At 70.3% G+C, this 56,871-nt stretch carries 46 protein-coding genes and 4 pseudogenes (1 of these 50 only partly in view); 19 read left to right on the forward strand and 31 right to left on the reverse strand.

Annotated elements, in window-relative coordinates; genetic code table 11:
* The coding region (locus ABZ070_RS06460; RefSeq protein ID WP_356630582.1) for an adenosylhomocysteinase at positions 1-839 on the reverse strand (839 nt) is incomplete at its 3' end.
* A gap of 376 nt (positions 840-1,215) precedes the next feature.
* Here ABZ070_RS06460 and ABZ070_RS06465 point away from each other — a divergent pair.
* Positions 1,216-3,618 (forward strand): fructose-specific PTS transporter subunit EIIC, encoded by a 2,403-nt coding sequence (locus ABZ070_RS06465; protein ID WP_356630584.1) that lies wholly within the window; start codon positions 1,216-1,218, stop codon positions 3,616-3,618.
* A 130-nt stretch (positions 3,619-3,748) separates the two neighbouring features.
* On the opposite strand, the gene ABZ070_RS06470 is transcribed toward ABZ070_RS06465, so the two are convergent.
* The 6 genes from ABZ070_RS06470 to ABZ070_RS06495 form a co-directional block, all read right to left on the reverse strand.
* Positions 3,749-4,714, reverse strand: a complete 966-nt coding sequence (locus ABZ070_RS06470) for a cation diffusion facilitator family transporter (protein ID WP_356630586.1) — start codon at positions 4,712-4,714, stop codon at positions 3,749-3,751.
* Positions 4,715-4,807: 93 nt separating this feature from the next.
* Positions 4,808-5,986, reverse strand: a complete 1,179-nt coding sequence (manA, locus tag ABZ070_RS06475) for a mannose-6-phosphate isomerase, class I (RefSeq protein WP_356630588.1) — start codon at positions 5,984-5,986, stop codon at positions 4,808-4,810.
* A gap of 95 nt (positions 5,987-6,081) precedes the next feature.
* On the reverse strand, positions 6,082-7,221 hold the full coding sequence (locus tag ABZ070_RS06480) for an SIS domain-containing protein (protein WP_356630590.1): 1,140 nt from the start codon (positions 7,219-7,221) through the stop codon (positions 6,082-6,084).
* A gap of 81 nt (positions 7,222-7,302) precedes the next feature.
* Positions 7,303-7,485 carry a Trm112 family protein gene (locus ABZ070_RS06485; RefSeq protein WP_356630592.1) on the reverse strand — a complete coding sequence of 61 codons (183 nt, stop codon included), beginning with the start codon at positions 7,483-7,485 and terminating at the stop codon, positions 7,303-7,305.
* A gap of 225 nt (positions 7,486-7,710) precedes the next feature.
* Positions 7,711-9,072, reverse strand: coding sequence for a phosphomannomutase/phosphoglucomutase (locus tag ABZ070_RS06490; RefSeq protein ID WP_356630594.1), 1,362 nt, complete (start codon positions 9,070-9,072; stop codon positions 7,711-7,713).
* 209 nt (positions 9,073-9,281) lie between these two features.
* On the reverse strand, positions 9,282-9,710 hold the full coding sequence (locus ABZ070_RS06495; protein WP_053557230.1) for a DUF3499 domain-containing protein: 429 nt from the start codon (positions 9,708-9,710) through the stop codon (positions 9,282-9,284).
* Positions 9,711-9,984: 274 nt separating this feature from the next.
* Between ABZ070_RS06495 and ABZ070_RS06500 the strand changes: the two genes are divergently transcribed.
* Positions 9,985-10,413, forward strand: a complete 429-nt coding sequence (locus ABZ070_RS06500) for a metallopeptidase family protein (RefSeq protein ID WP_356630596.1) — start codon at positions 9,985-9,987, stop codon at positions 10,411-10,413.
* A gap of 116 nt (positions 10,414-10,529) precedes the next feature.
* Here the strand turns inward: ABZ070_RS06500 and ABZ070_RS06505 are convergent, their stop codons facing one another.
* The 3 genes from ABZ070_RS06505 to ABZ070_RS06515 form a co-directional block, all read right to left on the reverse strand.
* On the reverse strand, positions 10,530-12,116 hold the full coding sequence (locus tag ABZ070_RS06505) for a DUF5719 family protein (RefSeq protein ID WP_356630598.1): 1,587 nt from the start codon (positions 12,114-12,116) through the stop codon (positions 10,530-10,532).
* Positions 12,113-15,895, reverse strand: a complete 3,783-nt coding sequence (locus ABZ070_RS06510) for a glycosyltransferase (RefSeq protein ID WP_356630600.1) — start codon at positions 15,893-15,895, stop codon at positions 12,113-12,115. The genes ABZ070_RS06505 and ABZ070_RS06510 overlap by 4 nt, the downstream gene beginning before the upstream one ends.
* A 196-nt stretch (positions 15,896-16,091) precedes the next feature.
* A complete protein-coding gene (locus tag ABZ070_RS06515) occupies positions 16,092-16,355 on the reverse strand; it encodes a WhiB family transcriptional regulator (protein WP_053557226.1) in 264 nt (87 codons plus the stop codon).
* A gap of 635 nt (positions 16,356-16,990) precedes the next feature.
* On the opposite strand from ABZ070_RS06515, the gene ABZ070_RS06520 reads away from it, so the two are divergent.
* From ABZ070_RS06520 to ABZ070_RS06530, 3 genes are all read left to right on the forward strand, one after another.
* Positions 16,991-17,485, forward strand: coding sequence for a cysteine dioxygenase family protein (locus tag ABZ070_RS06520; RefSeq protein WP_356630603.1), 495 nt, complete (start codon positions 16,991-16,993; stop codon positions 17,483-17,485).
* Positions 17,486-17,592: 107 nt separating this feature from the next.
* A complete protein-coding gene (gene cofD, locus ABZ070_RS06525; RefSeq protein ID WP_356630605.1) occupies positions 17,593-18,549 on the forward strand; it encodes a 2-phospho-L-lactate transferase in 957 nt (318 codons plus the stop codon).
* Between the two features lie 2 nt (positions 18,550-18,551).
* Positions 18,552-19,844: a coenzyme F420-0:L-glutamate ligase gene (locus tag ABZ070_RS06530; RefSeq protein WP_356630675.1), complete on the forward strand. Its 1,293-nt coding sequence runs from the start codon at positions 18,552-18,554 to the stop codon at positions 19,842-19,844.
* Positions 19,845-19,883: 39 nt separating this feature from the next.
* Here the strand turns inward: ABZ070_RS06530 and ABZ070_RS06535 are convergent, their stop codons facing one another.
* From ABZ070_RS06535 to ABZ070_RS06545, 3 genes are all read right to left on the reverse strand, one after another.
* The gene (locus tag ABZ070_RS06535) at positions 19,884-20,882 is read right to left on the reverse strand and encodes a DNA-3-methyladenine glycosylase 2 family protein (RefSeq protein ID WP_356630607.1); all 999 of its coding nucleotides are present in this window, start codon (positions 20,880-20,882) and stop codon (positions 19,884-19,886) included.
* Positions 20,883-20,891: 9 nt separating this feature from the next.
* Positions 20,892-21,983: an NDP-sugar synthase gene (locus tag ABZ070_RS06540; RefSeq protein WP_356630609.1), complete on the reverse strand. Its 1,092-nt coding sequence runs from the start codon at positions 21,981-21,983 to the stop codon at positions 20,892-20,894.
* A 114-nt stretch (positions 21,984-22,097) separates the two neighbouring features.
* Entirely contained in the window at positions 22,098-23,627 is a 1,530-nt protein-coding gene (locus ABZ070_RS06545) for a peptidoglycan recognition protein (protein ID WP_356630611.1), read from the reverse strand.
* Between the two features lie 130 nt (positions 23,628-23,757).
* Between ABZ070_RS06545 and ABZ070_RS06550 the strand changes: the two genes are divergently transcribed.
* The 4 genes from ABZ070_RS06550 (at position 23,758) to ABZ070_RS06565 (ending at position 29,898) form a co-directional block, all read left to right on the forward strand.
* The gene (locus ABZ070_RS06550) at positions 23,758-24,510 is read left to right on the forward strand and encodes a TIGR03089 family protein (RefSeq protein WP_356630613.1); all 753 of its coding nucleotides are present in this window, start codon (positions 23,758-23,760) and stop codon (positions 24,508-24,510) included.
* Positions 24,511-24,732: 222 nt separating this feature from the next.
* Positions 24,733-26,151 (forward strand): LCP family protein, encoded by a 1,419-nt coding sequence (locus ABZ070_RS06555; RefSeq protein ID WP_356630615.1) that lies wholly within the window; start codon positions 24,733-24,735, stop codon positions 26,149-26,151.
* A gap of 222 nt (positions 26,152-26,373) precedes the next feature.
* Positions 26,374-28,149, forward strand: a complete 1,776-nt coding sequence (locus tag ABZ070_RS06560; protein ID WP_356630617.1) for an LCP family protein — start codon at positions 26,374-26,376, stop codon at positions 28,147-28,149.
* Positions 28,150-28,200: 51 nt separating this feature from the next.
* A complete protein-coding gene (locus ABZ070_RS06565; RefSeq protein WP_356630619.1) occupies positions 28,201-29,898 on the forward strand; it encodes an LCP family protein in 1,698 nt (565 codons plus the stop codon).
* 62 nt (positions 29,899-29,960) lie between these two features.
* Here the strand turns inward: ABZ070_RS06565 and ABZ070_RS06570 are convergent, their stop codons facing one another.
* Entirely contained in the window at positions 29,961-30,989 is a 1,029-nt protein-coding gene (locus ABZ070_RS06570; protein ID WP_356630621.1) for a glycosyltransferase family 2 protein, read from the reverse strand.
* Between the two features lie 248 nt (positions 30,990-31,237).
* On the opposite strand from ABZ070_RS06570, the gene ABZ070_RS06575 reads away from it, so the two are divergent.
* The gene (locus ABZ070_RS06575; RefSeq protein WP_356630623.1) at positions 31,238-32,593 is read left to right on the forward strand and encodes an LCP family protein; all 1,356 of its coding nucleotides are present in this window, start codon (positions 31,238-31,240) and stop codon (positions 32,591-32,593) included.
* Between the two features lie 30 nt (positions 32,594-32,623).
* On the opposite strand, the gene ABZ070_RS06580 is transcribed toward ABZ070_RS06575, so the two are convergent.
* Entirely contained in the window at positions 32,624-33,172 is a 549-nt protein-coding gene (locus ABZ070_RS06580; RefSeq protein ID WP_356630625.1) for an acyl-CoA thioesterase, read from the reverse strand.
* Between the two features lie 108 nt (positions 33,173-33,280).
* Here ABZ070_RS06580 and ABZ070_RS06585 point away from each other — a divergent pair, with 108 nt between their 5' ends.
* On the forward strand, positions 33,281-34,552 hold the full coding sequence (locus ABZ070_RS06585; protein ID WP_356630627.1) for an LCP family protein: 1,272 nt from the start codon (positions 33,281-33,283) through the stop codon (positions 34,550-34,552).
* Positions 34,553-34,765: 213 nt separating this feature from the next.
* On the opposite strand, the pseudogene ABZ070_RS06590 reads toward ABZ070_RS06585, so the two are convergent.
* Positions 34,766-35,489 (reverse strand): annotated as a pseudogene (locus ABZ070_RS06590) (alpha/beta hydrolase-fold protein); the annotation flags it as partial.
* A gap of 245 nt (positions 35,490-35,734) precedes the next feature.
* Positions 35,735-35,848 (reverse strand): annotated as a pseudogene (locus tag ABZ070_RS06595) (transcriptional regulator); the annotation flags it as partial.
* A gap of 35 nt (positions 35,849-35,883) precedes the next feature.
* On the opposite strand from ABZ070_RS06595, the pseudogene ABZ070_RS06600 reads away from it, so the two are divergent.
* A pseudogene (locus ABZ070_RS06600) lies at positions 35,884-36,006 on the forward strand (ATP-binding protein); the annotation flags it as partial.
* Positions 36,007-36,024: 18 nt separating this feature from the next.
* On the opposite strand, the gene ABZ070_RS06605 reads toward ABZ070_RS06600, so the two are convergent.
* The 4 genes from ABZ070_RS06605 to ABZ070_RS06620 all read right to left on the reverse strand — a co-directional run bounded on the left by ABZ070_RS06605 (position 36,025) and on the right by ABZ070_RS06620 (position 39,776).
* Positions 36,025-36,588 (reverse strand): VOC family protein, encoded by a 564-nt coding sequence (locus ABZ070_RS06605; protein WP_356630629.1) that lies wholly within the window; start codon positions 36,586-36,588, stop codon positions 36,025-36,027.
* Positions 36,585-36,737: a hypothetical protein gene (locus ABZ070_RS06610; RefSeq protein ID WP_356630631.1), complete on the reverse strand. Its 153-nt coding sequence runs from the start codon at positions 36,735-36,737 to the stop codon at positions 36,585-36,587. Before ABZ070_RS06610 ends, ABZ070_RS06605 begins: the two co-directional genes overlap by 4 nt.
* 117 nt (positions 36,738-36,854) lie before the next feature.
* Positions 36,855-37,736, reverse strand: a complete 882-nt coding sequence (gene hchA, locus ABZ070_RS06615) for a glyoxalase III HchA (protein ID WP_356630633.1) — start codon at positions 37,734-37,736, stop codon at positions 36,855-36,857.
* Between the two features lie 246 nt (positions 37,737-37,982).
* A complete protein-coding gene (locus ABZ070_RS06620; RefSeq protein WP_356630635.1) occupies positions 37,983-39,776 on the reverse strand; it encodes a GMC oxidoreductase in 1,794 nt (597 codons plus the stop codon).
* 93 nt (positions 39,777-39,869) lie between these two features.
* Here ABZ070_RS06620 and ABZ070_RS06625 point away from each other — a divergent pair.
* A pseudogene (locus ABZ070_RS06625) lies at positions 39,870-40,230 on the forward strand (UBP-type zinc finger domain-containing protein).
* 3 nt (positions 40,231-40,233) lie between these two features.
* Here ABZ070_RS06625 and ABZ070_RS06630 read toward each other — a convergent pair.
* The gene (locus tag ABZ070_RS06630) at positions 40,234-41,433 is read right to left on the reverse strand and encodes an MFS transporter (protein WP_356630637.1); all 1,200 of its coding nucleotides are present in this window, start codon (positions 41,431-41,433) and stop codon (positions 40,234-40,236) included.
* Between the two features lie 97 nt (positions 41,434-41,530).
* Here ABZ070_RS06630 and ABZ070_RS06635 point away from each other — a divergent pair, with 97 nt between their 5' ends.
* Together ABZ070_RS06635 and ABZ070_RS06640 are read left to right on the forward strand one after the other, a co-directional pair.
* A complete protein-coding gene (locus ABZ070_RS06635) occupies positions 41,531-42,094 on the forward strand; it encodes a TetR/AcrR family transcriptional regulator (protein ID WP_356630639.1) in 564 nt (187 codons plus the stop codon).
* Complete coding sequence (locus ABZ070_RS06640) at positions 42,091-42,342, forward strand: hypothetical protein (protein WP_356630641.1); 252 nt, start codon at positions 42,091-42,093, stop codon at positions 42,340-42,342. Before ABZ070_RS06635 ends, ABZ070_RS06640 begins: the two co-directional genes overlap by 4 nt.
* A gap of 576 nt (positions 42,343-42,918) precedes the next feature.
* Here the strand turns inward: ABZ070_RS06640 and ABZ070_RS06645 are convergent.
* Entirely contained in the window at positions 42,919-44,076 is a 1,158-nt protein-coding gene (locus ABZ070_RS06645) for an acyl-CoA dehydrogenase (RefSeq protein WP_356630643.1), read from the reverse strand.
* Between the two features lie 187 nt (positions 44,077-44,263).
* Here ABZ070_RS06645 and ABZ070_RS06650 point away from each other — a divergent pair, with 187 nt between their 5' ends.
* Positions 44,264-45,607: a UDP-glucose/GDP-mannose dehydrogenase family protein gene (locus ABZ070_RS06650; RefSeq protein WP_356630645.1), complete on the forward strand. Its 1,344-nt coding sequence runs from the start codon at positions 44,264-44,266 to the stop codon at positions 45,605-45,607.
* 63 nt (positions 45,608-45,670) lie between these two features.
* On the opposite strand, the gene ABZ070_RS06655 is transcribed toward ABZ070_RS06650, so the two are convergent.
* Entirely contained in the window at positions 45,671-46,174 is a 504-nt protein-coding gene (locus ABZ070_RS06655; protein WP_356630647.1) for a CGNR zinc finger domain-containing protein, read from the reverse strand.
* Positions 46,175-46,270: 96 nt separating this feature from the next.
* On the opposite strand from ABZ070_RS06655, the gene ABZ070_RS06660 reads away from it, so the two are divergent.
* On the forward strand, positions 46,271-46,642 hold the full coding sequence (locus ABZ070_RS06660) for a VOC family protein (RefSeq protein WP_356630649.1): 372 nt from the start codon (positions 46,271-46,273) through the stop codon (positions 46,640-46,642).
* Positions 46,643-46,842: 200 nt separating this feature from the next.
* Here the strand turns inward: ABZ070_RS06660 and ABZ070_RS06665 are convergent, their stop codons facing one another.
* From ABZ070_RS06665 to ABZ070_RS06675, 3 genes are read right to left on the reverse strand one after another with little or no spacing between them, the layout of a single operon-like run.
* Positions 46,843-48,051: a dipeptidase gene (locus ABZ070_RS06665; RefSeq protein ID WP_356630651.1), complete on the reverse strand. Its 1,209-nt coding sequence runs from the start codon at positions 48,049-48,051 to the stop codon at positions 46,843-46,845.
* Positions 48,052-48,057: 6 nt separating this feature from the next.
* The gene (gene purE, locus ABZ070_RS06670; RefSeq protein ID WP_356630653.1) at positions 48,058-48,594 is read right to left on the reverse strand and encodes a 5-(carboxyamino)imidazole ribonucleotide mutase; all 537 of its coding nucleotides are present in this window, start codon (positions 48,592-48,594) and stop codon (positions 48,058-48,060) included.
* On the reverse strand, positions 48,591-49,730 hold the full coding sequence (locus ABZ070_RS06675) for a 5-(carboxyamino)imidazole ribonucleotide synthase (RefSeq protein ID WP_356630655.1): 1,140 nt from the start codon (positions 49,728-49,730) through the stop codon (positions 48,591-48,593). Before ABZ070_RS06675 ends, purE begins: the two co-directional genes overlap by 4 nt.
* 176 nt (positions 49,731-49,906) lie before the next feature.
* On the opposite strand from ABZ070_RS06675, the gene ABZ070_RS06680 reads away from it, so the two are divergent.
* Positions 49,907-50,425 (forward strand): GtrA family protein, encoded by a 519-nt coding sequence (locus tag ABZ070_RS06680; RefSeq protein WP_356630657.1) that lies wholly within the window; start codon positions 49,907-49,909, stop codon positions 50,423-50,425.
* 13 nt (positions 50,426-50,438) lie between these two features.
* Here the strand turns inward: ABZ070_RS06680 and ABZ070_RS06685 are convergent, their stop codons facing one another.
* Complete coding sequence (locus ABZ070_RS06685) at positions 50,439-51,707, reverse strand: ATP-binding protein (RefSeq protein WP_356630659.1); 1,269 nt, start codon at positions 51,705-51,707, stop codon at positions 50,439-50,441.
* A gap of 13 nt (positions 51,708-51,720) precedes the next feature.
* Entirely contained in the window at positions 51,721-52,398 is a 678-nt protein-coding gene (locus ABZ070_RS06690; RefSeq protein WP_356630661.1) for a response regulator transcription factor, read from the reverse strand.
* 483 nt (positions 52,399-52,881) lie between these two features.
* Between ABZ070_RS06690 and ABZ070_RS06695 the strand changes: the two genes are divergently transcribed.
* Positions 52,882-54,387, forward strand: coding sequence for a peptide MFS transporter (locus ABZ070_RS06695; RefSeq protein ID WP_356630663.1), 1,506 nt, complete (start codon positions 52,882-52,884; stop codon positions 54,385-54,387).
* Positions 54,388-54,472: 85 nt separating this feature from the next.
* Here the strand turns inward: ABZ070_RS06695 and ABZ070_RS06700 are convergent, their stop codons facing one another.
* Both ABZ070_RS06700 and ABZ070_RS06705 read right to left on the reverse strand, forming a co-directional pair.
* Positions 54,473-55,834, reverse strand: a complete 1,362-nt coding sequence (locus tag ABZ070_RS06700) for a hypothetical protein (RefSeq protein ID WP_356630665.1) — start codon at positions 55,832-55,834, stop codon at positions 54,473-54,475.
* Positions 55,835-55,848: 14 nt separating this feature from the next.
* Positions 55,849-56,871: the 3' portion of a hypothetical protein gene (locus ABZ070_RS06705; protein WP_356630667.1), read on the reverse strand. 27 nt of this gene lie beyond the right edge of the window; the window shows 1,023 of its 1,050 coding nt (coding positions 28-1,050); its start codon lies beyond the right edge, outside the window; its stop codon occupies positions 55,849-55,851.

The following is a 56,871-nucleotide window of genomic DNA, read 5'->3' on the forward strand; positions in this document are numbered from 1 at the left end:
CAGCCCTTGCCCACGTCGCCGTACCCGCACACGACCGCCGTCTTGCCACCGATCAGCACATCGGTGGCACGGTTGATCCCGTCGATCAGCGAGTGCCGGCACCCGTACTTGTTGTCGAACTTCGACTTCGTCACCGCGTCGTTCACATTGATCGCCGGGAACAGCAGCGTGCCGTCACGGTGCATCTCGTACAGACGGTGCACACCCGTCGTCGTCTCCTCCGTCACACCACGGATCTCGGACGACAGCTGCGTCCACTTCTGCGGGTTCTCAGTGAGGGTGCGGTTGAGCAGGCGCAGGATGTAGCCGTACTCCTCGCTGTCCGCCGTGGCGGGGTCGGGAGCCGCGCCCGCCTTCTCGAACTCGACGCCCTTGTGGACCAGGAGGGTGGCGTCACCACCGTCGTCGAGGATCATGTTCGGGCCGCCGGTGGGGGTGTTCGGCCAGGTCAGCGCCTGCTCGGTGCACCACCAGTACTCCTCGAGCGTCTCGCCCTTCCAGGCGAAGACGGGGACACCCTGCGGGTCGTCCACGGTGCCGTTCGGGCCGACCGCGATGGCGGCGGCGGCGTGGTCCTGGGTCGAGAAGATGTTGCAGGACGCCCAGCGCACGTCGGCGCCCAGGGCGACCAGGGTCTCGATCAGCACGGCGGTCTGCACGGTCATGTGCAGGGAGCCGGTGATGCGGGCGCCGGCGAGCGGCTGCGCGGCGGCGTACTCCTTGCGGATCGACATCAGGCCGGGCATCTCGTGCTCGGCGAGGGTGATCTCCTTGCGGCCGAAGGCGGCGAGGGAAAGGTCGGCGACCTTGAAGTCCTGGCCATTGGCGACAGTCGACATGCGAGCTGCTCCTCGTGGTTCGGGTCGAGGGTGATTACGGCTGGCTCTGCGGCGGCCAGGGCACACGAATGCCCGGGAGTCCACAGGACAGTCCGTCGGAGGCCCTCTCTCCCTCGGCCGGTCCGCACGGGACCGCCCGACCGCCATCAGCAGCGACGTCTGACTGGTGACGAATCTACACCGATCGGCGCAGCCGACCCCAGCCCGCCCCTGAGCGGGTTCCGGCCAGTTTGCAGGCGCCGTGGCGGGGAGACGCAGCGCGACCGGGGCTTTGGCCGTGGCCGGAATCTGTTGCACGATGCTGCGACATCCTGCTGCGGGACCGGGGGCATCCGCACCAGCGCAACCATCGCAGGGCGAGCGTTAGGAGAACCACGTGACCAGTCCGGCGAGCGGGCAGCAGAAGGTGAAGCTGCTCGCGGTGACCGCCTGTCCGACAGGCATCGCCCACACGTACATGGCCGCAGAGAAGCTGGCACAGGCCGCCGAGGAGCTCGGCATCGAGATGAAGGTGGAGACGCAAGGATCCATCGGGGCTGAGAACGTTCTCTCTGACAACGATGTCAGAGACGCGGACGGCATCATCATCGCCGCGGACAAGGACGTCGACCGCAGCCGTTTCGTGGGCAAGCGCGTCTTGGCCGTCGGCGTGGCAGAGGGCATCCGTCACCCTGAGGAACTGATCGACCGGGTGCGGAGCGCGCCGGTGCACAGTGCGGACGCCGGAGACGGGGGCAGCACCGGGACGCCGGGCACTCCTGCAGGTGGCGGCGGAGGCAAGGAACGCAGCATCGTCTACAAGGCGTTGATGAACGGCGTCTCCTACATGATCCCGTTCGTGGTCGTGGGCGGATTGCTCATCGCCATATCTCTGGCGCTCGGGGGTGACGCCACCGCAAAGGGCTACGTCATCCCGGAAGGCACCTTCTGGGCCCATGTGAACGCGGTCGGGGTCGTCGGCTTCGAGCTGATGATCCCGATCCTGTCGGGCTACATCGCCTACGCCATCGCGGACCGCCCCGCCCTGGTACCGGGCATGATCGGCGGCTGGATCGCCGGGCACGGAGAGTTCTACGACTCCGAGGCGGGCGCCGGTTTCATCGGAGCCATCGTCACCGGCTTCCTCGCCGGATATCTGGTCCTGTGGATCAAGAAGGTCAAGGTCCCCAGGTTCGCCCAGCCGATCATGCCGATCATCGTGATTCCGATCGCGGCGACGACAGCCCTGAGTCTGTTCTTCATCTACGTCATCGGCGAACCCATCTCGTGGGTCTTCACCCATCTCACCGACTGGCTCAGCGGTATGACGGGCACCAGCGCGATCCTGCTCGGCGCGCTTCTCGGCCTCATGATCGCGTTCGACATGGGCGGACCGGTCAACAAGACCGCGTTTCTGTTCGGAGCGGGGCTCATCGCCACCGGCAACCAGACCGTGATGGGCATGTGCGCGGCCGCCATCCCCGTCATGCCGCTGGGCCAGGGCCTCGCGACGCTGATCCGCCGCAAGCTGTACTCGGAGCAGGAGCGCGAGACCGGTGTGGCCGCGCTCTTCATGGGCATGTTCGGCATCTCCGAAGGCGCGATCCCGTTCGCCGCCGCCCGTCCCGCGCAGGTCATTCCGGCGAACATGCTGGGCGGCGCCGTCGCCGGTGCTGTCGCGGGCATGGCCGGGGTCGAGGACGCGGTACCGCACGGCGGCCCGATCGTGGCGGTCCTCGGCGCGATCGGCGGAGTGCCGATGTTCTTCCTGGCGGTCGCTGCCGGCACGGTGGTCACCGCGATCACCACCAACGCACTGATCGGTATCAACGACCGCGGCACCCGCCGCGCCGCACCTGACCTCGTCCCGGCCGGTGTCGCAACCGGTGCCGCAGCCAGTACCGGAGTGAGTGCCGCGGCGGAAACCGGCGCCTCAGCAGGCGCCGGAGACCGTGCGGGGGCCGAGGCTCTCGTGCCGGAGTCGGCGAGTGCCGGAGCGGGGGTGGCAAGCGGCACGACCGTCTTGGAAGCCGAGGCCGTGAGGACGGCCGCGCCCGCCGCACCAGCAGCAGCGGCTGAGACGGAGCCCGCGGACGAGGTCCTGTCCGGCTATCTGACCGCGCAGACCGTCAGGGTCCGGCTCGAGGCCGCCGACAAGGACGCTGCCATCCGCGAGATGGCCGCGATGCTCGCCACCACCGGCAAGGTCGCCGACCCCGAGGCGCTGGTGCGGGCGGCATTGGCGCGCGAGGAACAAGGAACGACGGGGCTCGGCGAGGAGATCGCCATCCCCCATGCCAAGACCAATGCCGTCACGTCGCCGATCGTCGGATTCGCGCGGTCCTCGCAGGGCGTGGAGTGGGGTTCGCTCGACGGCACCAAGGCCAAGCTGATCTTCATGATCACAGTCCCGGAGGCCGCTGCGGGCGACGAGCACCTGCGCATTCTGGCCATGCTGTCGCGCAAGCTCATGGACACGGAGTTCCGTGAGCGTCTGACCGCGGCGCAGGACGAGGCCGCTGTCCTCAGCGTGAGATCCGGTAGCCCACCGGGATGTCCCGGGCCTCGTGGTCTTGCCCCGATCCGGTTCCGCAGGGTGCGGGCGCCGTGCATCGTCTGCGCGGCGCCCGCGGCGGTTCCGTGCCGGCGTCCGCCGCGCAGGAGCGGGTGCTCGAGGACAACACCGTGCCGCGATGCTCGCGGCCGCGGCCGGCCTGACCGGTGCGGGTTGCAAACTCGCCGGGACGGCGGCGCCCGGCTGCGTACGCCCGAACCGTCGGCAGCCGGCCGCGTCGCCTGAACGATCAGCGCCCACCCCGCACATGGCAAGCGCCCGACCCCGTCCCCACCCCGCATAACGGGGTGGAACGGACAAGGCCCCCGGACCGCCATGGTCCGGGGGCCTTGTCACGCGCGATCGCGCCGGGGGCTCAGTGGCCGTCGGCGCCCACGGACTTGGCGGAGTCGACGCCCGCCGCGGTCGCCGACTCGTTGTAGATGTCCGGCTCGAGGTAGATCACTCGCGCGATCGGCACGGCTTCGCGGATACGGGCCTCCGCGGCGTCGATCGCGTTCGCGACCTCGTCCGCGGTCTCGTGCCGCTCGACCGCGATCTTCGCCGCGACCAGCAGTTCCTCGGGGCCGAGGTGGAGCGTGCGCATGTGGATGATGCGGGTGACCGTCTCGCCGTCGACCGTCGCGGCCTTGATCTTCTCGATGTCCTCGATGCCCGCGGCCTCACCGAGCAGCAGCGACTTGGTCTCCGCGGCCAGCACGATCGCGATCGCGATCAGCAGGACACCGATGCACAGGGTGCCGATGCCGTCCCAGACGCCGTCGCCGGTGGCCAGCGCCAGGCCGACACCGCCGAGGGCGAGGATCAGACCGGCCAGCGCACCGAGGTCCTCGAGGAGGACGACCGGAAGCTCGGGGGCCTTGGCGCGGCGCACGAACTGCGTCCAGCTGAGCTTGCCGCGCAGGAGGTTGGACTCCTTGATGGCGGTGCGGAAGGAGAACGTCTCGGCGATGATCGCGAAGACGAGGACGCCCACCGGCCAGTACCAGGCCTCGATCTCGTGGGGGTGCTTGATCTTCTCGTAGCCCTCGTAGATGGCGAACATGCCACCGACGGAGAAGAGGACGATGGAGACGAGGAACGCGTAGATGTAGCGCTCGCGCCCGTATCCGAAGGGGTGCTGCGGCGTCGCCTCGCGCTGGGCCTTCTTCCCGCCCAGGAGCAGCAGTCCCTGGTTGCCCGAGTCCGCCAGCGAGTGGACGCTCTCCGCAAGCATCGACGACGAACCGCTGAACAGGAACGCCACGAACTTGGCCGCCGCGATTGCGAGGTTGGCGGCGAGTGCCGCCACGATCGCCTTGGTACCGCCTGACGCGCTCATGTTTGCCGGATGTCCCTTCGTACGTACGCCGACCGGTCCCTTGCCCGGTCTTTGCGGTGCGCCATTGTTGCAGCACCCGCCGGCGGTGCCGACTCAGGCCACCACTGTTGCCCGGAAGACGGTGCCGGGGCCTCCCCCCGTGCCCGAGATCTCCGCTTTCTCCCCTGCGGGCACGAACGCCGACTCGCCGGGCGCCAGGGTCAGTTCACCGGCGGTGACGCTGCCCGCCGTGCACAGCAGGATCTGCGGCGTGGACGCGGTGACGTCACGGGGCTCGGCGTCCGGCGCCAGCACGTAGCGCGACAGCCGGAACTCGTCGACAGGAGTGTCGTAGACCTCCTCGCCGGACGGGGACACCTCGGGGCGCAGGATGCCGGGCTCGCTCGCCTCGAACCGGACGATGCGCAGGAGTTCGGGGACATCCACATGCTTGGGGGTCAGCCCGCAGCGCAGCACGTTGTCGGAGTTGGCCATGATCTCGACGCCGAGACCGTCGAGATAGGCGTGCGGCACGCCGGCGCTGAGGAACATGGCCTCGCCGGGCTGCAGTCGGACGTGGTTGAGGAGCATGGCCGCGATGACACCGGGGTCGCCTGGGTAGTGGTGGGCGAGTGTCGCGTACGGCGCGTAGTCGCCGCCGAGTCGTTCGGCGGCCGCCGCGGCCTCCGTGACCGTGTGCGCCATTTCCTCGCGGTCCGCGGTCAGTACGGCGGTCAGCACCTCACGGAGGGCCCCCTCCTCCGGGTGGGCGTGCAGCAGGTCGACGTACGGCTTGAGTGAGTCGACGTCGAGTCCGGCAAGCAGTTCGGCCGACTCCGCGGGCGCGCGGAAGCCGCACAGACCGTCGAACGGCGTGAGCGCGCAGATCAGTTCGGGCTTGTGGTTGGCGTCCTTGTAGTTGCGGTGCGGTGCGTCGATGGGGACGCCGGCACTCTCCTCGGCGCCGTAGCCGTCCCTGGCCTGGGCGAGATCGGGGTGTACCTGGAGGGAGAGCGGGGCACCGGCGGCCAGGATCTTGAGGAGGAACGGCAGGCGCGGACCGAACTTGGCGACGGCCGCCTCGCCGAGTTCCCGTTCGGGGGCGGCGGCGATGACCTCGAAGAGCGGCTGCTCGGCCGCGCCGCCGCGGGTCAGGCGGGACGGCGCCCCCGGGTGGGCCCCCATCCACATCTCGGCCTGCGGCTCACCGGTCGGAGCGACGCCGAGCAGCTCCGGAATGGCGGTCGTGGACCCCCAGGCGTAGGGGCGCACGGTGTTGGCGAGGCGATCCATGATCTTCCTTGGTCCTTCATCGGTACGTCGTGGTGCGGGGTGCGTGGTGATGCGGGGCCCGCCGGTGAGGCGCTGCTACGGCGTGGACTGGGCGTCTACGTCTGGTGGTTGCCCGAGGAGGCGAGGGCCAGGTACACCGCCGCGAAGTCGGTGATGGTGAGCAACTCGGCGATCGACTCGAGCTGCGAGCCGTCCTCCGGTTCGAGTTCACTGATCGGCGTGTCATGGCTGAGTGCGAGCTCACGCGCGGCAGGCGCCGCGGTGAGGCCGCCGATCGCCCTGTCGCGCAGGAGTACGACACGGGCCCGGAGCGCCTGCGGCTCGTCGACCCGGTCGCGGAAGAAGTCGTCGGGGTCGGCGCCTGCCGCGAAGTCGCCCACCAGGAGGACGCCGTGGGCCGGCAGCGCCTCCGGCAGTTCGGCGGCGAGCGCGGGACGTCCCGCGAGCTCGGCCAGGACCGCGGCGAAGCGGCGGCCCGCGGGGGCGGCCCCCGGGCCTTCGGTCCAGATGAGCGGCAGGCTGTCGGCCAGGTCGGCGGCGAGCGTCTTGGCCGGGTTGCTGTACGTCGCGATGGCGGGTCCGCACCGTTCCGCCGTGTGGTCGAGACGGTCGGCGACCTTGGCGACCGTCTCCGGCGGTGCCTCGATCAGACCGACGCGGTCGAGGAGCGCGAGAAGCGGCGTGAAGAGCGCCCACAGCGCGCCGGGCGCGGCCGCCTGCACCTCCTCGTACGTCTCGTACGGCGCGGTGGCCATGGGGACGACCAGGCCGTGCACCCCGTCCACCGCCTCCGCCAGCGGTGAGCGCTGGGGAGAGATGGCGACGATGGTGCAGCCACGCCGGTAGGCCTGCTCCGCGAGCAGCGCGAGCCCCGGCTCACTGCCGTCGGTGGTGGTCAGGAGCAGCAGGTCGAGCGAGCCCGCCCAGCCGGGCAGAGCCCAGCGCAGGGCGCCTGCCGCATGCGCGACACCGGTGGGACGCAGGGCGATGACGGGCGCGGAGGCCCCGGCCAGGGCGCCGACCAGGTCCGCGACTCCGAGCGCGGCGGTGCCGGGACCCGCGACGAGGACGGCGCGCGGGCGGCCCTCCGGGGTGAGTTCGGCGATGCCGGCTTCGTCGGCGTGCCGGGCTGCGGTACGCACCCGTGCTCCTGCCTCGGCCGCGCCGCGCAGAAGACCTCTGCGGTCGGCGCGGGCCAAGGCTTCCGGAGCGTCGAGGAGCGACTCGTCGAGCATGAGGGTGGGCCTCCGATCGCCGTGCGCGTGCGGGGGGTCTGTGCGGTGGTACGGGACGGATCCGTCCCGTACGGCCTCCGTCTAGGCGGGGCGGCGTGCCTCGTCCACAAGGAGCACCGGGATGCCGTCCCTGACCGGGTAGGCAAGGCCGCAGCCCTGGCCGGTGCAGATCAGCTCGGGCGTTTCGGCTGCCGTGCGGTCGTCGAGCGGGGCGTGGCAGGCCGGGCAGGCGAGGATCTCCAGGAGGCCGGCTTCGAGCGGCATAACAGCGGTGTCCCTTCGGGCATGTCACACATCAAACGGAGCGGTTGCGGTCGCGTCGGACATGCGGTGACGGTCAAGCGGATCAGGCCTCGTCAGCCTACCGCCGGGGGGCGGGGTGCGGCTCGTTCTGGAGGCACCCGCCGGACGCTGTCGCGCGAGGGCGGGGTGTGCACGGGTGGGGACCGGACGTCCCCACCCGTTCGGTCGAGGGCCCTTGCGTTCGGATCAGGCGCGCACCAGCGCCAGGACCTCGTCGCGGACCTTGGCCATCGTGGCCTCGTCGCGCGCTTCCACGTTCAGCCGCAGCAGCGGCTCCGTGTTCGAGGCGCGCAGGTTGAACCACCAGTCGGCGGCCGACACCGTGAGCCCGTCCAGTTCGTCGGCCGTCACGTCCTGCCGGGAGGCGAACGCCGCCTTCACGGCGGCCGCGCGGCCGGCTTGGTCCTCGACCTGGGAGTTGATCTCTCCGGAGGCCGCATACCGGTCGTACTGCGCGACCAGGTCGGACAGCGTGCCGTCCTGGGAGCCCAGCGCCGCGAGCACGTGGAGAGCCGCGAGCATGCCCGTGTCCGCGTTCCAGAAGTCGCGGAAGTAGTAGTGCGCCGAGTGCTCACCACCGAAGATCGCGCCGGTGCGGGCCATCTCCTCCTTGATGAAGGAGTGCCCCACCCTGGTGCGCACCGGGGTGCCGCCGTTCTCGCGCACGACCTCCGGGACCGACCACGAGGTGATCAGGTTGTGGATCACCGTGCCGCCGGGGTGCTTGGCCAGCTCACGTGAGGCGACGAGGGCGGTGATCGCCGAGGGCGGGACGCCCTCGCCCCGCTCGTCGACGACGAAGCAGCGGTCCGCGTCACCGTCGAAGGCCAGGCCGAGGTCCGCTCCCTCGGAACGCACGCGCGCCTGCAGGTCGACGATGTTCGCCGGGTCGAGCGGGTTCGCCTCGTGGTTGGGGAAGGTGCCGTCGAGTTCGAAGTACATGGGGACGACGGTGAGCGGCAGCGACTCGAAGACGGTGGGAACCGTGTGACCGCCCATGCCGTTGCCCGCGTCCACGACGACCTTCAGGGGGCGCATGGCCGACAGGTCGACCAGGGAGAGCAGGTGGGCGGCGTAGTCGACCAGCGTGTCGCGCTCGGTCACGGTGCCGGGCGTCCCCGCCGGGGCCGGTGCGCCGTGCTCGGACCAGGTCTCCACGAGTTCACGGATCTCTGCCAGGCCGGTGTCCTGGCCGACGGGTGCGGCGCCGGCCCGGCACATCTTGATGCCGTTGTACTGCGCCGGGTTGTGCGAGGCGGTGAACATCGCGCCCGGCAGCCCCATGTGCCCGGAGGCGAAGTACAGCTGGTCGGTCGAGCAGAGGCCGATGAGGGTGACGTCGGCGCCCCGGGCCGCGGCGCCGCGCGCGAAAGCACCCGAAAGGCCGGGGGACGAAGGCCGCATGTCGTGACCGACGACGATCGCGTCCGCTCCCGTCACCTGGACGAAGGCGGCACCGAACAGTTCGGCCAGCGACTCGTCCCACTGATCCGGCACCACCCCGCGGACGTCGTACGCCTTCACGATCGCAGACAGATCAGCAGCCACGGCCCAACCCCTTCTGAAGTCCATGTTGTCACCACAAACTACCGGCACGGGAGGGTTCGGCGGCCCGGCCCGGCCCGAAGGGACCGCGCCCCGGCTCGAAAGGAGTCATGCGCCTTGTGCCAGGGGCCTCGCCCGGTGCGCGACGCGATGCGCGGGGCACGAAACAGGGTTCGCAGCGGGGGCTGACAGGGCCCGGAGACCAGCAGGGGTCAGGAGTCGGGCGAGCGCAGCACTCGCAGATGGCCGCGGCGGGCGACCTCCATCGGGTCGGCCGAGCGCCGGCCCCCTTGGCCACCGGCCTCCGCCGTACGCCCCTGGGGGCGCGCCGCCTCGCGTACGGCGTTCGCGAGTGCTTCGAGATCGTCGCCGCTGGGGCGGGCCGGGGCGGAGCCGTCCGTGAGCCGTACGACTTCCCAGCCGCGTGGCGCCGTCAGCCGCTCGCTGTGCTCTGCGCACAGGTCGTAGCAGTGGGGCTCGGCGTAGGTGGCGAGCGGACCGAGGACCGCAGTCGAATCGGCATAGACGTACGTCAGTGTCGCGACGGCAGGGCGGCCGCACGCAGTGCGCGAACAGCGACGTACAGGGCTCACGACGTTGGACGGTACCGCACTCTTGAGCGGGCTGCGACGACTCTCCACCAGGTCACTCCCCCGTGTCGTCGTTTGACATCGGACATATGGGCAGCTCGAGCAACTGGCCTGACCTGCACGGAAAGAGAACCACATGGGCGACGGCCACACGCCGCGTGGTCATGAGTTGAGGTCAATCAGGTCAACGGCATCGAGATCACCGATCGCGAGAGCCGCCGAATCGAGCCCAACGTTGGCCGGAATGTTCAATTGGCGACATGCCTGCCGCCCCGTGGCTTCGGGGCGATCGTCGCATGCCGGGGAGAGCTACCCTGCGTCAGTGATGGACAGTCCTGTACCGCCCCGACCGGCAGAGCCGAGGCCCCGTCGCCGTGACCGGCACGGGCGAGGCATGCGCGGCCCCGTCGCCCCTCCGCAGGTACCGCTCGCCGCCAGCCGCGCCGACACCTTCCGTGACCTGGTCCTGGACTCCGTGGAGCGGCTCGAGCGGCGCTGGCCGCAGCTGGCCGACGTCGACTTCCTGGTGCTGGAGGTGCCGGGCTCGCCCGACGAGTCGGTGCCCCTGGGCAGCGCCGTCCCTGCGGACAAGGAACGACCTGCGCGGATCATGATTTATCGTCGCCCGGTCGAAATTCGGACAAAGAGCCGCGACGAACGAGCACTTCTTGTCCACGAAGTCGTCGTCGAGCAGGTGGCCGAGCTGTTGGGGCTGGCCCCCGAATCGGTCGACCCCCGCTACGGGCAGGACTGAGGCTCCGGCCCGCTACGGGCAGGACCGAGCCTCCCTGCGGCGACCCGCACCGGACCCGACCGCGCGGGGCAGGCCCGGCACGAGGACAAGCCCGGCGTGAAGTACACCCGATCGCGTCAGTCGTCGAGCACCGACAGGTCCTGCTCCGCCTCCGGCACCGCCACCGTGCCGCGGTCGTCCGGCATCGTCTGCACGGTGAACATCGGGATGCCGTCCTCGGCGATCTCCAGCGACCGCGACGCGTGCACCGGGCCCCCGGCGACCGTCTCGACCGTGAGCGCGTACGAGCCCTTCAGCCCGGCCGGCACGGGCGCGGTGATGGCCAGTGTGGTGCCGGCCTTCACCTTGTACGTCTTGGTGGTCGGGCTGCCGCCCTCCGTGCCTGCCGATGCCGTGACCTTCACCTCCGCGGCCTTGTCCGGTGCCGTCAGCGACAGCAGCGCACCCTTGGCGCGGTTGTCGGCCACCGAGGCGCGCTCGCCCACCGGCGCGGTCGCCGGGATGAAGGCGATCTCCTTCTTGTCGCCCTTGCCCCGCACCACGCGCAGCGCGGCGACCACCGGAGTCGCCCGGCCGCTCTCGGCAGGGCTCAGGATCAGCGAGCCGGCCTCGCCCCGCGTGATGTTCTCGAGGTCGACGCTCGCCGTCATCCCTGACTTCACGTGCAGCGTCTCGTGCCCGGCCGGGGTGATGGTGCCGGTCGCCCCAGCGAGCTGGAGCTTCAGCTCGGCGTCGTCGTCGCCGGGGGCGAAGGCCACCAGCTGCACGGAGGTCGCGTCCGCCGGGACGCCGGGCAGCACGGCCGTACCGGACGGGTCGGCGGAGGCGCTGAGCCAGTCGCTGCCGCTGTCCTCGTCCGCGGACCGCACGACAGCGCCCGTCCGGCCGGTTCGGGTGGTGACATGGACGGTCACGTCCTCCGCCGGATCGGAGGTCAGGGTCGAGAGCAGGACGGGGACGCTCGATCCTCCGGGGACCGTGATGCCCTCGGTCAGGTCGCTCTTGAGCGCACCGTCCTTGCCGAACAGCTCGATGTCGACGACGGCGGCGGCCTCGTCCGGGTTGGTGAGATGGACGTAGTCCTGACGCTTGTCGTCGAGCGAGGCGGCGGGGAACCAGAAGTCGGTGTCCGGCGCGGTGCAGCTGACGCCGAGGAGACCGCGGCCACCGCCCGCGGCGACCGTGGTGGTCTGCTGCGCGGTCCACCCGGGGGCGAGCCGGCCGGTGGCCGTCCCGACGAGCGCGGGAGCCTGGCCGCCGCTCTCCTCCGCGGAGACGGGCTTGCCGGGCTCCTTGAGCGCGAGCAGGGGCTTGTCGGAGGCGGACTCCTTCGCCTCGTCCTTCTCCTCGTCCGCCTTGTTCTTGTCCTTGCCCTTGTCGTCCTTGGCGGCGTCCGGGTCAGCCAAGGTTGCGGAGGACGGCTTCAATTCGGCGGAGTCGGCCTCGGCGCCTTCCTTCGCGCCGTCCTTGGCTCCCGGCTGCGCGCCGGGCTTCGCAGCCGGGGTGAACGACGTGTACTGCGTCTCCGCGAGATCCGAGCTGCTCGGCGCGGGGCAGAGCAGGCTGGAACGTTCGACGGGCAGCCGTGCCGGCGCCTCGCCCGCCACCGGCTCGCCGCCGTCCGGCCCGGTCAGCGAGGCGAAGCCGGTCACCGCGGCGAGGGCCGTGGCGACCGCGATCAGGGAGATGGTCGTGCGCTTCACTCTGACTCGCCTCGCGTCCTGCCCGGGGCCTGCGCCGGGGGTTCTGGGTACTGGCCGCCGTTCGGGTCGCCGTAGCCGTAGGGGTCGTACTGGCCGTCCTGCGGATGCTGCTGGTACTGGCCGTCCGGCTGGTACTGGCCGTTGCCGTACGCAGCGGTCCCGTACGGGTCCGACGGGTAGGACTGCTGGTACTGGGGGTCGCTGTACTGCTGGTCTCCGCCGTACTGCTGCGTGTCGCTGTACGGCTGCGCGTCGGCGTACTGCCGGCCGTCTCCGTACTGCTGCTCGCCGCCGTAGGACCGGCCCTCGTCGTACTGACCGCCGCCCTGGTACTGGCCCTGGCCGTACGAGGCGTCGTGGCCGGCGTCGGCGTACGACTGCGTGTCCCACTCGCCGTACTGCTGCTGCGGCACCGCGGCATACGGTGCCGGCTGCTCGGCCGGCCGCTGCTCCTGTGCCTGCGCACCGCTCTGCCCGGTGGCCTCCGCATCCGCGTCCGCCTGCGCGGAATCCGCCTCTGCCTGCGCCCGCAGCCTGCGTGCCCTGCGGCCCTCCCCGGACACCGGCTGGTCCGGTACGGCGGCGGGGTCGTCCGGCAGATCGTCGTCGACTTCCCGCCGCCGGCCCGGCAATGCGAGGACGAGCAGCACGAGTGCGAGGAACGCCTGGATCCAGATCCAGGCCGTGTGCGTCGCCGGGTCGTCGTACGTGAGAGCCAGGCGGCCGCCCTCGGCGGGCAGCTCGAAGCCCTGCGCCCAGCCGTCCACGGTGGTCTTCTTCAGCGGGGTCCCGTCGAGCGTGGCCTGCCAGCCCTCCGCGGCGCGGTCCGCGATACGCAGGATCCGGCCGCTTTCGCCGTCGGGGATGTCGGCGTGCGCCTCCACGGCGTCGGAGGCCACGGGCAGCGGGTCGCCCTTGCCGGTGACGATTGTGGCCCTGGCGACCTGACGGTCCACACGCCACAGCGCGCTGCCGTCGAGCTGGCTGAGCCGCGTCAGGCCGGGGGTGGCGTCGAGGACGCGGCTGGTCTGGCGGGGCGCTCCGTCGCGCACGAGCACGTAGCGGATGGCGAAGCCGCTGAGCTGGCTGGTCTGATCCGCGCCGGAGCCGGCGACCAGGTTGGCGACGATCGTGTCGAGGCGGGCGTCGCCGCCTCCGGCCTCGGTCAGCTCGGCGTCGCCGAGACGGCCGCCGGAGCCGCGGACAAGCGTGTAGGAGACCCTGGCCGGCGAGCTGCCCCCGAGGACGAGGGTGCGCGGCTGGTCCCGGGTGTCGCTCTCCTCCGCGACGAACGCCGGCACCTGGACCGGGTCGCGCCGCTCGAGCGGTCCGCCCGCGCCGCTCAGCATCCAGTTGGCCGCGGCGACGACCGGGGCGAGAGCCGCGGCCAGCGCGACGAGGGCGGCGACGGGCTGGCGCCAGCCGAAGCTCTGGGCGGCGACGCGGGTGCGTCCGCCCTCCGCGCCGAGCACGGCGGCGGCGAGCAGCGCGATGCCGTAGACGAGTGTGGCCGGTCCGGCCCAGCCGGCGCCGGTGTCACCGGAGCCGTTGACGAGCACCGCGAAGACGAGCGCGACCAGTGCGACGGTCCAGGCGCCGCGGATCGCGAACTGGCGCTCCTCGCGCAGCAGGGCGCCGAGCGCGGCCAGCACGATGCCGATCATCAGGAGGCCGCCGACCGTTCCGGGGCCGCCGGGGCTGATGCCGAGCAGGTCCGTCGCGCCGGCCGTGCCGCCGCCGTACTCGCGCCCGGCCTCGCGGAAGAACGCGGAGGGGCTGGTCAGCAGGGACAGCGACCAGGGGGCGAGGACGAGCACCGGCGTGCCGACGGCCGCGAGGAAGCGCAGCCCGTAGGCGGTGATGTCGTCCCGCCGCAGGACCAGAACGGCGATGCCGAGGACCACCGCGATCGTCCACACGACGGGCGTGAAGGCCATCGCGAAGGTGAGCAGCAGCGCGTACGCCCAGGTGGCTCGCCAGCTGCCGCGGCCGCCTCCCCGCTGGCGCAGACCGTGGGCGGCGACGGCCGCGCGGGCGATGAGCGGCAGCACGATCGCGAGCACCGCGGTGCCGAGCCGCCCGCTTGCCAGCGCGCCGGTGGCGGCGGGCAGGAAGGCGTACGCGACGCTGGCCCAGGCCCGCAGCAGCCGGGACTCGACGATGGGGCGGGAGGCGAAGTACGCGGTGAGGCCGGCGAGCGGGACCGAGCAGACGAGCAGCACCGTCAGGGCCAGGCCGGTCGATCCGAGGAACAGCGCGGAGAGCACTGCCAGGACCGCGAGGTAGGGCGGCGCCGACTGGGTGCCGCCGGTACCGGTCGGGTGCCAGCTGTCGGCGTAGCGGCCCCAGAGGTCGGAGATGTCCGCGGGCGCCGGCAGCAGCGCGCCGCCGGCCAGCGCACCGCCGGCGAACAGTCCACGGCAGGCGACGAGGGAGACGACGAGCAGCAGGACAAAGAGCAGGGGGGCCGGCTTGCGGGCGATCTTCTTCAGCCTGGCGAACTGCTCGATCTCGAGAAAGTCCGCGTCGTCGCCGCCCGGGCCGGTCTCGACGGCACCGTGCCGGGAGCCGCCGGAGTCGGCGTCCGAGCCACCGAAGTTGGAGACGACCTGCTCCACGGTGGCGCGGACGGTCGCACCTGGTGGCGGGAACAGGGGGCGCAGCTCGCTCGCCTCGACCGACCGTCCGGACCGTCTGCGCCGCCGTCCCGCCAGGATGCGCTCGGGGCGCAGCAGGACGCCGAACAGGCCCATGACCTCGTCGACGGCCTGCCCGGGCACTTTGCCGACCAGGTAGGCGAGGGTGCGCAGCAGGGTGCCGAAGACGATGCGCAGCAGTACGTACGGCAGGGCGACGCCGCGGGTGTTGGTGAGCAGGGTGTAGACGGCGCCGGCCTTGTCGACGCGGTGCGGGCTGGCGACGGACCGGCCGGCGCAGTCGACGGTGCGGCGCTCGCGGGCGGCGGCCTCCGCGTGCCTGAGGACGGCGTCGGGTGCGACGAGGACCCGGTGCCCGGCGGAGTGGGCGCGCCAGCACAGGTCGACGTCGTCGCGCATGAGCGGCAGTCGCCTGTCGAAGCCGCCGAGTTCCTCGAAGACGTCACGCCGGACGAGCATGCCCGCGGAGGAGACGGACAGGACGGAACGGATTTGGTCGTGCTGGCCCTGGTCCTGTTCCCGTCGGTCAAGTCCGGTCCATCGCCGTCCGCTGTTGGCGATGGAGACGCCGGTCTCGAGGAGTTGCTTGCGGTCGTACCAGCCGCGGAGTTTGGGGCCGACGATCGCGGCGTACGCGTCGGAGTCGGCGACGCGCAGCAGCTCCGCGAGGGCGTCGGGCTCGGGTGCGCAGTCGTCGTGGAGGAGCCACAGCCACTGGACGGGCTCGCCGTGCGGCAGCTCCGGCATGTCGTAGGCGTCGTCGCGCCAGGTCCTGCTGACCGGGTCCCAGCCGCTGGGCCGCTTCAGGTAGGGGAGGTCGTCGGGGCCGAGGACGCCGGCGGTGCGGGCGGCCTCGTCGACGGCGGCTCCGAAGCCGGTACGGCGCGCGAGGTGCAGTACGCGGTCGGCGCCGAGGGCGTCGGTGAGCAGCCGCGCCGAGTCGTCGGCGCTGCCGGTGTCGGCCGCGACGACGTTCTGCACGGGGCGTTCCTGGCCGACGAGTCCGGCGAGGGCGTCGGGGAGCCACCGAGCACCGTCGTGGGAGACGAGCACGGCGGTGACGACGTGCCGCGGGAACTCGGGCGCTGCTGCCGGAACAAACTCGGCTGTGGTGGCGGACATTGAGGTACGGGCCCTCCGGCCGGGGTCGCCCTGTAGGGGCTGTGGTGCGTCACGGACGGGGCCCCACACTAACGGCTGGCATGTATGCGGTCCGCCGCCTGTGGACAACCCACAGACGGCGGACCGTTCGTTACGTATGCAGTTGCCGTGCTTGTACCGTTTGGCCGGACGGCGATCGGACGGTGATTCAGGCCGCTCAGACCGCTGCCTTCTTGAGGCGCCGACGCTCCCGCTCGGAGAGGCCGCCCCAGATTCCGAATCTCTCGTCGTTGTTGAGGGCGTATTCGAGACATTCGGAGCGGACCTCACAGGCGAGGCAGACCTTCTTGGCCTCGCGGGTGGAACCGCCCTTCTCGGGGAAGAAGGACTCGGGATCGGTCTGGGCGCACAACGCGCGCTCCTGCCAGCCGAGTTCCTCGTCCGCGTCCTCGACCAGCAGTTGTTCGAACAGCTCGGTCATGTGCGCCCCTCGTCTGTCTTTGCGTCCCCGTGATGTTGCCGCGATCGATTTCGGCCGAACGACACGAGTGAAATTACAAGTGTGTGGCTCCGAGCCAGTCAAGCCGAGATCTGCTATTGGGCCCGGTATTCACTCTGCGGAACCAAGGCTATGCGGAAAGTGTTCAAATCACCAAAAAGGTGACACATGCCAGCGGCCTGCTCCGCACCCTGCCCCCCTTGGAAGGGAAGACGCCTCAAACATCGATCTTGTTTCGGTCGAGCCGGTGAAGCGATCCGGATCACAGTCCGATCACTTCAGGCCCCAATGGCGTTTGCGAGCAGAGTTGCTGCCGCATGTCTCCGCGTCATCGACTGCACAAACCTTTCTCCGCTCGCCGTAACCGGAAAAGGTGAAACATTGCCGCCAAATCGGTCATTGGGTTGACAGTGGACGAGCCGACACGTCACCTTGGATCCCATGCCAGCGACCACAGCGCCCCTTGCGACCCGCCGCCGCGGGTTCCGCAGCGCTGTCCAGGCTCGCTGTTGCTGTTGCTGTTCCAGCTGTTGATGCCCACGTGCTCCAGCCGACGCTTCTGCGTTTTCTTCCTGCTCTGCGACACCCCAGCACTTCTGCCGAGGAATCCCCGCACCATGAACAGCGACAGCGACCTCCAGATCGCCGGCGACATCCTCGCCGTCCAGCACCTTCTCCAGCCCGCCCCTGAGCACCCGGCCACCGTGGCCGAGTTCGCGGGGCTCGCCCGCTCCATCGCCGCCGACCGCGCGCAGTGGGCGCACCTCGTCGAATACGACGCCACCTCCCGCTGGTACCACCGGCTCCGCACCGGTCCCGGCTATGAGGTCTGGCTGCTCAGCTGGGTTCCCGGCCAGGGCAGCGGGCTGCACGACCACGGCCCCTCCTCCGGTGTGCTCACCGTCCTCGAGGGCGAACTGACCGAGCGCACCCAGAGCGACGAGCGGTCTCTCGCGGAAGGCTCCCAGCGGGTCTTCGCACCGGGCTATGTGCACGAGGTCGTCAACGACACCCTCGAACCGGCCGTCAGCCTGCACGTCTACTACCCGGGCCTCACCGAGATGCCGATGCACCCGGCCGCGCGCTGCACGGCGGACGCCGTTCCCGCGTAAGCGGCCGCTGGAGCACGGATCGAGCCAACTTAGTGCCCTTCTCTCGGATCCGGCCTGATCCGCGGGAGCGGCCGTGAGCCGTCGGACGGACCTGCAAGGATGTCCGTATGCGCATTGTGGTTCTGGCCGGCGGTATCGGCGGCGCCCGTTTCCTTCGCGGTCTCAAGCAGGCAGCGCCCGAAGCGGACGTCACGGTGATCGGCAACACCGGTGACGACATCCATCTGTTCGGGCTGAAGGTCTGCCCCGACCTCGACACGGTGATGTACACCCTCGGCGGTGGCATCAACGAGGAGCAGGGCTGGGGGCGTCAGGACGAGACCTTCCAGGTCAAGAGCGAACTCTCGGCCTACGGAGTGGGCCCCGAGTGGTTCGGCCTCGGCGACCGCGACTTCGCGACGCACATCGTCCGTACGCAGATGCTGAGCGCCGGCTATCCGCTCAGCGCCGTCACCGAGGCCCTCTGCGACCGGTGGAACCCGGGTGTGCGGCTCCTGCCGATGTCCGACGACCGGGTCGAGACCCACGTCGCCGTGACGATCGACGGCGAGCGCAAGGTCATCCACTTCCAGGAGTACTGGGTGCGTCTGCGGGCCTCCGCGGCGGCCGAGGCGGTGGTGCCGGTCGGCGCCGACCAGGCCAAACCGGCGCCCGGAGTGCTGGAGGCGATCGCCTCCGCCGACGTCATCCTCTTCCCTCCGTCGAACCCGGTCGTCAGCGTCGGCACCATCCTCGCCGTGCCCGGTATACGCGAGGCCATCGCGGAGGCGGGCGTGCCGGTGGTCGGCCTCTCCCCCATCGTCGGGGACGCGCCCGTGCGCGGCATGGCCGACAAGGTGCTCGCGGCGGTGGGCGTCGAGGCGACGGCCACCGCTGTCGCCCAGCACTACGGCTCCGGGCTGCTCGACGGCTGGCTCGTCGACACCGTCGACGAGGACGCGGTGGCAGCCGTCGAGGCGGCGGGCATCCGCTGCCGGGCCGTGCCGCTGCTGATGACAGACGTGGACGCCGCGGCGGAGATGGCACGTGAGGCGCTGGCCCTGGCCCAGGAGGTACGGGCGTGAGCCTGCCGTCGTACCGGGTCTGGGCGCTGCCCGGGCTCGGTGAGGTCCTGCCCGGCGACAACATCGCCAAGCTGATCGCCGCGACGTCGCCCGGGCTGGCCGACGGGGACGTACTGCTCGTCACCTCGAAGATCGTCAGCAAGGCCGAGGGCCGGATCGTCGAGGCGACGGACCGCGAGGCGGCCATCGACGCGGAGACGGTACGGGTCGTGGCGCGGCGCGGCCCGCTGCGCATCGTCGAGAACCGGCAGGGCCTCGTCATGGCGGCGGCCGGGGTCGACGCGTCCAACACCCCCGTCGGGACGGTGCTGTTGCTGCCCGCGGATCCGGACGCGTCGGCGCGTGCGATCCGTGAAGGGCTGCGGGACGAGCTCGGCGTCGACGTCGGTGTGATCGTCACCGACACCTTCGGACGGCCCTGGCGGACCGGGCTGACCGATGTCGCGATCGGCGCGGCGGGCGTACGGGTCCTGGACGACCTGCGCGGCGGCACCGACGCGTACGGCAACCCTCTCGGCTCGACGGTCGTGGCCACCGCCGACGAACTCGCCGCCGCCGGCGACCTGGTGAAGGGCAAGGCCAACGGCCTGCCGGTCGCGGTGGTTCGCGGCCTGGCCCACGTTGTCGCCGAGGACGCCGAAGGCGCACGGTCGATGGTGCGGGGCGCCGCCGACGACATGTTCCGGCTCGGGACGTCGGAAGCGGTACGGGAGGCGGTGACGCAGCGCCGGACCGTACGGGAGTTCACGGACGAACCGGTGGACGGCGGCGCGGTGCGGCGTGCGGTCGCCGCGGCGGTGACGGCGCCCGCCCCCCACCACACGACACCGTGGCGCTTCGTGCTCCTCGAGTCGCCGACGTCCCGCGTCCGGCTGCTGGACGCGATGCGTGAGGCGTGGATCGCCGACCTTCGGCGCGACGGCAAGTCCGAGGAGTCCATCGCGAAGCGGGTCCGGCGTGGGGACGTCCTGCGCAACGCACCGTATCTGGCGGTTCCTTGCCTGGTGATGGACGGCTCCCACACGTACGGCGACGAGCGGCGCGACGCTGCGGAACGCGAGATGTTCGTGGTCGCGGCGGGGGCGGGCGTGCAGAACTTCCTCGTGGCGCTGGCGGGCGAGCGGCTGGGATCGGCGTGGGTGTCGTCGACGATGTTCTGCCGGGAGGTGGTGCGGGACGTGCTGTCGCTGCCGGCCTCGTGGGACCCGATGGGTGCGGTGGCGATCGGTCACGCGGCCGCTGCGCCGAAGGCGCGCCCGCCGCGTGAGGGTGAGTCGTTCATCGAGGTGCGATAGGGCGAGGCGCCGACCACACACGCCGGAGGCGGGGCGCCTTCACCAGGCGGCGATGTCGACCTTGCGCATCTTTGGTTCGCGGCGGGGCGGAGTGCGGCCCGAGAGCAGGATGAGGCGGGCCGCGCGGTGGCGCTGGCCGGCGTAGGGCGCCAGGAGCGACAGCATCGCCGCGTCGTCCGTGTTGCGGTCGCCCGCCAGCGCGTAGCCCACGATGCGCGGCAGGTGCAGGTCGCCGACCGTGACCGCGTCCGCCGCGCCGTTGCTGCGCTGGATGACCTCCGCGGAGGTCCATGGTCCGATCCCGGGGATCAGCTCCAGCCGGGCCATGGCCTGTTCGGGGGCCATCGTCGCCGCTTCCTCCATCCTGCGCGCCACCTTCACCGCGCGCAGGATCGTCGACGCACGCTTGTTGTCGACGCCGGCGCGGTGCCATTCCCAGGAAGGAATGAGCGCCCAGGTGCGCGGACCCGGCATGACGTACAGGCCGTTGTCGGGGCCCGGTGCCGGTTCGCCGTACGCGCGGACCAGCAGCCGCCATGCCCGGTACGCCTCGTCCGCGGTGATCTTCTGCTCGAGGATCGAGGGGATCAGGGATTCCATGACGAGCCCCGTGCGCAGCAGCCGCAGGCCGGGCCGCCGGTGCTGCGACGCGGCGACCAGCCGGTGGTGCGGGGTGAACGCCTCGGGTTCGTCCAAGGCCCCGAGCAGGTCGGGCAGCCGGTCGAGCAGCCACTGTGCACCCGGCCCCCAGGCCTCGGCCTCCGCGGTGCCGCCGCGGAGGGCGACGCGCAGGGTGCCGGGGCCTTCGGGGGTCAGGCTGGTCCGCCACACGGAGCCGTCCGGCGTCGTACGGAAGGTCGGGTCGGCCGGGCCGCGGCGCAGCGGCCCGAGGACCAGGCCGAGGTCGAGCGGCCACGGCGGGGTCCAACGCCGTGTGCGGGCGGCGTTGGAGACCTGTCGCGGTACGGCGGCGGACACGTGCGTCGCGCCACCGCGCACGGTGGCGCGGTTCGTACCCGGTTCGAAGCGACCTGCCATGCGGTCAGGCTACTGGTCGGACGAGAAGCGGATCGCGCCCGCGGGAATCACGGCGTCGCACCACACCCGCGCGCCGTCCTGGAGTTCGTTGTCCTCGCCCACGTCCGCGCCGTCGCCGACGACCACGCCGGACAGCACCGTGCGTGCCCCGACCCGGGCCCCCGCGCCGACGAGCGAGTCGGAGATCACGGCGCCCGGCTCCACGACCGCGCCGGCCAGGACCGTGCTGCCCTCGATGCGGGCGTCCTCGCCGATGCGTGCGCCCTCGCAGACCACGGTGCCGCCGGTCAGCTTCGCGCCGGGCGCGACGGACGCGTCCGAAAGCACCAGCCGGTCACCGCGCCGGCCCGGGACCGCGGGGGACGGTGCCCGGCCGAGCACCAGGTCGGCGGAGCCGCGCACGAAGGCCTGCGGTGTGCCGAGGTCCAGCCAGTACGTGGAGTCGACCATGCCCTGGAGGTGCGCTCCGGAGCTCAGCAGTTCGGGGAACGTCTCCCGTTCGACGGAGACGGGCCGGCCGGCCGGGATGGCGTCGATGACCGACCGCCGGAACACATAGGCGCCCGCGTTGATCTGGTCGGTGACGATCTCCTCCGGCGTCTGGGGCTTCTCCAGGAACGCCGTGACGCGGCCGGTCTCGTCCGTCGGCACCAGGCCGAAGGCACGGGGGTCGTCGACCCGGGTGAGGTGGAGGGAGACGTCCGCGCCCGACGAGCGGTGGGTCGCGACGAGGGCCTCGATGTCCAGTCCGGTGAGGATGTCGCCGTTGAAGATCAGCACCGGGTCGTCGGGGCCGGAGCGCAGCCGTGAGGCCACATTGCGGATCGCCCCGCCCGTGCCGAGCGGCTCGTCCTCCGTGACGTACTCGAGGTGGAGGCCGAGCGCCGAGCCGTCGCCGAAGTACGGCTCGAAGACCTCGGCCAGGTAGGAGGTGGCGAGCACGATGTGCTCGACGCCCGCCGCCCGCGCACGCGCCAGTTGGTGGGTGAGGAAGGGCACGCCTGCTGCCGGAACCATCGGCTTCGGTGTGCGGACGGTGAGGGGACGCAGCCGGGTGCCCTTGCCTCCGACCAGGAGAATCGCTTCAGGTGCCTGGTTCAATGCGTTCTCTGCTTCCTGCTGGATTTCGACGGGGCGGGGCGCGGTCGCTGGTTCGACCGGCCAGTGTATGAGTTGCGTTTCCCGGCAAACGCCCCGTACCCGTTCAGGAAGCGGTCATCGGCCCTGGTACTTGGCCGAGGCCGTTCGGGCCGTGCCGAGCTTGCTGTAGAGACGGTCTCCGGGACAGTCCGTGAGGTAACCGTCGCGGTGTCCGGAGATGGCGTTGAGCTTGACCTTCCTGCCCTTGGCGTATTTGCCGCTCCCCGCCGATGTGAGCGTCACTTTGCCCTTCGGATCGACCCCGCTCAGCCCGAGCTTCCACGCGGTCAGCTTGGCCACGGCGGTCACCGCGGCCTGCGGCGGATTGGACGAACTGTACGTGCCGAGCACGGCGATGCCCGTGCTGTTCGTGTTGAAACCCAGGGTGTGTGCGCCGAGCACCGGTTTGGCCACGCCTCCGGCGCGCCCTTCGTAGATGTTTCCGCACTTGTCGACGGCGAAGTTGTAGCCGATGTCGCGCCAGCCGCTGCTCTCGACGTGGTAGCGGTAGATACTGCGGATAACTGAGGGGGCCTCCGCGCAGCTGTAGTTGTTGCCGGTTGCGCTGTGGTGCACGAAGGCGGCCTTGACCGAGCCCGTGTAGACGAACTGCTTCTCCCGCCACGACTCGTTCGCGCCCCACCCCTTGCGGGTGACGATGCGCGGTCGCGGCCCGATGTACGGCTTGGCGCCGGCGGCGAGATCGCCCACGAGGAGGTCGCCCGCCGCTGTCGCCTCGGCCTCCGTGTCGGCCTGGTTGAGGGCGGGGATCTCGAGGCCGCCGAGCGGGGCGCGGCCGATGGTGGTGTCGGTGTCGGTGCCCGTTCCGGTGCCGGTGCCCGTTCCAGTGCCGGTGTCGGTGTCGGTGCCCATGCCGGTGTCGGTGTCGGTGCCGGTGCCGGTTCCACTGCCGGTGTCGGGGCCGGTGCCGGTTTCCGGGGCCGTGCCGGTTCCACTGCCGGTGTCGGTGTCGGTTTCGGGGCCGGCGGCGACGGGGTCGGTTCCCGCGTCGGTGTCCGGATCTGTTCGCGGGGAGGTGTCCGGGGCGCTGTCGTCGGAGGTCGCCGGATCGTCGCCCGGATCGACGAGTTCGAGGCGCAGGCCTTCCGGCAGCCGGCCCGAGACGCCGTCCGCGGTCCGTACACGCACCTCCACGCCGTCCGACTCGCCGACCCAGAGCGGAGCCGTGGAGCCGCGTACCGACGAGGCCTCGCTCTCCGGGGTTCCGTGGTCGGGCGCGTGCTCCGAGTTGTGCGTCTCGACCTGCTGCCAGCCGGACCATGTGCCGGTGCCGGCGTCCCGAGTGCGCACCTCGACCGTGCCGTCGAGTTCCGTATGGGCGTCCTCCCAGACGACGCCGACCAGGGAGAACGGGTCGACGGTCTGGCGGGGCAGGCCCTGCTCCACCGTGCCGAGCGAACGGTCGGAGGGGGTTTGGCCTATGGACTTCAGTGGCAGGGACTGGGTCGAGCCGGGCACGTCCGGTACTTGTGGGACCGCGGCGGCCTGCAGGGGCGCGGCGACGGCGCCGGAAGCGAGCGAAAGCGGGATGGCGAGCGCGGTCGCGCACACCACTCCGACGGATGAAGCCAGGTATCCACGCATGGCAAAAAGCGTGGGGCGCGCCCGCGAACGGTGCCGTTCGGCACGAGACTGACGCCCCGTCGGTCCGACCGGGGGATCCCTTCACCACAACGGCGGCGGCCGCCCCGGGGCGCGGCGTACCCTTGCGCGGGTGAACGCCAGCGACCACACCCCTGCCGACCTGCTGCGATCCGCGCTCGCCGCGGACCCCGCACGCCCCTTGGTCACCTTCTACGACGACGCCACCGGTGAGCGGGTCGAGCTGTCCGTCGCCACTTTCGCCAATTGGGTGGCCAAAACGGCCAATCTCCTCCAGGGCGACCTGTCCGCCGGGCCGGGCGACCGGCTCGCGCTGCTGTTGCCCGCGCATTGGCAGAGCGCGGTGTGGCTGCTTGCCTGCTCCTCCGTTGGAGTGATTGCGCACGTCGGTGGCGACGCGGCCGGCGCGGACTATGTGGTGGCCGGCCCCGGGCAGTTCGACGCCGGGCTCGCCTGCACCGGCGATCGCATCGCCCTGTCCCTCGCGCCGCTCGGTCGCCGCTTCCCCACGCCGCCGGCCGGCTACGCCGACTACGCGGTGGAGGTGCCCGGCCAGGGGGACCGGTTCGCCCCTTACGCTCCGGTGGATCCGGACGAGGCCGCGCTGGTGGTCGGCGACGTCGAGCTGACAGGCGCCGAACTTGTCGACCGTGCACGGGCGGACGCGTCGCGGCTCGGCCTGGGGCCCGGGTCGCGGCTGTTGAGCGGAAAGCCGTACGACTCCTGGGAGGGCCTCTCCGCGGGGCTGTTCGCGCCGCTGGTGTCGGGTGGTTCGGTGGTGCTCTGCCGGAATCTGGGCGAGTTGTCCCAAGAGGGCCTGGAGAAGCGTGTCGAGAGCGAGCGGGTCACCGGCACGGCACTGTGACCAGCCGGATGACGAGGCGGTGTGACCAGCCGGTGTGACAAGCCCTGAACGTCCACTCGTGTGGCGCACACTCGGGCCGAGCCCTCCCCGTCCGGTGGTCGGCCCCGGTGGATGATCGGCGACAAGCGTGCTTCAACGCACAACCAAGCGCCGGGCTCAGCCGTCTAGACCAGCGATCGGCGACCCAGCGCGCCGCCGACGCCACGAAGGATGGACGCACACGTGACGGACAAGGCCGGCCGCCCGTCGGAGCCCGCGGGCTCCACTGACGCGGACGAGAGCGCGGGGTCCGCGGGGTCCGCTGCCGAGAACGACTCCGCCGCGTCCACCGACCCGTCTGGCCCCGACGAGGCCGGCACCGGCACCGACGCGAACGCCGCGGCACCGGGGGGTGCCCCGGACGGCGCGTCCGGCTCCGGCTCGGAGGACAACGCCGGGGACGGAGGCGGGCCCGCGGACGGGAACGGGGCAGGGCACGGCGACGACGCCGGGCACGGGGACGGGCCCGCGCCAGGCGATGACGGCGGGCGGCCGCGGTACTGGCTGCGTTGGGCCGCGCTCGGGACCTCGCTCGTCGTGCTTGCCGCCGCCGGTGCCGGCTGGTGGTTCTACCGCAAGCTCGACTCCAACATCACCACGGACATCACGGCCGCGGCCGAGCTCGAGACGTACGAGAAGGAACGCCCGGCCACCGTCGCCGTCGACGCCCAGAACATCCTGCTTCTCGGCTCCGACACCCGCGCCGGTAAGGGCAACAGCAAGTACGGCCGTGACGAGGCCGGCGGCAGCGAGCGCTCCGACACGACGATCCTGCTGCACATCTCGGCCGACCATAAGAGCGCGACGGCGATCTCGATCCCGCGCGACCTGATCGTCACGATCCCGAGCTGCGGCAAGCGGGGCGGCGGCCGCACGAAGGAGCAGCGCGCGCAGTTCAACTGGGCGTTCCAGTTCGGTGGGGCGGCCTGCACGATCCGTACCGTCGAGAAGTTCACCGGGGTCCGCATCGACCACCACATGGTGATCGATTTCCGCGGCTTCAAGGACATGGTCGACGCGGTGGACGGCGTCGAGGTGTGTCTCGCGGAGCCGATCGACGACAAGGACGCACGCCTCAAGCTGCCGGCGGGGCCGCAGACGCTCCGCGGCGAGCAGGCCCTCGGGTTCGTACGGGCCCGCAAGACGCTGGGCAACGGCAGCGACACCGAACGCATGGAGCGCCAGCAACAGTTCATGGGCGCGCTGGTCAAGAAGGTGCAGAGCGACGGCGTGCTGCTCAATCCGACGCGGCTCTATCCGGTGCTCGACGCGGCGACGAAGTCGATCACCACGGATGCCGGTCTGGACTCGCTCAGGGACCTTTACGAACTGACCCGGTCAATTCGCAGCATCCCTACGGAAAAGGTGCAGTTCCTTACCGTGCCGCGTCGCCCGTACGCCGCGAACCCGAACCGGGACGAGCTTGTCCAGCCCGAAGCGAGTCAGCTTTTCAAGAGCCTGCGCGACGACGTCCCGGTCACCGTCGTCCCCACGGACGAGCCGGAGGGCGAGGCCACCGGAAAGCCGGAGGCGGACGGCACCGGCCCGAGCGCGACTCCGACGTTCCCCGGGACCAACGCCGCTGAAGGGGTGTGTGAGTAAAGCAATGGCCAAACGGAAGCCGAGAGTAAATACGGATTGGGCGAATTGCCCGGTTGTAAGCGGCGTGCAATTTGTCACGAGCGTCGCTCGACGCTGAACTGGGCGGATAGTGTGACGCGATCCGGTGCTTCCGACCCTGTGTCGCGCACTGCTGGATCGAAGGACCGAGCGCCTGTCGGGGGGAGGCGCCTCGCGTGGCACCGACGGAGGACTCAAGCAACCGTGGATGCGCAAAGCCGTGGGCGGGCGGACGAGATCGACCCCGCCGACCAGTGGGTACTCAACCCGCAGACCGGCAACTACGAACTGCGACTGGACCAATCCGCACCGCAGTCGGTTCCGTCCTCCAGAGGTTCGGGCCCTCGCGGGTCCGGGGCCAGAGCCGCGGGCGGCCGTCGCGACGTGGTGGCTCAGAACGCATCGGTCGCGTCCGGCTCCCGGCGCCGTACGACAGCACCGGCCCCCGAGGTACCCGGCCAGCGCAGCCGGCGCGCCGGTGACGCCTCCGGCGGCCGGGCCGCGCAGCAGCAGCCGGGTCGGCGCAAGCGCAAGCAGGCCAAGACGCGCAAGAAGAAGGCGCTGCTGTGGACGGGCGGCACCCTGGCGTTCGTGCTCGTCGGCACCGCCGCCGCCGGTTACCTGTACCTCGAGCACCTCAACTCGAACATCACCTCGGTCCCCGACGACGGCGCCGGCACCGGCGGCTTCAGCAAGGACCGGGCCATCAACATCCTGCTGATCGGCACGGACAAGCGCACCGGCGACGGCAACGAGGGCTACGGCGACAGGAACAGCGCGGGCCACGCCGACACCACCGTGCTGCTGCACGTGTCCAAGGACCGCACCAACGCGACGGCGTTGAGCATCCCGCGCGACCTGATCACCGACATCCCGGACTGCCCGACCACGCAGGAGGACGGGACCACCAAAACCATTGCGGGGTCGTCCAACACCCGGTTCAACGTCAGCCTCGGCCAGGCGGGCCGCACGCCGAGCTGCACGATGCGCACGGTCACGGAACTCACCGGAATCAAGCCGGACCACTTCATGGTGGCCGACTTCAACGCCGTCAAGACCCTGAGCTCCGCGGTCGGCGGCGTACCGATCTGCCTGAAGAAGGACATAAAGGACGAGGACTCCAAGCTGGACCTGCCGGCGGGCGACCACACCCTCGAGGGCGAGCAGGCCCTCGCGTTCGTACGCACCCGGCACGCGGTCGGGTTCGGCGGCGACCTCGACCGGATCAAGATCCAGCAGCAGTTCCTCAGTTCGCTGATGCGCAAGCTCAAGTCGAACGACACACTCACCAGCCCGACGAAGCTGGTCAGTCTGGCCGAGGCGGGCACCAAGGCGCTGACCGTCGACTCCAAGATCGACGACGTCATGAAGCTCCGTGATCTCGGTCTGGAGCTCGGCAAGTTCGACATGAAGAACCTGACCTTCGCCACCGTGCCGGTGGTCGACAACCCGACGGAGAAGGTCAAGGCCACGGTCGTGCTCGACACCGCCAAGGCCGAGTCGCTGTTCGCCATGGTCCGCGAGGACGTGTCGCTCACCGAGGTCGAGGGCCAGAAGAAGGCCGCCAAGGACAAGCAGAACGCACTCCTCAAGGGCGCCCGGGCCGAGGCCTCCGACGTGCGCGTCGATGTCTTCAACGGCGGCGGCCCCACCGGCGCCGCCCAGAAGACCCTCGACTGGCTGCAGAACACCGAGGGCGTCATCAAGTCCGCCAACAAGGGCAACGCCCCGGCGAAGGTCTCGAGGACAACACTGGAGTACGCGCCGAACCAGGCCGACCAGGCCCGCAAACTCGCGGACCTGATGGGCCTGCCCGCAGCGGCGCTCAAGCCCGGCACCGAGGACGCGGAGGCTCTGGAAGCCATGACGCTGACCCTCGGGCCCGATTTCAAGGGCGCAGGGGTGCCCATCACCGGTCCGGCGAAACTGCCGGACGACGTGACACGAGTCGAAGCAGACAAGAAGGTGTGCGCCGAGTGACGCCGGAGAAACGGCTCATGCGGCCCGCCTGAAAACAGGGGGGAACCAGGGGTGGGACAGAACAGCGTGCGTGGGGAGGGGACCCGGGAGCACGTTGCGGAGCCCGGCGATCTCGGCTGGGACGACGGGCTGTACGGCGAGGGGGCCGGTCGTGTCCCCGGCAGCCGTACGGCTCCGGACGACGAGCGCAGCACGCCGGAGGCCGCGGGCGGCGGTCATCGCCGCGGCGGTCCACGGCGGCGCGCGAAGCGCGGCAAGCGCCGGATACTCCGCGGCATCGCGATCACGGTGTCGGTGCTGGTGCTCGGCACCGCCGGAGCGGGTTACCTCTATTACGAGCATCTGAACAGCAAGCTCAAGAAGGACGACCTGACGCTCGGCGACGCGATGCCGGACCACAAGGCGAACGCCGCCGGTCAGACACCGCTGAACATCCTTCTGATCGGCTCGGACGCGCGGAACTCGAAGGCGAACCAGAAACTCGGCGGCGCCAAGGACACGTTCGGCGCGCCGCCGCTCGCCGACGTCCAGATGCTGGTGCACCTGTCCGCGGACCGCAGCAACATCTCCGTCATCAGCATGCCGCGGGACACGCTCGTGGACATCCCGAAGTGCACCGACCCGGACACCGGGGACACCTTTCCCGCCACTCAGCTCGCGCTCACCAACGAGTCGCTGGGCCGTGGCGGGCCGGGATGCACGGTGGCCACCTGGTACGGCCTCACGGGCATCACCATCGACCACTTCATGATGATCGACTTCGCGGGTGTGGTCTCGATGGCCGACGCGATAGGCGGTGTCCCTGTCTGCGTCGAGGAGAACATCCACTCCCGCACCCGGGACGGCAAAGGCTCCGGTCTGAAGCTGGAGAAGGGCACGACCCCCATCAAGGGCGAGCAGGCGCTGCAGTGGCTGCGCACCCGCTACGGCTTCGACGACGGCACCGACCTGGCCCGTGCGCACGGCCAGCACATGTACATGAACTCGATGGTCCGTGAGCTGCGCAAGAACACCAAGCTCACCGACCCGAACAAGCTGCGCAAGCTCGCAGAGGCCGCCATCGACGCACTCACCGTCGACAAGAGCATCAACACCGTCAAGGACCTGTACGACCTGGGCACACAGCTCAAGAGCGTCCCGACCTCCCGCATCACGATGACGACGATGCCGAACGTCTACAGTCAGCGGCCCGAGGCCCGTTTCAAGGGCAAGGTGGAGCCCATGCCGGGTGACGCCGAGAAGCTGTTCCGGATGGTGCGCGAGGACATCCCGCTGGACGGCAAGGGGCCGAAGAAGCCACCGGCCAAGCCCGCCGAGTCCAAGGATCCCGCGAACGTCCCCGCGGAGATCGCCGTCATGGTGCGCAACGGCACCGGCGGCGACGGGCAGATCGCCGAGGGCGGCCGGGCGACGGCCGTGACGGGCCTGCTGACCGGCAAGGGCTTTGCCCTCGCGAAGGCCGACCGCACGCTCGACCCGCAGAAGACCACGGTCGTGCTGTACTCCAACGCCGAACTGGAGGGCGACGCACAGGAGGTCGCCAAGGCCCTGGGGATCCCCGTGACTTCGGTGAAGAGGTCCACTGACGCCACCGGCATCCAGCTGATCGTCGGCGCGGACTGGCGGAAGGGCGACACGTACCCGAAGTCGAACGCCAAGACCGACAACAAGACCCCGGACACGGCGAACGTCCTCCGCGGCGACAACGACGAGGCGTGCATGCCGGTGCAGGAGGGCTTCACCTGGTAGCAGCCCGGCACGGAGAAGGGCCGGTCGAAACGACCGGGCCCTTCTCCATGTCCGTGCCGGTGTCAGACGGCGGCCCTGACCGGCGGCCTCTTGCTCGCGACGACCCTCTTCGCCAGCGAACGCGGGCTCGTCAGGAAGCCGTACCCCCACGACATGTGCATGGTGGCCAGCGCCACCGGGATCCGCAGCCGGGCCTTCAGCGGGAGGCCCTTGCCGGCCGGCACAGAGCCGGCGGTGATTGCCGCGAGATAGCCGGCGGGGACGACGAAGGCCCACGGCGTCAGTGCGGCGCCCGCCACGACACCGGCGGCGATGGCGCACACGGCCGTCGGCGGAGCCAGGTAGCGGAGGTTGATGGAGCCCTGGTGGTAGCGGGCGACGACATGGCGCCAACGCCCGTAGTCCTTGTACTGCTTGGCGAGCGCCCGCACGGAGGGCCGCGGGCGGTACTGGACCTTCAGCTCGGGCGAGAACCAGATCAGGCCGCCGGCTTCCCGGATCCGGAAGTTCAGCTCCCAGTCCTGGGCGCGGATGAACTCCTCGTTGTAGCCGCCCTGCTGCTCCAGCGCTTCCCGGCGGAAGACGCCCAGGTACACGGTCTCCGCCGGGCCGGCCTTGCCGCCGGTGTGGAACGCGGCGTTGCCGACCCCGACTTTGGAGGTCATCGCGGCCGCGACCGCGTCCTCCCAGGCGTTCTCGCCCTCGGCGTGCATGATGCCGCCGACGTTCTGCGCGCCGGTCTCCTCCAGGAGGCGGACCGCGGTCGCGATGTAGTTGGGCGACAGCATGCCGTGGCCGTCGACGCGCACCACGATCGGGTGCTTCGACGCCTTGATGGCGGCGTTCAGCGCGGCCGGGGTGCGACCGGTCGGGTTGGGCACGGTGTGGACACGGGCTCGTTCGTGGGAAGCGGTCTCGCGTACCAGCTCGGCGGCGATCTCGTCGGTGCGGTCCGTGGACGGTCCGAGCGCGATCACCACCTCCATCTCGCCGTCGTAGTCCTGCTCGAGGATGTGACGGACGGAATTGCGGAGATGCCGCTCCTCATTGAGGACCGGCATGATCACGGAGACAGCGGGCGTGGCGTTCATCGTCCGCCACGTTACCGCGAACGGGGGACTGTGAGGCGCGGCGGCCGGTGGTCGAAGATCGTAGCGGCCTACGGTGCGGGGAATCCCCTGTCGTCCGCGGAGGTGTCCTCTTGCCCTCACCGCCCCGCCCGCGCCCCCGCTCCCCCAAGGCCCCGCAGCGCGGCAGCGCACGGCCCACCGCGCGGCAGACAGCGCGGCAGGCAGGACGGCCGCGCGAGGACGGGCGTCCGCGCTGGGGTGCCCGGTTCGTGACAACTCTCTCGGTGCTGGTCCTTGGCGTGGGCGGCATCGGGCACGCCGTGGTCTCCAGCCTCGACACCGAAATCGCTCGGGTCGACGCGTTCAGTGACATGAAGAACCGGCCGGACGGCGGCCGCGGGATGAACGTCCTCATCGTCGGCACCGACAGTCGCGACAAGATCACACCGGAGCAGAAGCAGAAGTACCGGCTCGGCGGTGCGCCCTGCAACTGCACCGACACGATCATGCTCGTGCACATCTCCCGGAACCGGGAGCGCGCCAGCGTGGTCAGCCTCCCCCGGGACAGTTACGCGGAGATCCCCGAGCACACGGACACCACCACGGGCAAGCACCACAAGCCGCACCCCGTGAAGCTCAACGCCGCCTACGCGGAGGGCGGTCCCGGCCTGACCGTCCGGACGGTCGAGCACATGACCAAGGTGAAGATCGACCACTACCTCGAGATCGACTTCACCAGCTTCATGAAGACCGTGGACGCGCTGGGCGGGGTGGAGGTCTGCACCGTTCGGCCGATGAAGGACAGCTATACGGGCCTGGATCTGCCGGTCGGCACACACAAGCTCACGGGCGGGCAGGCGCTGCAATATGTGCGCTCACGCCATATCGACGGGGCCGCGGACCTCGGCCGTATGCAACGCCAGCAACGCTTCCTGGCCGCTCTCGTCGATCGGGCGACCAGCAGCGGGGTCCTGCTCAATCCCGTGAAGTTCCGTCGCATCTCCTCGACCATGCTGGGCGCGGTCCGCGCCGACAAGGGATTCGGCACCAAGGAAATGCTCGCTCTCGGCCGGGCCATGCACGGCTTCTCGCCCGCGTCGTCCGAGTTCACGTCCGTGCCCGTCGGCGACGTCGGCTTCCTGGTCCCGGGCGTAGGCTCCACCGTGAAGTGGGACACGGCCAAAGCGGAGAAGCTCTTCGCGCTGCTGCGCGACGACCGGCCGCTGGCCCCGCACCGGCCGAAGCGGCAGAAGGCCGATGTGGTCGACGTCTCCCCCGACCAGATCCAGGTGCAGGTCTACAACGGCACCGGCATCAAGGGGCTCGGCAGCAAGGTCGACAAGGCCCTGGACGCCATCGGCTTCGACACCACACGGGCGCCCACGAACGGCGGGGGCGGCCAGGTGGAGCGCACGTATGTGACGTACGACCCTCGCTGGAACCGCTCGGCGAAGTCGCTCCAGGCGGCGCTGCCCGGTGCGGAACTGCGCCCGGTGAAGGGCCAGGGGCCCCTGCTGAAGGTGACGGCGGGGACCGACTTCAAGTCCGTCACACCGGTGCGTACGCAAGCGCCGCACCGGGGCGAGTTCGGCGCCGTCACCGGCGACCAGGTGGTCTGCCCGTAGCCGGGCCGAGGGCGCCAGGGGCGTCGCGGCTCAGTCGTCCATGCCCTCCGCGGCGCGCTTCTCGCGCAGCTCACGGATCGCCCGGCGCCTGGCCAGCCGGTGCGTACGCCGGATCTGCGCCTCCTGGTAGCGCCGCTGGTCCCGCTCGGTCTCCGGGACGACCGGCGGTACGGGCCGGGGCTTGCCGTCCGCGTCCACGGCCGCGAAGACGAGATAGGCGCTGCCGACCTGCTGGGCCGGCGTCGACTCGTTCCAGCGCTCGGCGAGGACGCGCACGCCGACCTCCATCGAGGACCGGCCCGTCCAGTTGACCTGCGCCTTCACATGGACCAGATCCCCCACCCTGACCGGCTCGAGAAACACCATCTCGTCCATCGAGGCGGTGACGGCGGGCCCGCCCGAGTGCCGGCCCGCGACGGCTCCCGCCGCGTCGTCCACCAGTTTCATGATCACGCCGCCGTGCACGGTGCCGAGAAGATTCGTGTCACTTCCGGTCATGATGTGGCTGAGGGTGGTACGGGATGCCGAAGTGGGCTTGCCCGGAATTTCGTCCTCCGGGCGCGGGGCCTGATCTGTCATGACGCCCACCATATGCCGGGGCGGAAATGCATCAGCTTCGCTACAGCCCTGGTGCGATTCCTCACCCGCCCTGTCTGACCGGTGCACGCGCCCTGCACACTGTTCCGCATGAATGACTGGCCCGATGGATGGACGGACGACGGCGGCAACGGCAGAGGCCGCGGCTACGGGCGCGGCAGCGCCGGTGGGCAGCCCGAGGGCGCGCGCGTCATGCGCCACGTCCAGCGACCGGCCGCACCGCAGCACGGCGGGATTCCCCCGCAGCAGCGGGGTTACGACCAGGGCTACGCGGAGCCCGGGTACGACAGCGGCTACAACACGGGCCAGGTCTACGGCGGAACCGGCCGCGGAGGCGCCGGCATCCCCCCGCAGGGCCGACCGCCCCGGCAGCCCGGCCCGGCGCCGGACTGGCGCCGCAGATTCAAGGTCGGCTCGATCCTCGTGCTCGTCGCCGTCCTCGCCACGTCCATCGGCACCTACTTCTGGGCCGACTCGAAGGTGCGGCGCGAGGTCGACCTCTCGAAGGTGATCGAGCGGCCCGGGGAAGGCGACTGCACCACGTATCTGATCGTCGGCTCGGACAGCCGTGAGGGCATGTCCGCCGAGGAGAAGAAGAAGCTCCACACCGGCTCCGCCGAGGGCAAGCGCACCGACTCGATGATGATCCTCGCCGCCTGCTCCAGCGGAAACACCATGGTGTCGCTGCCGCGTGACTCGGACGTCGAGATACCGACCTTCGTCGGCTCCGAGTCCGGCAAGACGTTCCAGGGCACCGGCCGCCGGGTCAAGCTCAACGCCGCGTACGCGGAGGACGGTCCCGAGCTGCTGGTCCGCACGGTCGAGCACAACACCGGCCTGCGCATCGACCATTACGCCGAGATCGGCTTCGCGGGCTTCGCAGGCATCGTCGACGCGCTCGGCGGTGTCGAGATGAACATCGAGAAGGGCTTCAAGGACAAGAAGTCCGGCGCCGACTTCGAAGCCGGCAAGCAGACCCTCGACGGCGAGCAGGCCCTGGCCTTCGTCCGTACCCGGTACGCCTTCGCCGAGTCGGACCTGGCGCGCACCAAGAACCAGCAGAAGTTCCTGTCGGCGATGGCCAGCCAGGCCGCGACGCCGGGCACGGTCCTCAACCCGTTCAAGCTGTACCCCGTGATGGGGGCGGGCCTGGACACCCTGATCGTCGACAAGGACATGTCCCTGTTCGACCTGGGCGAGATGTTCTTTGCCATGAAGGGCGTCACGGACGGGGAGGGCACCTCCATGAACATGCCGACTTCGGGCAGCAACGGCGGCAACCTCGTGTGGGACAAGGCGAAGGTGCAGCAGTTGGTGAAGCAGATCCAGAACGACGAGAAGGTCACCGTCAGCGACAAGTGACGTCGCCGCTCCCGCGGCCAGGGCCCGCCGGGCGTATCAAGCGCCCGATGGGCCCTTCCGTTTTTCGGGACGCCACCCCGGCGGGCTCCCGTACGCGTCCGCACAGTCGGCGCATGCCCACACTTCGAAGTGTGGAGTCTCCCCTTCGGGTTGGCCCGGCAGGCGCGGCGTGCCGGGAGCCGCCCGACCGGCGCCGCGCGCCGTCACCCGTGGCTACGCCTTGCGGAGCCGGCCGATGATGCCGTTGAGGTCGTGAACGAAGAGGTGTTCGCGAACGAAGTGGCCCTCTGGCTCCTCGTAGGACTCGTGCGGGATGCCGGCCCGGTCGAGGAAGCCGCGGAACTCCCGCTGGGTGTCGAGTACCCCGGTCTCGTTGAACGTGTCCCAGAACGTCGGCTCGGGGCTGGTGCCGGCGACCATGAACACCCGCTTGTTCCGGTAGCTCTCGACCCGCTCGACGGGGTTGTCCATGCTGACCCGGTTCTGGTCCCACGGCACGCCGTAGACCGTGCCGCCGCCCAGTTCGACGGCTGCTGAGGACGCATTGGCCCAGTGGACGACCCCGCCGGCGATTCCGGCTGCGACGCCGCGCAGGCTGGCCGGACCGGAGTGGGAGCTCACCGAGGCGAAGTGCCCCAGTACTTGGCCGCGTACTTCAGCGCGCCGAAGCCGCCCATCGAGAAGCCCGCGACCGCGCGGCCGTCGTACTCGGCGTTGGTCCGGAAATTCGCGTCGTCCACCGGACCAGCTGCTCGATGTGGAAGTGCTCCCAGTTCCGGGCACCCACGTTGGAGCTGACCGCGTTGGAGTACCAGCCCGCCTGTCCGCCGTCGGGCATCACCACGATGATGGGCTTGCCCGCCGTCATTTCGCGGATGCGCTTGCGGTCCCAGGAGATGAAATCCTCCTTGCCGCCGTGGAGGAGGTACAGGACCGGGTCCAGCATGGAGTCGCGCTCGCCCCTGGTCGGCCGGCCGAGCGGGCCGTTCGGGCCGCCCATGCTGTCGTACTTCGCCCTGATCGAGCCGTACGGCATCAGGTCGTCCAGATGGGGGTAGCGACGGGGCGAGAACCCGCGGAGCCCGTTGCTCCACACCCGCTCCTCGGCCACCTGCCCGAAGGCCTGTCCAGGAACTCCGGTTTCGGGATGCGCTTGCCGGCCTCGACCTTGTAGACCTAGACCTGGTTCTCGCCGTAGGCGATCGCCGCGCCCAGCTCGGCTGCGCGCATGCTCGCTGCCTCGCGCCACAGCCTGACCTGGCGGCCTACCGCCGCGATGACCGCTCCCGAGTCGATGTCCTCCGACTCGCCCGCCTGCTGCCGCCGGCCAACTGGCCTTCTGGGGGCGGCCGTCGGGGTCGGCGGCTCAGATCGTCGCCGAGCTCACGGCCAATACGGCGATCCACGGCCGCGTACCCGGCCGGGACTTCCGGCTGGAACTCGCCGTCGAGGACGCCGCGGGTCAGCAGCGATCAGCGTCGTCCTTGGGAATCTGTTCGAGCGGTTGGTGTCAGTGACCGTTGATCGTCGTCCCGACGTAGGGCCTCGTCGCCCGGCAAGGGAGGTGCCGTGGCCCGGTCGGAATGGTGTACGGGGTCGCGTCCCACGGCGCCGACCGCGATGAACTCGAGCTGAATGTCGTCAGGGTCGCGAAACACGACTGTCGAGTATGCGAACGATTCTTCCTGGTCCCTGATACCCGTGTGACCGATGCCGAGTTCGTCGAGCCAGGCAGTCCACGCCTCCAGGTCCTCACGCGTGTCCACCTTGAACGACACATCGTCCAATCTCGTGCGGGACTCGTCGAACTGCCCCCCGCGGTTGGCGATGTTGCCGTGCAGTCCGATCACGAGACCCGAACGCGGCTCGATGAGCAACACGCCGTAGCCCGTGTCCTCCCGCTCGTAGTGGGTGAGCTTCGTCGGCACTCGGTCGCAAAACAGACGCTGGCACCAGGCCAAGCAGGCCTCTATGTCGGTGACAGTGAGGGAGAGGTGGTGTATGCCGGTGATTCCGGGAGTGGTTCCCTCGCTCATCCCAGGCTCCTCTTCGCCGGCACTGCGCCCGGTACGTCCTTGAACCAGCCGTCGGCGGCAAGCTTGGTGACGGCCTCGCCGCCGGCGGCGTTGCGCCCCTGATCTGCGGTCTGAACCGTTTCGATCAGAGCGTCGGTTTCGCCCTCCACGCGCAGCCTGCCCACTCCTGGACGCCTGTGCCGCGTGCAACGAGGCAGTCGCCAGGCTCAGGGCCGAGGCATTGACGCAAGCCGGAAAAGACACGGCCACCCTCGGCCCTACTGGGTTCAGCTCTGGGATTGCGCCGCATTCACCAGCGCATCCGCGGCGAGGAGACCAAGTGCATTGGACGCCAGCGGGCTGTCCCCTGTGAGCAGCTTCCTGTCCTGGTACGTCTTGCCGGTGATGTCGCTGTTGAGGACCGTCACACCTTGCTGCTGCAGGAGCTCGGCGACGAGCCAGTTGAGGTGACCGGGGAGATAGCCCATCTCGAGATTCGGGCCGGTGTCGAGCGCGTCGGGGAAGACGCAGAGCGAGTAGCCGTTGAAAGGCGACTCGTCTTTGCCGCGCGCAGCGGCGAGCAGTGCCGCCGGGCCATGACAGAGAGTGACGATGTTTTTGTCGTTCGCCAGAGCCCAGTCGAGCGTCTTGGTCATATCTTCACTCTCCGCGAGCCCAATCACCGCACCGTGTCCGCCCGGGACGAAAACGGCGATGTACTCCGAGTCGGAGCCGAGCTTGTCGGCCACCACGTCGGACAGCTTCAGCGGTTCCTTGAGCTGCGGCTTGATCGCCTCGTAAGTCTCCAGCACCGCCTTGTCTTCTTGCGGCATGGCCCACAGTTCCAGTTTCACGGGATTTCCGCTGAGTGTTGCCACGTCGACGCCGAATCCCGCCTCCATCATGTGGTGAAGCGGTAGAAGCATTTCGACGGGGTGGTTTCCCGTGGAGAACATTTTGCCGTTCTGGGTGAGCAGGTAGCGCTCGTCGGTCCCGATCATCAGGACTTTCCACCGACCTCCGGTGTAAGCATTTTTGTGCTGAACACCGTCGAAGTCGGTCTTCGACGAGGTGTACTTGCTCAGTGAATACGGCGACGGGAAGTATGCGTTGTCTTCCGCGGGGTCCGGGGTGGGGGTCTTGCTCAGATCTTCTGCAGCATTCGACATGCTGACGACCACCTTCGTGACGGCTGGTAGTCAAATGAATGCAAGACGGTGCACGGCGAGAGACCGTCAGGGAATCCATTCACGGGGATTCGACCGCTGTTTCGAAGCTATCACCACCCAACTTGATGTGGCGGGGCGAGCTCGGCGTGGGAGCCGGTGCCCCGCGGAGAGCGGCCGAGCGATTGCGGGCCGGTTCGCGGCACGGGGGCGCGCGAGGAGAACCGGTACGAGCAGGCTGGGCGCTGGTCAGGTCGGGTGGTCGCGCAGCACGGCCTCGCTCGCCTTCTCGCTGATCAGGTAGACCGCGGAGGCCAGGAAGAAGCCCGGGATGCTGGGGAAGACGCAAGCGTCGACGACGCGCAGGCCGCGGGTGCCGCGGACGCGGAAGTCGCCGTCGAGTACCGCCATGGGGTCGTGCTCGGCGCCGATTCGGGCTGTGCCGCAGGCGTGGTGGCCCCAGGCTTCGTCGCGGACGAAGCGGCGCAGGTCCTCCCGGGTGGCGGCCTGCGGTCCGGGGACGAGTTCGTGGTCGATCAGCCGGTCGAGTCGGTGGGCCATCGTGCGGACGAGTTCGATGCCGTCGGCCACGGCGTCCAGGTCCGGTTCGCCGCCTTCCTGGAAGTAGCGGAAGGAGATCTCTGGAGTGTCGCAAGGGTCGGCGGAGCGCAGGGTGACGCTGCCGGCTCGGTTGCGGGTGTGGCCCTTCAGGATCACCCAGCTCAGGGTGTCGGTGTGGTGGGTGAACTCCTCGGCGTAGCCGGGGTAGTAGCCGCGGAAGTGTGCAGGCAGAGCGAAGATGAACAGGTCGGGGTCCCGGTCGGCCTGACTGGAGCGTTTGAGGTAGGCCGCGAGCGAGCCATTGGTGCTGTAGATGCCGTCGCGCTGCTCGCTCCACTCGTGAAAGTGCGGGTCGGTGCCAGCGGTGCCGGGGGGCGGGGCGTCGAAGGCGGCGCCGTCGAAGATGTCGTACGTCCGACGCAGTTTGTGGACGACGGAGACCTCGTAGCGGTCTTGGAGGTTCTCGCCGACGCCGGGTGCGTCCACGCGCAGGGGGATGCCGTGGGCGGCGAGTTCCTCACGCGGGCCGATGCCGGAGAGCTTGAGCAGCTGCGGGGTGTTGAAGGCGCCGCCGCAGAGCACGACCTCACGTCTCGCGTGGACGCTGCGCACCGTCGCGGCAGCAGGGGTGGCGAGCGGGTCGGCCCGATAGAGGTGCGGGCCGTCCATGTACTCCACGCCGACGGCCCGGTCGCCGTCGAACAGGACCCGGGTGACCAAAGCGCCGAGCCGTACGGTCAGCCGGTCCGGGTGAGCGCGTTGTGCGGTCAAAACGCGCTCGCGGCTGCCGTTGCGCGCGCCGGCGGCGACGGCGACGGGGATGAAGGCCATGCCCTCGGCGCGGTGGGTCAGGGTCCGCCAGTCGTTGGGGTCCAGCGGGTAGCCCAGTCCGGCGGGGGGTTCGCCGGCGATGTCGAGGGAGGTCTGCTCGAACGCTTCGAAGATGTCCAGCCACTGCTGTTCGCGGTTGCCGACGGCCGGGTTGGCGCGACTGACCTGCAGCCAGCCGTCGTGTCCGTGGCGGGCCCGGGCATCGGGCGGAGCATGACCGCAGCTTTCCAGGCGTTCGACGTGGCGTCGCATCTGCTGCGCCGACCAGCTGGGGTCGCCGGTCAGCTGGGCGATGGCGTCCCAGTCGCTGTGGTGCGGATAGACAGTGATCATTGCGCTGACTGCGGTGGATCCGCCGAGGGTTGTGCCGCGCGGGTAGAGCACGCCGTCCTGTTCGGCGAGGTACTTGCTGTCGCGTCGGCGCCGGTCGGTGTCGTCGTAGTGGTGGACGAAGAAGTCCCAGCGCATGTCCGGGTCCTCGCTGGCCCGCGCGTGCAGGAGGGGCACATCGTAGTACGGGCAGTTGTGCTCGTCGCCGGCCTCCAGGAGGAGCACCCGGTGTCCGGCCTCGGCAAGGTTGGCTGCGAGCGGCCCGCCGCCGGCACCCGAGCCCACCACGACGAAGTCATGGGTGTCGTCGATTTCGTCCATGCGCCGAAGCTAACGCCGCAGCCTCGGCGCGGCCTGCCCGCCGCGACCGGCCGCAGACAATGCGGTCAAAGGGTTCCAAGGAGACGCGTGACCATGGCGAACGACGAGGTCACCGGTATCGACCCGACCCGTCCCGCCGAGCGGCGAGGCTTTATGGAGTGCCTGGCCGGAGAGGGCGTCGGCTGGTGGCTGCATCTGCGCCGCTGCGCCGCCTGCAGGCAGATCGGCTGCTGTGACTCCCCTCCCTCGCAGCACGCCACCGCCCATGCACGCCCCCGCCGGGCACCCGTTCCTGGCCGGCTTCGAACCGGGCGAGGACTGGTTCTGGAGCGTGGAGACCCAGCAGTTCTCCGAGGGCCCCGCGCTTTTGGAGCCGACCTCCCCTCCTGCGTCCCAGCCCTCGCCCGGACCAGCCGGCAAAGTGCCGGTCGGCTGGCGCTCCCACCGGCACTGACCGTCAGTCCGCCAGCGCCGTCACCACTGCGCGGCGGCGCTGGGCGGCCAGTCCCAGGAGGGCCGTGCCCGCGAGGGCGATCAGCGCCAGCCCGTAACCAATGGTGGTCGCCGTCAGGCCGAGCCGGGTGGAAACGACCCCGGCGGCGATCGCCGGAAGGCTGAAGGCCAGGTAGCTGACCACGTAGATCGTCGCGAACAGGGCGGCCCGCTCCTCTGGCGCGGCATGCGAGGCCACGGTGCGCAGGGCGCCGAGGAAGGAGGACCCGTAGCCGAAACCCGCGACCGCGGTGCCGAGCAGGTAGGCGGCGGGCAGCCCGGCGGTCACACCGACGAGGGTCACCGCTGTGCCGCCGGCCAGGGCCAGCGAGCCGGCCGTGAGGATGCGGCGGGCCTCCAGCCGCTGAAGCGCCAGGGAGCCGACGGCGCCCATGCCCGCCAGCACCGCTATCACCACACCGGCGATCAGGTGATTGTGGACGTCCAGTACCCGCGCGGTCAGCGAGGGGCCGAGCGAAAGAAAGAAGCCGCCGAGCGCCCACAGGGCGACCAGACTCGGCGCGGCCACCACGAAGTGCGGACGGATACGCGGCGGCACGGCGATGCTCGGGAGCAGCGAGGCCAGAGCTCCGGGGCGCCGGGCGGAGGTCTCCGGCATCAGCGCGACGACTGCGGCGATGCCCAGGAAGGCCGCGATCAGCAGCGCGTAGACCAGGGTGGTGGGGGCTGGGGCGTACTGGACGAGGAGTCCGGAGCCGAAGGCGCCGGCGGCGAGTCCGAGCAGGGTGGAGAGGCTGTTGACCAGGGCGCCGAGGTGCGGCTTGCCAGGCGGCTGGAGGTCGACAAGTCCGGCGCTGATGGCGCCGGTGGCGGCTCCGGTGGCGATGCCCTGAAGCATGCGGGCGGCCATCAGCCAGCCGACGCCGCCGGCCGCGATGAACAGGCCCATGGCCGCCGCCTCGACCATCAGTGCCGTGATGAGCACCGGCCTGCGGCCGACGTGGTCGGAAAGCGCGCCGACGATCACCAGGGCAAGCAGCAATCCGATGGCGTACAGGGCGAAGACGACCGTGACGGTGGCGGCGGAGAAGGCCCAGTGGGCCTGGTAGACGGGGTAGAGCGGGGAGGGGGCGCTCGCGGCGAACAAAAGGAAGAGCTGGGCGGATCCGAGCAGCCAGAAGGCGGCGCGGCGGGAGAGGCTCATGGTACGGCTTTCTCACTATCGCAATGATGTTTGCTTTAACTTGGAAGCTAACACCGCTACACCGCTAAAGCAAACAGCATTGCGATAAGCTTGTTCCATGACCGCAACCGAGCAGCACACCGCACGCCGCACCGGCGGCCGCAGCGCCCGGGTGCTCGCCGCCGTCGAACAGGCCGCAACCGAGCTGATCTGCGAACGCGGCGCCGACCGCCTCACCATCCCCGTCATCGCCGAAAGGGCCGGCGTCAATCCGACGAGCGTCTACCGACGGTGGGGCGACGTGCACCAGCTCCTGATCTGGGTGGCCGAGAACCGCCTCGCCCCCGAAGCCTTGCCACCGGACACCGGCAGCGCGCACGGTGACCTCACCGCCTGGGCGGCTGAACTCCTGACCCACATCAGCTCACCCGAGGGCTCCGCCTCGCTGCGGACCGTGGTCAACGCCGTGGCCGACGGCGAGGTCCGCGACCGCTGTCTGCGGAAACGGGCCGACCAGGTCAAGGTCATCCTGGAGCGCGCCCGCGCCCGGGGCGAGGCCGCGCCCGGACTCGACCAGGTGATGGACCGCGTTTTGGCCCCGTTGCACTTCCGCGTCCTGTTCGGTGTCGAGCCGACGGACTCCGCCTACAGCCACCGGCTGGTCGACGAACTGTTCACGTGAGCGCCAGCGTCTTTATCCTTCTCGGCCCACAGCCCGGTGCTGTGCACCACGCGCCGCAGGCACGCGGGGTGTCGGTCGTCGGCGCAGGCGCGATGGCGGACCGAAGGGTCGGCCGCCAGCTGTGGTTCGACGTTACCGCCGATGTACTGGGATCCGCCGTGACGGTGGCGGGTGACGAGCAGGTGTGGGCAACGCTCACCGGCCTGCTCGACCTAGAGCTCACGGGCTTCCACAAGCACATGCGGTAGCCGTTCGGGCGACGACGGGCCCGGGAGCACGCACGGCCCCGTCCTTCGGGGCGATCGGCCAATGGCCGGGCCATCTGATCGCCCCGTGCGTGGAGTGTCTGGCCAAAGACGGTATTGCCCCTGCGCAGGGTGGGGTGATGGGAGGCGACACTGTCAGCAGGTTCGGCCAGGTTGATGCTGTACTCCGACAGTTTGGGAATCCGCGGTGCGGTCGCACCGGAGGACCCGCAGAACATGGCGGGGCCATGGCGCGTGTACGACACGACCGCCCCGGCCACGCGCCGGGACATGACCGCTGACGCGCTCGCATGTGTGGCCGCCGAGTTCCCGGAGGACTTTGAAGGAGCCGAGCAGCGCGGGCGAGCAGCCATCGCAACGATGCTGACGCCCGGCGCGGACGACACCACAGAGAGGTCATGCGAACGGCCCCCGGCAAAAGCGCCGGGGGCCGTTTCGTTTGTGCAGGTGAGGGACGGTTTACCGCCCAGTATTCCCCAGGATCACCCGTCGAGCAGACCAGAACCCGAGCCAGCTGCCCTGACCGACCCGTAGGGCCGCTGACCTCCAAGAACCCTGCTACGGCAGGTTGCGCGCCATCACGATGCGCTGGACCTGGTTGGTGCCCTCGTAGATCTGGGTGATCTTGGCGTCGCGCATCATGCGCTCCACCGGGTAGTCACGGGTGTAGCCGTAGCCGCCGAGCAGCTGGACGGCGTCCGTGGTGACCTCCATCGCGACGTCGGAGGCGAAGCACTTCGCCGCCGCGCCCTGGAAGGTGAGGTCCGCATCGCCGCGCTCCGACTTGGCGGCGGCCGCGTACGTGAGCTGGCGGGCGGCCTCGAGCTTCATGGCCATGTCCGCGAGCATGAACTGGATGCCCTGGAAGTCGGCGATCGGCTTGCCGAACTGCTTGCGCTCCTTGACGTAGCCCTTGGCGTAGTCGAGCGCTCCCTGTGCGATGCCGAGCGCCTGGGCCGCGATGGTGATGCGGGTGTGGTCCAGGGTCTTCATCGCCGTGGCGAAGCCCGTGCCCTCCGCGCCGATCATGCGGTCGGCGGGGATGCGGACGTTGTCGAGGTAGACCTCACGGGTCGGGGAGCCCTTGATGCCGAGCTTCTTCTCCGGAGCGCCGAAGGAGACGCCGGGGTCGGACTTCTCGACGACGAAGGCGGAGATCCCCTTGGAGCGCTTCTCGGGGTCGGTCACGGCCATGACCGTGTAGTACTCGGAGACACCGGCGTTGGTGATCCAGCGCTTCACGCCGTTGAGGACGTAGAAGTCGCCGTCGCGGACCGCCTTGGTCTTCATGCCGGCCGCGTCGGAGCCCGCGTCGGGCTCGGAGAGGCAGTACGAGAACATCGCGTCGCCCTTGGCGAGCGGTCCCAGGTACTTCTTCTTCAGCTCCTCGGAGCCGGAGAGGATCACGGGGAGCGAACCGAGCTTGTTCACGGCCGGGATGAGGGAGGAGGACGCGCAGACGCGGGCCACCTCCTCGATCACGATGACCGTGGCGAGGGCGTCGGCGCCCGCGCCGCCGTAGCTCTCCGGGACGTGCACCGCGTGCAGGTCGGAGGCGACCAGCGCGTCGAGGGCCTCCTGCGGGAAGCGTGCTTCCTCGTCCACCGCGGCGGCGAACGGCGCGATCTTCGCCTCGGCGAGGGAGCGGACCGTCTCACGGAGCATGTCGTGCTCTTCCGACGGGCGATACAGATCGAAGTCGGCCGATCCTGCCAAGACTCTCACTCCCCAAGGTGTTAACTACCGTTAAGTATTCCAATGTTAGACGGCGCTCCCCGGGCAGGCATACGTGAGTTTGCCGACAGCTCGGGGCAGCGGGCGACGCGTGCTTTGGGGTGCCCCGCGGAGCCCCGGATATGCTCGGCCCCGCACGTCCCCGGCCCGCGTCGTACTGGAGCACCCCATGGCCCTCAAGATCACCGTGATCGGCACCGGATACCTCGGCGCCACCCACGCCGCGGCCATGGCGGAACTGGGCTTCGAGGTGCTGGGCCTCGACGTCGTCCCCGAGAAGATCGAGATGCTCGCGGCGGGCAAGGTCCCCATGTACGAGCCCGGCCTCGAGGACCTCCTGCGCAAGCACGTCGCCGGCATCGAGGGCTCCAGCGGACGGCTGCGGTTCACCACCTCGTACGAGGAGGCCGGCGACTTCGGCGATGTCCACTTCGTGTGTGTGAACACCCCGCAGAAGCAGAGCGAGTACGCCTGCGACATGTCGTACGTCGACGCCGCCTTCGCCTCGCTCGCCCCGCACCTGAAGCGCGCCGCGCTCGTCGTCGGCAAGTCGACCGTGCCGGTCGGCTCCGCGGAGCGGCTGGGCGCCGTGCTCGCCAGGACGGCCCCGGCGGGCGTGGACGTGGAGCTGGCCTGGAACCCGGAGTTCCTCCGCGAGGGCTTCGCCGTCGACGACACGCTGCACCCCGACCGGATCGTGGTCGGCGTGAACAGCGAGCGCGCGGAGAAGCTGCTGCGGGAGGTGTACGCGACGCCGGTGGGCGAGGGTTCGCCGTTCGTCGTGACCGACTTCCCGACCTCGGAGCTGGTGAAGACCGCGGCGAACTCGTTCCTGGCGACCAAGATCTCGTTCATCAACGCGATGGCCGAGGTGTGCGAGGCGGCGGGCGGCGATGTGGTGAAGCTGGCGGAGGCCATCGGCTACGACGAGCGGATCGGGAAGAAGTTCCTGCGGGCGGGCGTCGGTTTCGGCGGAGGCTGCCTGCCGAAGGACATCCGCGCCTTCATGGCGCGCGCCGGCGAGCTGGGTGCGGACCAGGCGCTCACGTTCCTGCGCGAGGTCGACTCCATCAACATGCGCCGTCGCGGGCACATGGTGGAGCTGGCGCGGGACGCGGTGGGCGGCGGTTCCTTCCTGGGCAAGCGGGTGGCGGTGCTGGGCGCGACCTTCAAGCCGGACTCGGACGACGTCCGGGACTCCCCGGCGCTGAACGTGGCGGGCCAGATCCATCTCCAGGGCGGCCAGGTGACGGTGTACGACCCCAAGGGCATGGAGAACGCGCGACGGCTCTTCCCGACGCTCGGTTACGCGGACTCCGCGCGCGAGGCGGTACGGGCCGCGGACGTCGTGCTGCACCTGACGGAGTGGCGCGAGTTCAGGGAGCTGGACCCGGCGGAGCTGGCGACGGTCGTGTCGTCGCCGATCATCCTCGACGGCCGCAACGCACTGGACCCGGCGGCCTGGCGCGAGGCCGGGTGGACGTACCGCGCGATGGGGCGCCCGCGGGCGTAACGCCCCTTTTCAGAACACCTGGCGGGACTGCCGCGCGAGGAACGGCCAAGGAGCCCCGTCGGGTCAGGCGGACGAGGCGCGGCGGGCTCTGTAGGCGCGCATCTTGGCGCGGGCGCCGCAGACGGACATCGAGCACCAGCGGCTCCGGCCGGCCGGGCTGCGGTCGAAGTACGCCCACTGGCAGTCCTGGGCTTCGCATGCCTTGAGGCGGGTCCAGCTGCCGTCCGCGCCGGCCGCCGCGATGGCCTCGGCGATCCGCGAGAGCAGTGTCGGCGGGCCGAGGGGGCGCAGGCCGGCCGTGCCGTCGGCGGCGATCGCCACACGCAACGGGGCGTCGGACAGGATCGTGTCGAGCGCGGTGGACCTGCCGTGGCCCGCATGGGCCAGGCACGCCGCGCGCAGAGCCTCGCGCAGCTCGCGGGCCGCGGGGACGTCCGTCTCGGTGAGGTCGAAGCGCGCGCGGCCTTCGGGCGTGTCCAGGGTGTCCGCGCCCGTCTCGACGTCCAGTGTGTTCACCAGGGCCTCGACCAGCGCGAGGCCGCCGGGAGCGGGAGCCCTGTCATTCATGCTTGCGACGTTACCTCTTATGGGGGACCATGCAGTAACCGTTACCGGTTAGGCGCCGGTAGGGGTAACCATCGTGGTGACCATCGAGGAGAAGACATGGCTATGGCCAGGCTCGGGGCCGTTGTGCTCGACTGTCCCGACCCCGTCGCGCTCGCGCGGTTCTACGCCGGGATCCTGGGCGGGGAGATCAAGATGCAGGAGGAAGACGGCGACCGGTGGGTGGATCTCGAGGGAGTCGCCGGCACGACCCTCGCGTTTCAGGCGGCACCCGGTTTCGTACCCCCGAAGTGGCCCTCCGCCGAGGAGTCGCAGCAGTTCCATCTGGACCTGACCGTCGACGACCTGGACGCCGCGGAGGCGAAGGTGCTGGAGCTCGGTGCCACCGTCCTGGAGGCGGACGACCGGAAGCGGTCGTTCCGCGTGTACGCGGACCCGGCCGGGCATCCGTTCTGCCTCTGCGCCTGCTAGAAGCGTCCTGGCGTCCCGCCGTCAGAGGTGCCGTCAGAGGTCCAGCGTGCCGATCGCCGCTCGTGAAGGCATCCGGCGCGACCGGACCGCGCGCCGCGAACTCGTCGCGCGCGATCGGGATTCGGCGAGCGGTGCGTTCGGGGTGCGCGGCCGAAACCGCGCACCCCTGGCGCGCCAGGCCCTGTCCGGACCGAAGGACCCTAAACCGCGTCGAGCTCGTCGATCGTCACGTTCGACGGGCCGCGGGTGGGCTGCAGGTCGGCGGCCACGTCCTCCGCGGCGCGCAGCGCGCGGACCGCGTTCTGCCAGGTGAGTTTGGCGAGGTCCGTGTCCGACCAGCCGCGGTGCAGCAGTTCGGCGATCAGGTTGGGGTAGCCCGCGACGTCCTCGAGGCCGGCCGGGGTGAAGGCCGTGCCGTCGAAGTCGCCGCCGATGCCGATGTGGTCGATGCCGGCGACCTCGCGCATGTGGTCGAGGTGGTCGGCGACCGTGGCGGCGGTCGCGGTCGGCCGGGGGTGCGCGGCCTCGAACGCCTCGTGGATCTTCATCGCCTGGGGAGTGGTGTCCAGGTGGTGCAGTCCGTGGGCCCGCATGTTCTCGTCCGCCGCGCGGGTCCACTCGACGGCCGCGGGCAGGATGAACTTCGGCACGAACGTCGCCATCGCCACGCCCCCGTTGGCGGGCAGCAGGGCCAGCACCTCATCGGGGATGTTGCGCGGGTGGTCGCAGACCGCCCGGGACGACGAGTGCGAGAAGATCACCGGCGCGACGGAGGTCGCGAGCGCGTGGCGCATCGTCGTCTCCGCGACGTGGGAGAGGTCGACGAGCATGCCGATGCGGTTCATTTCGCGCACGACCTCGTGGCCGAAGGCGGAGAGGCCGCCGACGCCGGGTTCGTCGGTCGCGGAGTCCGCCCAGGCGATGTTGTCGTTGTGCGTGAGGGTCATGTAGCGCACGCCCAGCGCGTACAGGGCACGCAGGGTGGCGAGCGAGTTGTTGATCGAGTGCCCGCCTTCCGCCCCCATGAGCGAGGCGATACGGCCCTCGTCGCGCGCGATCTCCATGTCCTCCGCGCTGAGCGCACGCGCGAGGTCGGCGGGGTAGCGCTCGAGGAGCTGGTCGACGACGTCGATCTGCTCCAGCGTGGCGCTGACCGCGGCGTCGCCCGCCATGGTGCTGCGCACGTACACGGACCAGAACTGGGCGCCGACCCCGCCGCTGCGCAGCCGCGGGATGTCGGTGTGGAGCCGGCCCTGCTGGTCGGCCGCGATGTCCATCCGGTCGAGGTCGTAGCGGACGTGCTCCCGCAGCGCCCAGGGGAGGTCGTTGTGGCCGTCGACGAGGGGGTGGGCGGCGAGCAGCTCGCGCGCCCGGCCCAGATGATCCGCGGCAGAGGTGGGGGTGTCCATTGGCTGTTACTTCCCGGCGCCCGGCTTTCCGAAGCCGAAGGACTCCGCACCCGCGACCTTCGCGCGCAGCCGCTTGCCCTTCTCCGTGGCCTGGTCGTTCAGCTCCTGCTGGAACTCCCGCATACGGGCGAGGAGTTCGTCGTCGTGCGTGGCGAGGATGCGGGCCGCCAGCAGGCCGGCGTTACGGGCGCCGGCCACGGAGACGGTGGCGACGGGCACGCCCGCCGGCATCTGCACGATGGAGAGCAGGGAATCCATGCCGTCGAGGTACTTCAGCGGGACGGGGACGCCGATGACGGGCAGCGGGGTGACGGAGGCGAGCATGCCCGGGAGGTGGGCGGCTCCCCCGGCACCGGCGATGATCACCTTGAGGCCGCGGTCGGCCGCCTCCTCGCCGTACGCGACCATCTCGCGGGGCATGCGGTGCGCCGAGACGACGTCGACCTCGTACTCGATCTCGAACTCGTCGAGCGCCTGGGCGGCCGCCTCCATGACGGGCCAGTCGGAGTCGGACCCCATGACAATGCCAACGACAGGACTCATTCGGTGATCGTTCCTCGCAGATAGCCGGCGGCATGGCGGGCGCGCTCGAGGGCGTCGTCCAGGTCGTCGCCGTATGTGTTGACGTGGCCCACCTTGCGGCCAGGCTTCACGTCCTTGCCATACATATGGATCTTGAGCTGCGGGTCCCGGGCCATGCAGTGCAGATAGGCCGCATACATGTCGGGGTAGTCGCCGCCCAGCACGTTGCACATGACCGTCCAGGGGGCCCGCGGGCGCGGGTCGCCGAGCGGCAGGTCCAGCACGGCGCGGACGTGGTTGGCGAACTGCGAGGTGATCGCGCCGTCCTGGGTCCAGTGGCCGGAGTTGTGGGGACGCATGGCCAGCTCGTTGACGAGGATGCGTCCGTCCGTCGTCTCGAACAGCTCGACGGCGAGATGGCCGACGACGCCGAGTTCCTTGGCGATGCGCAGTGCGAGCTCCTGCGCCTGGCCCGCGAGCTCGGGGTCGAGATCGGGCGCGGGTGCGATCACGGTGTCGCAGACACCGTTGACCTGCTGCGACTCGACGACCGGGTAGGCCACGGCCTGGCCGTGGGGGGAGCGGACGATGTTCGCGGCGAGCTCGCGCCGGAAGGCGACCTTCTCTTCGGCGAGGACGGGAACGCCGGCCTTGAAGGGCGCCTCCGCGTCGGCTTCCTCATGGACGACCCAGACGCCCTTTCCGTCGTACCCGCCGCGCACGGTCTTGAGGACGACGGGGAAGCCTCCGGCCTCCTCGGCGAAGGCGGTCACATCGGCGGGGTCGGCCACGATGCGGTGGAGCGGGCACGGCACGCCGATCTCCGTGAGCCTGGCCCGCATCACGCCCTTGTCCTGGGCATGCCGTAGCGCGTCGGGGCCGGGGCGGACGACGACGCCGCTCGCCTCCAGCGCCCGCAGGTGCTCGATCGGGACATGCTCGTGATCGAAAGTGATCACGTCGCAGCCGCGCGCGAACTCGACGAGGGTGTCCAGGTCGCGGTAGTCGCCGACGACGACGTCGCTCACCACCTGGGCCGCGGAGTCCTGGGGGGTGTCACTGAGGAGCTTGAATTTCAGGCCGAGGGGGATACCCGCCTCGTGGGTCATACGGGCGAGCTGACCGCCGCCGACCATGCCGACTACCGGGAATGTCACTCTCCTAGGGTATCCGCCGAGAGGACACCCCCTGTCTTCCGTAGGTTCCGACAGGGCTCTGTAGCGCACGTCACATCTTCCTCGTGGCTCACAGGCGGCGCAGGAGGTCGCTGGTTAGCATGACGGAGTCGACGCTTGTCGGCCGATCGCCGATCTGACGAGGCTGGGCTCTCACTATGAGTGAACGAGGCGGAAAGCTGCGCGAGCAGCTGAACCAGCTCATGCGCGAGATCGCCAAGTTCGGTGCGGTCGGTGGAGTCGGCCTGGTGGTCAACCTCGCCGTCTTCAACCTCGTACGGAACGTCACGGAGATCCCCGTCGTCCGGGCGTCGATCCTGGCGACCGTCGTCGCCATCGCCTGCAACTACGTCGGGTTCCGCTACTTCACCTACCGCGACCGCGACAAGAACGGCCGCACCAGGGAGATGACGCTCTTCCTGCTGTTCAGCGCCGTGGGCCTGGTGATCGAGCACGGCGTTCTGTACACCGCGACGTACGGCTTCGACTGGGACACCCCGCTGCAGAGCAACATCTTCAAGTTCCTCGGCATCGGCGTCGCGACGCTGTTCCGGTTCTGGTCGTACCGCACGTGGGTCTTCCGGGCGCTGCCCGCACGGGAGACCGTGCAGAGGGCCGAGTCGTTCCTGGAGCAGCGCCGCCCGGAGCCGGTACCCGCCGACCGCGCCGCCCGCTGACGGCCCGTCCCTCTCACCTCACGGTCGGCTTCTCGTCGTCCTTGCGTTTGCGTGCCACCCGGCTCAGGAAGAGCGCGAAGACGGGCGGGTGCTGCTGGAGCAGTTCCAGCCGGCCGCCGTCCGCCTCCGCGAGGTCCCGGGCGACGGCGAGCCCGATGCCGGTCGAGTTGCGGCCGCTGATGGTCCGCTCGAAGATGCGTGCCCCCAGGTCGCCCGGCACACCGGGCCCCTCGTCGGTCACCTCCACCACTGCCTGGTTCCCGGTGACCCGGGTGCGTACGGCGACGGTGCCGCCTCCGTGCATGAGGGAGTTCTCGATCAGCGCCGCGAGCACCTGGGCGACGGCGCCGGGAGTGCCGACGGCCCGCATGCCCTGGCGGCCGGAGCAGACGATGGCGCGGCCCGCGCTGCGGTACACCGGCCGCCACTCCTCGAGCTGCTGCTTGACCACTTCGTCCAGGTCGAAGACGACGGCGGACCCCGTGCGCGGGTCGCGGGAGTTGGTCAGCAGCCGCTGGACCACGTCGGTGAGCCGCTCCACCTGGGTGAGGGCGATGCTGGCCTCCTCCTTCACGGTCGCCAGGTCGTCGGTGACCGTGATCTCCTCCAGCCGCATCGACAGCGCGGTCAGCGGCGTCCGGAGCTGGTGCGAGGCGTCCGCGGCGAGCCGTCGCTCCGCCGTGAGCATCCGGGCGATCCGCTCGGCGCTGGCGTCGAGGACATCGGCGACCCGGTCCAGTTCGGGGACGCCGTAGCGGCGGTGGCGGGGCCGGGGGTCGCCGGAGCCGAGGCGTTCCGCGGTCTCCGCGAGGTCGGTGAGCGGGGAGCCGAGCCGGTTGGCCTGACGCACGGCGAGCAGCACGGCCGCGACGACGGCGAGCAGCGCGACCCCGCCGATGATCAGCAGGGACCTGCCGACCTCCCGCGTCACGGTGGAACGCGCCTCCTCGACGGCGACTGTCGTGTTCCGCTCGCCCTCCGCGGTGCCGCGAATGACGCTGCCGGAGGGGGGCTCGCCGATCTCGATGGGCTCGCGGCCCGGAATGGTGATCAGGGCGTAGCGGGTGATGTCGCCCTGCTGGGCGAGGATGTCCGGGTTGACCGGCTCATCGCCCACCAGTCGGCTCTCGACGATGCTGACCAGGCGCAGGGCGTCGGAATCCACGCTCTCCTGGGCGCTGCTGCTGATGGTGCGGGTCTCCACCAGGACGAGGGAGACGCCGAAGACGGCGATGACAACGAGCACCACGGAGAGCGTGGAGGTGATCAGACGGCGACGCATGGTGCCTCACGTCTCAGGACTTCTCGAAGCGGAAGCCCACGCCGCGCACGGTGGCGATGTAACGGGGATTCGCCGCGTCGTCGCCGAGCTTCTTGCGCAGCCAGGAGATGTGCATGTCGAGGGTCTTGGTCGACGACCACCAGGTGGTGTCCCACACCTCGCGCATCAGCTGGTCGCGGGTGACGACCCGGCCGGCGTCCCGGACGAGGACCCGCAGCAGGTCGAACTCCTTGGCGGTGAGCTGGAGTTCCTCGTCGCCCATCCAGGCGCGGTGCGACTCGACGTCGATCCGCACGCCGTGCGTGGCGGGTGCGGGGACGGGTTCGGAGGAACCGCGCCGCAGCAGGGCCCGTACGCGGGCGAGGAGCTCGGCGAGCCGGAACGGCTTGGTGACGTAGTCGTCGGCGCCCGCGTCCAGTCCGACGACGGTGTCCACCTCGTCGGCGCGTGCGGTGAGCACCAGGATCGGGATCGCCTGCCCCTCCGCACGGAGCCGGCGGGCGACCTCCAGACCGTCCATGCCGGGCAGTCCGAGATCCAGCACGACAAGATCGACACCGCCCGCGAGACCCGCGTCGAGCGCGGTGGGACCGTCCTCGCGCACCTCGACCTCGTATCCCTCTCTGCGCAACGCTCGGGCCAGCGGTTCCGAGATGGATGCATCGTCCTCGGCGAGCAGTACACGGGTCATGGGGTGATGGTAGTCCGCGCGGCACGGCCGTCGGGGCGTGATCGACAACCCCTGCGGGTGTGGGATGCGATCCTGCTTACGACCTTCGATTCAGGGCAGACGGTTCCACGATCACCTGTGATCCATCTCTCAAGTCCTTCCATATGCCGCACTGTCGTGCCGTATGGTGGCGTGACGCCCGTAGTACAACTCGGGGACCTTTGGCTGCCGTGCGCACCAAAGGTCTCTTTTCTGTACGAAGGTCGACCCGATACCGTTTCAGCCGTTTCGAGCCTGACCTGACACAGTGAATGACCTGTTGGCCGGGCCCCGGGTGCGACACAGCGTCCGGGGCGTGGATCCCGACACGGACCGTTCCCGGCCTCCGCCCGCGGGGGAACCCCGAAGGCGTCGGGGTGGAGCGCCCCGTGCCGGTGCCGGCCTCCCCCCACCGGGCGCGTACCGCTCACGAAGCGCCGCGTCCCGAGCGAGCAAGGATCGACCATGGCGTCCAGCCTGACGAAGGACTCTGCCAGTACCCCTGGTTCGGAGAAGACCTTCTTCGGCCACCCCCGCGGTATGGCCACCCTCTTCATGACGGAGATGTGGGAGCGCTTTTCCTGGTACGGGATGCGCGGCATCCTCGTCCTGTACATGGTCGCGGCCGTCCTCGACGGACCGTTGAAGGAGCGGGAGGCGCTGGCCGTCTCCATCTACGGTGTCTACAACGCCGTCGTCTACATGGCCGCCATGCCCGGAGGCTGGGTCGCCGACCGGCTGTGGGGCGCCCGCAAGGCCGTTCTGGTCGGCGGCATCGTCATCGCCCTGGGTCACTACACCCTGGCGATCCCGTCGGACACGGCGTTCTTCGCCGGCCTCGTACTCATCGCCGCCGGTACGGGTCTGCTGAAGCCCAACATCTCGGCCATGGTCGGCGGCCTGTACGAGGGCCAGTCGAGCGCCCGCCGCGACGCCGGCTTCACCCTCTTCTACATGGCGATCAACATCGGCGGCATGGCCGCCCCGCTGGTCGTCGGCTACCTCGGTGAGAACGTCAACTGGCACCTCGGCTTCGCCGTCGCCGGTATCGGCATGACGCTGGCCGTCGTGCAGTACGTCCTGGGCGGCCGTTACCTCGGAGACATCGGCAAGCGGCCGGGCACCCCGGCGACGCCGGAGGAGAAGCGCTCCGTCCTGCGCAAGGTCCTGCTGTGGAGCGGCATCGCCGTCGCCGCGCTCGTGCTCGACATCGCGCTCGGCACATACGACATCGAGCACATCGTGAACGTGCTCGCGGTGCTCGGCATCGTCGTTCCGGTCGTCTACTTCGTCTCGATGCTCCGCAACCCGGCTCTGACCGCCGCGGACCGGCCGAAGATCCAGGCGTTCGTGTGGTTCTTCGCCACGGCCGTCCTGTTCTGGATGATCTACGACCAGTCCGGCTCGCTGCTGACGCTCTTCGCCGACAACAAGACCGACCGCATGATCGGCGGCTGGGAGTTCCCGGCGTCGTGGTACCAGTCGGTCAACCCGGCCATGGTCATCGTGCTGGCGCCGATCTTCGCCGCGCTGTGGGTCAAGCTCGCGCAGCGCAACCGCGAGCCCAGCACCCCCATGAAGTTCGCGCTCGCGATGCTGCTCATCGGCGGCTCGTTCGGGATCATGGGTCTGGCGGGCGCCGCCGCCGCGAACAGCGACACCGGCAAGGTCACCGTCTTCTGGCTGCTGAGCGTCTACCTCGTCCAGACCATCGGTGAGATGTGTCTGTCCCCGGTCGGCCTGTCCCTGTCGACCAAGCTGGCGCCGAAGCAGTTCGTCGGTCAGATCATGGGTCTGTGGTTCCTCGCCACGGCGACGGGCAACGCGCTGAACGGCTGGACCACGAAGCTCAACAAGCCGCTGGGCGACGCGCTCTACTACTCGCTGTGGGCCGTCATCGCCGTCGCGGCGGGACTGACGTTCATGATGGCCGGGCGGAAGATCCGCGCCCTCATGGGCGACGTGCGCTGACACGACGCGCGCCCCTGCTGACGGGCCGCCGCACCGGATTCGGTGCGGCGGCCCTTCGCTGTTGCCGGCTGTCAGCGACCGGCCGTCAGCGCATGCCGCGCAGCCGCTGCCACGGCGTGAACGTGAACACCGCGCCGCCCAGCAGAATCACCGTGCCGGCGACCAGTGCGAGAGCGCGGAGCGCCCCGGCGTCCTCCGCTCCGGTCTCGGCGAGGCCCCCGGACGTGCCGCCCGAGGCCGTCGAGCCGCCCGTGGCGCCGGAGCCGCCGGTGCCGGAGCCTCCCGACGCACCGCCCGGCTGGGCCGACGTGTCGAGCTCCAGGGAGAACGGGACGTCTGCCGGTGGCGTGCAGGTCGTCGTCGTGCCCAGCGCCTTGACGGTGAGGACGCCGGGGCTCAGAGTCGTCTTCCCGGTGGCGCCGGGCTTGTAGGTGCCCTTCAGATCAGGGATCTCGATCGGGTCGCCCGACTTGATGGGCTCCTTGTTGGTCGGGCCCTCGACATGGACGAAGCCTTTGTCGGCGCCGCCCAGCTTCACCTCCATCGACGGCTTGACCGAGTCCGCGGGGATGTCGGCCGGGCTGTCCATGACCGACTTGGAGAACTTCACGGTCAGGTCGTAGCTGCCACCGTTCTTCCGGGCGTCGATACGGACGGGGGAGACGGCGTTCTTGTCGCCGATGGGTGTCTTGCAGGAGTAGGCGACCTCGATCTCCTTGCCCTGGTGGTCGGTGGGGCCGCCGGGATCGGTGCCGCCGGTGGTTCCGCCGTCGGTGGCTCCACCGTCGCTGCCACCGTTCGTCGTACCGCCGCTGGTCGTACCGCCGCTGGTCGTACCGCCCGACGTCGTTCCGCCGTTGGTCGTGCCACCGTTCGTCGTGCCGCCATTGGTCGTACCGCCCGACGTCGTTCCTCCCCCGCCGTCGGTCACCTTCACCGTCGCGCCCGCCTGGACCGGCTCCTTCGGCGCGCATTTCGTGTCCGTCGAGATCGGCTTCGAGACGTTGATCCCGTACGCACCCGGTGTCAGGGTGACCTCACCGGCCTTCTCCAGTTTCAGCGTGCCCTTCATGTCGGGGAGCACCATCGGGCTGTTCTTCGGAATCGGCGGATTCTGGCGCGGGCCCTCCATCTTCACCTCGCCCGTCGAGACGCCGCCCAGCGTGATCGTGCCGGTCGGTTTGACGGTGTCCTGGGCCAGATCCAGGACGTCCGGGTTCTTGGACGCCGCCTGGACCGTCTTCCACACCACCTCGATCGTGTCGCCGACCTTGGCCTCCGCGGGCGCGGTGATCTGCACCTTGGTGGTGCCCTGCACGGGCGGCAGGCCGGAGATGGGCGGCGGAATGCATTCCGTCGCGTACGAGACCTCGGCGGCCTGGGCGGGGCTCGCGGCCAGCAGGATCCCCGCGCCGCCGAGCATCAGCGCGACGCCGGCCGCGCTCATCCTCCGTTGCGTACTCACGAATGTCCCTTCGTCGTCGTCGGTCGGTTCTCTGACGGTGCGGAGTCAGGGGTGAACCACGGCAGTGCGGCGGCCGTGGCCGTGGCGGTGCCGTCGGCCGGTTCGCCTGCGGCGCCGGCTCGTCGGGGGCGGGCGTGACGTGGACCCGGAGGCCGGATCCTGTCGACCACCGCCATGCCGACACGGAACACGGCGGCCGGTACGACCAGGGCGAGCAGGATCCAGAAGACCGTGACGCCCCACGGCCAGGACACGCCCCAGGGCTGCTCGGCGAGGACCTTCGTGCCGTACTTCACCGAGACCGAGTAGTCGCCGTGCGCGCCGGCGGAGAGCTGGACGGGCAGCGAGATCCGTGCCTTCCCGCCCGGCTTGATCGTGCCGCGCCACTGCTGCTCCTCCCACTGCGGGGCGAACACACCGTGTGCGGTGCCGATCTCGAAGACGGGGTCCGTGACCGGGCCGGTGCCGAGATTGCCGACCGTGAACTCGAGCCTGCGGGTGGGCGGCGCGCCGAAGAGGACCAGGAGACCCGACTCGCCCTCCAGGCGGGTCGCCGTGAGCACGGCGAGCCTTCCGCCGCCCTGCTCCGGGAGCGGTGCGGTGGGGTGTCCGGCGACGACGAACTCGGCGTCCACGGACCGCTGTTCGCCGGTGACGGTGGCGACGTGCACGACGCAGGGGCAGGGCACGGGTGGCTCGGAGACCGGCAACTTCGTGCGGAACGAGCCCTTGGAGTCGGTGGTCACGGCGCGGCCGCCGGCGTTGGCGCAGGAGTTGGTGCCGCCGATCACGCCCTGGGCGGGGGTGGACCGGCCGCAGACGAGCAGCATGAGGAGGGCGCGGGCGCGCCAGCCGCTGCCGCTGACGGTGATGTCGCCGCCCTTGCCGGCCTGGGGGGCGGAGAGCTTCACGTCGGGTTTGGGCGGGGCGGCGTGCGCGGCGGGGACGGCAGGCAGGAGGAGGAGTGCGGCAAGCACGGCGGCGGCGAGGCCGTGGCGCCCCCTTCCGAAAGCGGCGGC

The sequence above is a fragment of the Streptomyces sp. NPDC006283 genome (assembly GCF_040613325.1).
GTDB lineage: Bacteria > Actinomycetota > Actinomycetes > Streptomycetales > Streptomycetaceae > Streptomyces.

Excerpts from the sequence above, each read along its gene's own strand:
- ABZ070_RS06535 (WP_356630607.1), bottom strand. The coding sequence starts at position 20,882 with ATGGCAGGTCGCTTCGAACCGGGTACGAACCGCGCCACCGTGCGCGGT.
- ABZ070_RS06580 (WP_356630625.1), bottom strand. The coding sequence starts at position 33,172 with ATGACAGATCAGGCCCCGCGCCCGGAGGACGAAATTCCGGGCAAGCCC.
- ABZ070_RS06665 (WP_356630651.1), bottom strand. The coding sequence starts at position 48,051 with ATGGACACCCCCACCTCTGCCGCGGATCATCTGGGCCGGGCGCGCGAG.
- ABZ070_RS06700 (WP_356630665.1), bottom strand. The coding sequence starts at position 55,834 with ATGAGCGCGGCCGGCGTCGCGCTGATGCTCGGCGGCGCGGGGATCCTG.
- ABZ070_RS06680 (WP_356630657.1), top strand. The coding sequence starts at position 49,907 with ATGAGTGAACGAGGCGGAAAGCTGCGCGAGCAGCTGAACCAGCTCATG.
- manA (WP_356630588.1), bottom strand. The coding sequence starts at position 5,986 with ATGGATCGCCTCGCCAACACCGTGCGCCCCTACGCCTGGGGGTCCACG.
- ABZ070_RS06545 (WP_356630611.1), bottom strand. The coding sequence starts at position 23,627 with ATGCGTGGATACCTGGCTTCATCCGTCGGAGTGGTGTGCGCGACCGCG.
- ABZ070_RS06585 (WP_356630627.1), top strand. The coding sequence starts at position 33,281 with ATGAATGACTGGCCCGATGGATGGACGGACGACGGCGGCAACGGCAGA.
- ABZ070_RS06620 (WP_356630635.1), bottom strand. The coding sequence starts at position 39,776 with ATGGACGAAATCGACGACACCCATGACTTCGTCGTGGTGGGCTCGGGT.
- ABZ070_RS06685 (WP_356630659.1), bottom strand. The coding sequence starts at position 51,707 with ATGCGTCGCCGTCTGATCACCTCCACGCTCTCCGTGGTGCTCGTTGTC.
- ABZ070_RS06660 (WP_356630649.1), top strand. The coding sequence starts at position 46,271 with ATGGCTATGGCCAGGCTCGGGGCCGTTGTGCTCGACTGTCCCGACCCC.
- ABZ070_RS06570 (WP_356630621.1), bottom strand. The coding sequence starts at position 30,989 with ATGAACGCCACGCCCGCTGTCTCCGTGATCATGCCGGTCCTCAATGAG.
- ABZ070_RS06635 (WP_356630639.1), top strand. The coding sequence starts at position 41,531 with ATGACCGCAACCGAGCAGCACACCGCACGCCGCACCGGCGGCCGCAGC.
- ABZ070_RS06470 (WP_356630586.1), bottom strand. The coding sequence starts at position 4,714 with ATGAGCGCGTCAGGCGGTACCAAGGCGATCGTGGCGGCACTCGCCGCC.
- purE (WP_356630653.1), bottom strand. The coding sequence starts at position 48,594 with ATGAGTCCTGTCGTTGGCATTGTCATGGGGTCCGACTCCGACTGGCCC.
- ABZ070_RS06515 (WP_053557226.1), bottom strand. The coding sequence starts at position 16,355 with ATGACCGAGCTGTTCGAACAACTGCTGGTCGAGGACGCGGACGAGGAA.
- ABZ070_RS06650 (WP_356630645.1), top strand. The coding sequence starts at position 44,264 with ATGGCCCTCAAGATCACCGTGATCGGCACCGGATACCTCGGCGCCACC.
- ABZ070_RS06695 (WP_356630663.1), top strand. The coding sequence starts at position 52,882 with ATGGCGTCCAGCCTGACGAAGGACTCTGCCAGTACCCCTGGTTCGGAG.
- hchA (WP_356630633.1), bottom strand. The coding sequence starts at position 37,736 with ATGTCGAATGCTGCAGAAGATCTGAGCAAGACCCCCACCCCGGACCCC.
- ABZ070_RS06485 (WP_356630592.1), bottom strand. The coding sequence starts at position 7,485 with ATGCCGCTCGAAGCCGGCCTCCTGGAGATCCTCGCCTGCCCGGCCTGC.
- ABZ070_RS06605 (WP_356630629.1), bottom strand. The coding sequence starts at position 36,588 with ATGAGCGAGGGAACCACTCCCGGAATCACCGGCATACACCACCTCTCC.
- ABZ070_RS06510 (WP_356630600.1), bottom strand. The coding sequence starts at position 15,895 with ATGTCCGCCACCACAGCCGAGTTTGTTCCGGCAGCAGCGCCCGAGTTC.
- cofD (WP_356630605.1), top strand. The coding sequence starts at position 17,593 with ATGCGCATTGTGGTTCTGGCCGGCGGTATCGGCGGCGCCCGTTTCCTT.
- ABZ070_RS06480 (WP_356630590.1), bottom strand. The coding sequence starts at position 7,221 with ATGCTCGACGAGTCGCTCCTCGACGCTCCGGAAGCCTTGGCCCGCGCC.
- ABZ070_RS06655 (WP_356630647.1), bottom strand. The coding sequence starts at position 46,174 with ATGAATGACAGGGCTCCCGCTCCCGGCGGCCTCGCGCTGGTCGAGGCC.
- ABZ070_RS06690 (WP_356630661.1), bottom strand. The coding sequence starts at position 52,398 with ATGACCCGTGTACTGCTCGCCGAGGACGATGCATCCATCTCGGAACCG.
- ABZ070_RS06500 (WP_356630596.1), top strand. The coding sequence starts at position 9,985 with ATGGACAGTCCTGTACCGCCCCGACCGGCAGAGCCGAGGCCCCGTCGC.
- ABZ070_RS06520 (WP_356630603.1), top strand. The coding sequence starts at position 16,991 with ATGAACAGCGACAGCGACCTCCAGATCGCCGGCGACATCCTCGCCGTC.
- ABZ070_RS06630 (WP_356630637.1), bottom strand. The coding sequence starts at position 41,433 with ATGAGCCTCTCCCGCCGCGCCGCCTTCTGGCTGCTCGGATCCGCCCAG.